The organism is Streptomyces aureoversilis (genome assembly GCF_042657885.1).
Classification (GTDB): Bacteria; Actinomycetota; Actinomycetes; order Streptomycetales; family Streptomycetaceae; genus Streptomyces; species Streptomyces aureoversilis.
In genome coordinates, this window is record NZ_JBHSKJ010000006.1 from 56,752 (window position 1) to 112,412 (window position 55,661).

The 55,661-nt window shown below is 73.0% G+C and carries 51 protein-coding genes (2 of these 51 only partly in view); 19 read left to right on the forward strand and 32 right to left on the reverse strand.

The window, feature by feature from the left end:
- Positions 1-1,175 carry the 3' portion of an amidase gene (locus ACFPP6_RS12285; RefSeq protein WP_382040272.1) on the forward strand. Its footprint begins 286 nt before the window's first position, so 1,175 of the gene's 1,461 nt are visible here — the last part of the coding sequence; the start codon falls outside the window, past its left edge; its stop codon occupies positions 1,173-1,175.
- Here ACFPP6_RS12285 and ACFPP6_RS12290 read toward each other — a convergent pair.
- The gene (locus ACFPP6_RS12290) at positions 1,138-1,611 is read right to left on the reverse strand and encodes an ATP-binding protein (protein ID WP_382040275.1); all 474 of its coding nucleotides are present in this window, start codon (positions 1,609-1,611) and stop codon (positions 1,138-1,140) included. The two genes, ACFPP6_RS12285 and ACFPP6_RS12290, sit on opposite strands and share 38 nt — an antisense overlap.
- Positions 1,612-1,763: 152 nt before the next feature.
- On the opposite strand from ACFPP6_RS12290, the gene ACFPP6_RS12295 reads away from it, so the two are divergent.
- The 4 genes from ACFPP6_RS12295 to ACFPP6_RS12310 all read left to right on the forward strand — a co-directional run bounded on the left by ACFPP6_RS12295 (position 1,764) and on the right by ACFPP6_RS12310 (position 4,837).
- The gene (locus ACFPP6_RS12295) at positions 1,764-2,705 is read left to right on the forward strand and encodes a helix-turn-helix domain-containing protein (protein WP_382040278.1); all 942 of its coding nucleotides are present in this window, start codon (positions 1,764-1,766) and stop codon (positions 2,703-2,705) included.
- Positions 2,706-2,721: 16 nt separating this feature from the next.
- Positions 2,722-2,907, forward strand: coding sequence for a DUF397 domain-containing protein (locus ACFPP6_RS12300; RefSeq protein ID WP_382040281.1), 186 nt, complete (start codon positions 2,722-2,724; stop codon positions 2,905-2,907).
- On the forward strand, positions 2,900-3,106 hold the full coding sequence (locus tag ACFPP6_RS12305) for a DUF397 domain-containing protein (protein ID WP_382040284.1): 207 nt from the start codon (positions 2,900-2,902) through the stop codon (positions 3,104-3,106). Before ACFPP6_RS12300 ends, ACFPP6_RS12305 begins: the two co-directional genes overlap by 8 nt.
- A 207-nt stretch (positions 3,107-3,313) precedes the next feature.
- Entirely contained in the window at positions 3,314-4,837 is a 1,524-nt protein-coding gene (locus tag ACFPP6_RS12310; RefSeq protein ID WP_382040287.1) for an alpha/beta hydrolase, read from the forward strand.
- A 77-nt stretch (positions 4,838-4,914) separates the two neighbouring features.
- On the opposite strand, the gene ACFPP6_RS12315 is transcribed toward ACFPP6_RS12310, so the two are convergent.
- The 7 genes from ACFPP6_RS12315 to ACFPP6_RS12345 all read right to left on the reverse strand — a co-directional run bounded on the left by ACFPP6_RS12315 (position 4,915) and on the right by ACFPP6_RS12345 (position 14,584).
- A complete protein-coding gene (locus ACFPP6_RS12315; protein WP_058045918.1) occupies positions 4,915-5,133 on the reverse strand; it encodes a hypothetical protein in 219 nt (72 codons plus the stop codon).
- A 98-nt stretch (positions 5,134-5,231) separates the two neighbouring features.
- The gene (locus tag ACFPP6_RS12320) at positions 5,232-6,923 is read right to left on the reverse strand and encodes an acyl-CoA mutase large subunit family protein (protein ID WP_382040290.1); all 1,692 of its coding nucleotides are present in this window, start codon (positions 6,921-6,923) and stop codon (positions 5,232-5,234) included.
- Between the two features lie 205 nt (positions 6,924-7,128).
- Positions 7,129-8,526: a hypothetical protein gene (locus ACFPP6_RS12325; RefSeq protein WP_382040292.1), complete on the reverse strand. Its 1,398-nt coding sequence runs from the start codon at positions 8,524-8,526 to the stop codon at positions 7,129-7,131.
- A complete protein-coding gene (locus ACFPP6_RS12330; protein WP_382040995.1) occupies positions 8,526-9,302 on the reverse strand; it encodes an RNA polymerase sigma factor in 777 nt (258 codons plus the stop codon). The genes ACFPP6_RS12325 and ACFPP6_RS12330 overlap by 1 nt, the downstream gene beginning before the upstream one ends.
- A gap of 34 nt (positions 9,303-9,336) precedes the next feature.
- Positions 9,337-10,296, reverse strand: a complete 960-nt coding sequence (locus ACFPP6_RS12335; protein ID WP_382040295.1) for a DUF4328 domain-containing protein — start codon at positions 10,294-10,296, stop codon at positions 9,337-9,339.
- A 320-nt stretch (positions 10,297-10,616) separates the two neighbouring features.
- The gene (locus tag ACFPP6_RS12340; protein WP_382040298.1) at positions 10,617-12,704 is read right to left on the reverse strand and encodes a glycosyltransferase; all 2,088 of its coding nucleotides are present in this window, start codon (positions 12,702-12,704) and stop codon (positions 10,617-10,619) included.
- Positions 12,705-12,946: 242 nt separating this feature from the next.
- Positions 12,947-14,584 (reverse strand): beta-N-acetylhexosaminidase, encoded by a 1,638-nt coding sequence (locus tag ACFPP6_RS12345; RefSeq protein ID WP_382040300.1) that lies wholly within the window; start codon positions 14,582-14,584, stop codon positions 12,947-12,949.
- Between the two features lie 203 nt (positions 14,585-14,787).
- Between ACFPP6_RS12345 and ACFPP6_RS12350 the strand changes: the two genes are divergently transcribed.
- From ACFPP6_RS12350 to ACFPP6_RS12370, 5 genes are all read left to right on the forward strand, one after another.
- Positions 14,788-15,351, forward strand: coding sequence for a 2-oxo-4-hydroxy-4-carboxy-5-ureidoimidazoline decarboxylase (locus tag ACFPP6_RS12350; RefSeq protein ID WP_382040303.1), 564 nt, complete (start codon positions 14,788-14,790; stop codon positions 15,349-15,351).
- Between the two features lie 231 nt (positions 15,352-15,582).
- Positions 15,583-15,963: a succinate dehydrogenase, cytochrome b556 subunit gene (sdhC, locus tag ACFPP6_RS12355; protein WP_382040306.1), complete on the forward strand. Its 381-nt coding sequence runs from the start codon at positions 15,583-15,585 to the stop codon at positions 15,961-15,963.
- Positions 15,964-15,971: 8 nt separating this feature from the next.
- Complete coding sequence (locus ACFPP6_RS12360) at positions 15,972-16,448, forward strand: succinate dehydrogenase hydrophobic membrane anchor subunit (protein WP_058045913.1); 477 nt, start codon at positions 15,972-15,974, stop codon at positions 16,446-16,448.
- Between the two features lie 20 nt (positions 16,449-16,468).
- Positions 16,469-18,223, forward strand: coding sequence for a succinate dehydrogenase flavoprotein subunit (gene sdhA, locus ACFPP6_RS12365; RefSeq protein WP_382040309.1), 1,755 nt, complete (start codon positions 16,469-16,471; stop codon positions 18,221-18,223).
- Complete coding sequence (locus ACFPP6_RS12370) at positions 18,223-18,981, forward strand: succinate dehydrogenase iron-sulfur subunit (RefSeq protein ID WP_382040312.1); 759 nt, start codon at positions 18,223-18,225, stop codon at positions 18,979-18,981. Before sdhA ends, ACFPP6_RS12370 begins: the two co-directional genes overlap by 1 nt.
- Before the next feature lie 101 nt (positions 18,982-19,082).
- On the opposite strand, the gene ACFPP6_RS12375 is transcribed toward ACFPP6_RS12370, so the two are convergent.
- Positions 19,083-19,478, reverse strand: coding sequence for a MerR family transcriptional regulator (locus tag ACFPP6_RS12375; RefSeq protein ID WP_382040315.1), 396 nt, complete (start codon positions 19,476-19,478; stop codon positions 19,083-19,085).
- Positions 19,479-19,540: 62 nt separating this feature from the next.
- Between ACFPP6_RS12375 and ACFPP6_RS12380 the strand changes: the two genes are divergently transcribed.
- Complete coding sequence (locus ACFPP6_RS12380) at positions 19,541-20,320, forward strand: alpha/beta fold hydrolase (RefSeq protein WP_382040318.1); 780 nt, start codon at positions 19,541-19,543, stop codon at positions 20,318-20,320.
- A gap of 81 nt (positions 20,321-20,401) precedes the next feature.
- The gene (locus ACFPP6_RS12385; RefSeq protein WP_382040321.1) at positions 20,402-21,955 is read left to right on the forward strand and encodes an ABC transporter substrate-binding protein; all 1,554 of its coding nucleotides are present in this window, start codon (positions 20,402-20,404) and stop codon (positions 21,953-21,955) included.
- 35 nt (positions 21,956-21,990) lie between these two features.
- On the opposite strand, the gene ACFPP6_RS12390 is transcribed toward ACFPP6_RS12385, so the two are convergent.
- On the reverse strand, positions 21,991-22,203 hold the full coding sequence (locus tag ACFPP6_RS12390) for an SCO4848 family membrane protein (protein ID WP_382040998.1): 213 nt from the start codon (positions 22,201-22,203) through the stop codon (positions 21,991-21,993).
- A gap of 361 nt (positions 22,204-22,564) precedes the next feature.
- Here ACFPP6_RS12390 and ACFPP6_RS12395 point away from each other — a divergent pair, with 361 nt between their 5' ends.
- A complete protein-coding gene (locus ACFPP6_RS12395) occupies positions 22,565-23,770 on the forward strand; it encodes a D-alanyl-D-alanine carboxypeptidase family protein (RefSeq protein ID WP_382040324.1) in 1,206 nt (401 codons plus the stop codon).
- Between the two features lie 46 nt (positions 23,771-23,816).
- Here the strand turns inward: ACFPP6_RS12395 and ACFPP6_RS12400 are convergent, their stop codons facing one another.
- The 3 genes from ACFPP6_RS12400 to trpS form a co-directional block, all read right to left on the reverse strand.
- Positions 23,817-24,692, reverse strand: coding sequence for a YihY/virulence factor BrkB family protein (locus tag ACFPP6_RS12400; RefSeq protein ID WP_382040327.1), 876 nt, complete (start codon positions 24,690-24,692; stop codon positions 23,817-23,819).
- 49 nt (positions 24,693-24,741) lie between these two features.
- A complete protein-coding gene (locus ACFPP6_RS12405; RefSeq protein ID WP_382040330.1) occupies positions 24,742-25,329 on the reverse strand; it encodes a 2'-5' RNA ligase family protein in 588 nt (195 codons plus the stop codon).
- A 133-nt stretch (positions 25,330-25,462) separates the two neighbouring features.
- A complete protein-coding gene (trpS, locus tag ACFPP6_RS12410; protein WP_382040332.1) occupies positions 25,463-26,476 on the reverse strand; it encodes a tryptophan--tRNA ligase in 1,014 nt (337 codons plus the stop codon).
- A gap of 124 nt (positions 26,477-26,600) precedes the next feature.
- Here trpS and rocD point away from each other — a divergent pair, with 124 nt between their 5' ends.
- The 3 genes from rocD (at position 26,601) to ACFPP6_RS12425 (ending at position 29,102) form a co-directional block, all read left to right on the forward strand.
- Positions 26,601-27,806 carry an ornithine--oxo-acid transaminase gene (gene rocD / locus ACFPP6_RS12415; RefSeq protein ID WP_382040334.1) on the forward strand — a complete coding sequence of 402 codons (1,206 nt, stop codon included), beginning with the start codon at positions 26,601-26,603 and terminating at the stop codon, positions 27,804-27,806.
- 102 nt (positions 27,807-27,908) lie between these two features.
- Positions 27,909-28,511, forward strand: coding sequence for a TetR/AcrR family transcriptional regulator (locus ACFPP6_RS12420; protein WP_382040337.1), 603 nt, complete (start codon positions 27,909-27,911; stop codon positions 28,509-28,511).
- Between the two features lie 24 nt (positions 28,512-28,535).
- Positions 28,536-29,102 carry a DUF4865 family protein gene (locus ACFPP6_RS12425; RefSeq protein ID WP_382040340.1) on the forward strand — a complete coding sequence of 189 codons (567 nt, stop codon included), beginning with the start codon at positions 28,536-28,538 and terminating at the stop codon, positions 29,100-29,102.
- A 15-nt stretch (positions 29,103-29,117) separates the two neighbouring features.
- On the opposite strand, the gene ACFPP6_RS12430 is transcribed toward ACFPP6_RS12425, so the two are convergent.
- The 3 genes from ACFPP6_RS12430 to pdxR form a co-directional block, all read right to left on the reverse strand.
- Positions 29,118-30,305 (reverse strand): glutathionylspermidine synthase family protein, encoded by a 1,188-nt coding sequence (locus tag ACFPP6_RS12430; protein WP_382040343.1) that lies wholly within the window; start codon positions 30,303-30,305, stop codon positions 29,118-29,120.
- A gap of 4 nt (positions 30,306-30,309) precedes the next feature.
- On the reverse strand, positions 30,310-30,672 hold the full coding sequence (locus ACFPP6_RS12435) for a hypothetical protein (RefSeq protein WP_382040345.1): 363 nt from the start codon (positions 30,670-30,672) through the stop codon (positions 30,310-30,312).
- A 228-nt stretch (positions 30,673-30,900) separates the two neighbouring features.
- Positions 30,901-32,379 (reverse strand): MocR-like pyridoxine biosynthesis transcription factor PdxR, encoded by a 1,479-nt coding sequence (gene pdxR / locus ACFPP6_RS12440; RefSeq protein ID WP_382040348.1) that lies wholly within the window; start codon positions 32,377-32,379, stop codon positions 30,901-30,903.
- Positions 32,380-32,426: 47 nt separating this feature from the next.
- Here pdxR and ACFPP6_RS12445 point away from each other — a divergent pair, with 47 nt between their 5' ends.
- Positions 32,427-32,909, forward strand: a complete 483-nt coding sequence (locus ACFPP6_RS12445; RefSeq protein ID WP_382040351.1) for a carboxymuconolactone decarboxylase family protein — start codon at positions 32,427-32,429, stop codon at positions 32,907-32,909.
- 94 nt (positions 32,910-33,003) lie between these two features.
- On the opposite strand, the gene ACFPP6_RS12450 is transcribed toward ACFPP6_RS12445, so the two are convergent.
- From ACFPP6_RS12450 to ACFPP6_RS12510, 13 genes are all read right to left on the reverse strand, one after another.
- Positions 33,004-34,014 (reverse strand): ABC transporter substrate-binding protein, encoded by a 1,011-nt coding sequence (locus ACFPP6_RS12450; RefSeq protein WP_382040353.1) that lies wholly within the window; start codon positions 34,012-34,014, stop codon positions 33,004-33,006.
- Positions 34,004-35,974: an ABC transporter permease subunit gene (locus tag ACFPP6_RS12455; protein WP_382041001.1), complete on the reverse strand. Its 1,971-nt coding sequence runs from the start codon at positions 35,972-35,974 to the stop codon at positions 34,004-34,006. The genes ACFPP6_RS12450 and ACFPP6_RS12455 overlap by 11 nt, the downstream gene beginning before the upstream one ends.
- Positions 35,975-35,997: 23 nt before the next feature.
- Positions 35,998-37,113 carry a quaternary amine ABC transporter ATP-binding protein gene (locus ACFPP6_RS12460; RefSeq protein WP_382040356.1) on the reverse strand — a complete coding sequence of 372 codons (1,116 nt, stop codon included), beginning with the start codon at positions 37,111-37,113 and terminating at the stop codon, positions 35,998-36,000.
- Complete coding sequence (locus tag ACFPP6_RS12465; protein WP_382040359.1) at positions 37,110-38,672, reverse strand: GMC family oxidoreductase; 1,563 nt, start codon at positions 38,670-38,672, stop codon at positions 37,110-37,112. The genes ACFPP6_RS12460 and ACFPP6_RS12465 overlap by 4 nt, the downstream gene beginning before the upstream one ends.
- 51 nt (positions 38,673-38,723) lie before the next feature.
- Positions 38,724-40,232, reverse strand: a complete 1,509-nt coding sequence (locus ACFPP6_RS12470) for an aldehyde dehydrogenase family protein (RefSeq protein ID WP_382040362.1) — start codon at positions 40,230-40,232, stop codon at positions 38,724-38,726.
- A 126-nt stretch (positions 40,233-40,358) separates the two neighbouring features.
- Complete coding sequence (locus ACFPP6_RS12475) at positions 40,359-41,393, reverse strand: hypothetical protein (protein WP_382040365.1); 1,035 nt, start codon at positions 41,391-41,393, stop codon at positions 40,359-40,361.
- A gap of 13 nt (positions 41,394-41,406) precedes the next feature.
- Positions 41,407-41,994 (reverse strand): hypothetical protein, encoded by a 588-nt coding sequence (locus ACFPP6_RS12480; protein ID WP_382040368.1) that lies wholly within the window; start codon positions 41,992-41,994, stop codon positions 41,407-41,409.
- Complete coding sequence (locus ACFPP6_RS12485; protein ID WP_382040370.1) at positions 41,991-43,583, reverse strand: hypothetical protein; 1,593 nt, start codon at positions 43,581-43,583, stop codon at positions 41,991-41,993. Before ACFPP6_RS12485 ends, ACFPP6_RS12480 begins: the two co-directional genes overlap by 4 nt.
- 328 nt (positions 43,584-43,911) lie before the next feature.
- Complete coding sequence (locus ACFPP6_RS12490; RefSeq protein WP_382040373.1) at positions 43,912-44,901, reverse strand: malate dehydrogenase; 990 nt, start codon at positions 44,899-44,901, stop codon at positions 43,912-43,914.
- Positions 44,902-45,069: 168 nt separating this feature from the next.
- Entirely contained in the window at positions 45,070-46,218 is a 1,149-nt protein-coding gene (locus ACFPP6_RS12495; protein ID WP_382040376.1) for an XRE family transcriptional regulator, read from the reverse strand.
- Positions 46,219-46,617: 399 nt separating this feature from the next.
- Positions 46,618-47,844: an NADP-dependent isocitrate dehydrogenase gene (locus ACFPP6_RS12500; protein WP_382040378.1), complete on the reverse strand. Its 1,227-nt coding sequence runs from the start codon at positions 47,842-47,844 to the stop codon at positions 46,618-46,620.
- Positions 47,845-48,013: 169 nt separating this feature from the next.
- On the reverse strand, positions 48,014-48,469 hold the full coding sequence (locus ACFPP6_RS12505) for a DUF3017 domain-containing protein (protein ID WP_382040381.1): 456 nt from the start codon (positions 48,467-48,469) through the stop codon (positions 48,014-48,016).
- On the reverse strand, positions 48,459-49,328 hold the full coding sequence (locus ACFPP6_RS12510; protein WP_336013509.1) for a bifunctional methylenetetrahydrofolate dehydrogenase/methenyltetrahydrofolate cyclohydrolase: 870 nt from the start codon (positions 49,326-49,328) through the stop codon (positions 48,459-48,461). The genes ACFPP6_RS12505 and ACFPP6_RS12510 overlap by 11 nt, the downstream gene beginning before the upstream one ends.
- Positions 49,329-49,473: 145 nt before the next feature.
- Here ACFPP6_RS12510 and ACFPP6_RS12515 point away from each other — a divergent pair, with 145 nt between their 5' ends.
- Positions 49,474-50,181, forward strand: a complete 708-nt coding sequence (locus ACFPP6_RS12515; protein ID WP_382040384.1) for a hypothetical protein — start codon at positions 49,474-49,476, stop codon at positions 50,179-50,181.
- Positions 50,182-50,273: 92 nt separating this feature from the next.
- Here ACFPP6_RS12515 and purH read toward each other — a convergent pair whose 3' ends face one another.
- Both purH and purN read right to left on the reverse strand, forming a co-directional pair.
- Positions 50,274-51,821 carry a bifunctional phosphoribosylaminoimidazolecarboxamide formyltransferase/IMP cyclohydrolase gene (purH, locus tag ACFPP6_RS12520; protein ID WP_382041004.1) on the reverse strand — a complete coding sequence of 516 codons (1,548 nt, stop codon included), beginning with the start codon at positions 51,819-51,821 and terminating at the stop codon, positions 50,274-50,276.
- A gap of 11 nt (positions 51,822-51,832) precedes the next feature.
- Entirely contained in the window at positions 51,833-52,465 is a 633-nt protein-coding gene (gene purN / locus ACFPP6_RS12525) for a phosphoribosylglycinamide formyltransferase (protein ID WP_058045884.1), read from the reverse strand.
- 358 nt (positions 52,466-52,823) lie between these two features.
- Here purN and ACFPP6_RS12530 point away from each other — a divergent pair, with 358 nt between their 5' ends.
- Complete coding sequence (locus tag ACFPP6_RS12530; protein WP_382040387.1) at positions 52,824-53,648, forward strand: hypothetical protein; 825 nt, start codon at positions 52,824-52,826, stop codon at positions 53,646-53,648.
- 113 nt (positions 53,649-53,761) lie between these two features.
- On the opposite strand, the gene ACFPP6_RS12535 is transcribed toward ACFPP6_RS12530, so the two are convergent.
- Positions 53,762-55,661, reverse strand: partial view of a cell division protein PerM gene (locus tag ACFPP6_RS12535; protein WP_382040390.1) — the 3' portion only. 203 nt of this gene lie beyond the right edge of the window; 1,900 of the gene's 2,103 nt are visible here — the last part of the coding sequence; its start codon lies beyond the right edge, outside the window — the gene reads right to left on this strand; its stop codon occupies positions 53,762-53,764.

The following is a 55,661-nucleotide window of genomic DNA, read 5'->3' on the forward strand; positions in this document are numbered from 1 at the left end:
AGCCCACCGCCTTCGGCTGCGCGGGCGATTTCCCGCCGAAATCGGCGGACAGCGAGGCGGTACGGCGGCTGCGGGCCGCGGGCGCGATCGTCGTCGGCAAGACGAACACGCCGGAGCTCGGGCAGTGGCCCGTCACGGAGGGCCCGGCGTTCGGGGTGACGCGCAACCCGTGGAGTACGGAGCACACGCCCGGCGGCTCCTCGGGCGGTGCGGCGGCCGCCGTCGCGGCGGGGCTCGTACCGGCCGCGCTCGGCTCGGACGGCGCCGGTTCGATCCGGATCCCCGCCGCCTGGACGCACCTGGTCGGCATCAAACCGCAGCGGGGCCGCGTCTCGACCTGGCCCGAGCCGGAAGCCTTCCGCGGCATCACCTGCCACGGCCCGCTCGCCCGTACGGTCGCCGACGCGGCCCTGCTGCTGCAGGCGGCGAGCGGCAGCCACGACGGGGACCTGCACCGGCCGCCGCCCGTGGACGCGCTGGCCGCAGCCGGCCGCGACCCGGGCCGGCTGCGGATCGCCCTCTCCTTGCGCCCCGCCTTCGCCGCCGCCCGCCAGCGGCTCGACCCGGAGGCCGCCGCGGCGACCGTCCGCATCGCGGAACGGCTGGCCTCCCTCGGCCACGAGGTGATCGAGGAGGAGCCGCGCTACGGGCTGATCGGGCTCACGTTCGTACCGCGCTCGATGTCCGGCGTACGGGAATGGGCCGGGCGCGTCCCCGACCCCGCCCTGCTGGACGCCCGCACGAAGGTCAACGCGCGCGGCGGCCTGATCCTGGGCGGCGGGGTGCTGCGCGTGGCCCGCGCCGCGGAGGAGCCGCTGCGGCGGCGCGTGGGGGAGATCTTCGACCGCTTCGACGTGATCCTGACCCCGACGACCGCCGTGCCGCCGCTACGGAACGGGGAACTCTCGGACCTCTCCAGCAGCCGCACGGACGCGACCATGATCGCAGCCTGCCCGTACTCCTGGCCCTGGAACGTCCTCGGCTGGCCGGGCATGAGCGTCCCGGCGGGCTTCACGGAACAGGGCCGCCTGCCCCTGGGCGCCCAGCTCCTGGGCCCGGCCCACAGCGAACCGCGTCTCATTTCCCTGGCGGCCCAACTCGAGGCGGAAGAGCGCTGGTTCGAACAGTGGCCCGAGCTCACCCATGCGGGCGAGACGACGACTGCCTGCGCGTGATCGAACACCATACGGCCTTGGAGGGGCGGCACGTGAAGCCGTGCGGCGAGGCGAAGTGCCCCCAGTTGTCGGCGAGCGAACGGAGGAGCGTCAGGCCGCGGCCGTTGTCGTCGTAGGGGTGAGAACCCGAGCGCGGGGCGGGTGGGAGGTCACCGCTGTCCCACGCGGTCAGCGTGAGGATCTCCCACTGCGACCAGGAGACGCGGAGCTCGGCGGCGTCGGTCGTGTGCACGATGGCGTTGGTGAGCAGCTCACAGGCCAGCAGTTCGGCGCGGCCCATGAGTTCACCCAGGCCGTGGGCCGCCAGGACGGCGCGGGTGGCGCCGCGCGCGATGGGGACGGCGCGGGCGTCGTTGGGGACGCGCAGGCGGTACTCGAACGGCTCGATCTCGGCAGGCGCGAGGGGGACTGGCTTCGGGGCAGGCAGGAGCAGCATGTCGCCTCCGGCGGGGTGGGGTGGGGTGAAGTGACCTGACGCCCGGTGTCATTGCCGCGGGCGCCACTGCGTGGGGGCAGGGCGGGGCGGTGCGCTTCCGGGACGGTGAGCTCGTGGTGTGAGCTGCGCGACACTCAACGTAGGTGCCAATTTTGGGACTGCGCAACCGATCCCGTGAAGTTCGCCCCATCGGGGCCCGCTGTGACACATTGGCGCCGCAAGCGCGCGAGAAAGAGGGCGACATGGCGAGGCGGAGCATCGTCACGGCCAGGCAGGAGCGTCTGGGCGCCGAGCTGCGGAAGCTGCGCGAGCGGTCGGGGGTCTCGGCGCGCGACGCCGCTGCGGCCGTCGGCCGGGACCAGGCGTGGCTGTCCCACATCGAGGCGGGCAACGCCGCGGTGGGCGCCGAGCGGACGCGCGCCCTTGCGGAGCGCTACGGCGTACAGGACCCCGCCCTGGTCGACGCCCTCGCGGAGCGGGCTGCCGAGCGTTCGCGCGGGTGGTGGGAGAAGTACCGGGGACGGATGGCTCCGTCTGCCTTGGATCTGGCAGAGCTGGAGTGGCATGCGAGTTCCCTCCAGAGCGTGCAGATCGTCCATGTGCCAGGACTCCTGCAAACCGAGGAGTACATGCGGGCTCTATTCGGCGACGTGGCTGCTGAATTGGGGTTGTACGACCTCGAAACGGTGGTTGCCTTCCGCCTGCAGCGTCGTGAGGTGCTTGAGCGCGATAATCCCCCGACTTTCACCTCGATCGTGCATGAGGCCGCGCTGCGTATGAGGGCGGCTGACCGCAAGGTTGCGCGCGATCAACTCGACTTCCTGCTGGCTGCATCCGACTGGCCGGGTGTCACGATCCGGGTAGTCCCGTTCGATGTCGACGGGTTCGCGGGTATGGGCTACTCGATGCTCTACGCGGCCGACCGTGTCGCCGACTTGGACACCGTGCAGGTTGATCACGCCCATGGGAGCGGCTTCTTTTATGCTGACGAGCAACTCGCCAAATATCGCAACCGCTGGGGCAAGGTGGAGCGTGCGGCACTCGACCCACGGGAGACTCGCGACTTCATCCATCGGATCGCACGCGAACTGTGAAGGACTGATGATGCGCATGACCACCTGGCAGAAGTCCACGTACTCGGGAAATGGAGACGGTAACGACTGCGTGGAGGTCGCCGCAGTCGGCGACACGCTCGCCCTCCGCGAGAGCGACACGCCCCGCAGCGTAGTGCGGACCACCCCACCCGCCCTCGGCGCACTGATACGCACCCTCAAGGCAGGAGCGGGCCATGAGTGATGGCTGGCATAAGTCCACGTACTCGGGAACCGGGGACGGTGGCAACGACTGTGTCGAAGTCGCCGCAACAGGCGCCACACTCGCCCTCCGCGAGAGCGATACCCCCGCCGCCGTGGTGCGGACAACCCCACCCGCCCTCCGTATGCTCATAGGCACCCTCAAAGCGGGAACATTGTCGCGCCTGGCCACCAAGAGGTAGGCATCCGGCCGCGGATGGTGAGGGGGGCGGCCTTCTGGGCCCGGAAATATCCCGCCCGGTCGCAGTGCGCGGCGGATAAGTGACCCGAGAGCGCCACCCGGGCACCCCAGCAGCCCCGCCAAGGCACCCCCGCCTGGGGCCACCCCCACCCCGCATGGCCAGTTGTCCCCATAGTCAGCCGACGCCCCGTCAGTCACGCTTGGCTGCATGAGATCCCGTAGCCGTACCGGCATCCTCCTGACGCTGTCCGCCGCCGCCTGCGCCACCGCTCTCACCGTTCCCGCTCAGGCGGCCACCGCGCCGCACCCCGGCTCGCTCGGGTGGCGGGCCTGTACCGGTGAGGGCAGTGCGGCCGGGGCCGAGTGCGCCACGCTTGCCGTTCCGCTCGACTACCGGAAGCCTTCCGGGCCCAGTGTCGACATTGCTGTCACCCGGCTCCGTTCGGAGCGGCCCGAGGCGCGGCGCGGCACGTTGTTGCTCATAGCGGGAGGGCCGGGGGGCTCCGGGGTGGAGGCTGTGGGGCGGGAGGGGGAGAAGGTGCGTAAGGCCACCCAGGGGGCCTACGACATCGTGGGGATCGATCCGCGGGGCGTGGGGGGCAGTACTGCGGTCGACTGCGGGGTCGCCGAGAGCGACCGGCAGCTGGTGGAGTTCCGGGCCTGGCCGCGGCCGGACGGGGACATCTCGGAGAGCGTGGCCCGGGCCCGGCGCGTCGCCGAGGCGTGTGCCCGCAACGGCGGTGACGTGCTGCGCAGCCTGTCGACGCGCAACGAGGCCCGGGACATCGACAGCTTCCGCAAGGCGCTGGGCGAGAGGAAGCTGTCCGCCGTCGGCGTGTCCTACGGCACGTACGTCGGGGCCGTCTACGCGCAGATGTTCCCCGAGCGCACGGACCGCTGGGTGCTCGACAGCAGCCTCGACCCCGACCCCGCCCGCCTCGGGCGCACCTGGCTGGCCAACATGGCGCCGGGCGCGGAGGACAGCTTCCCCGACTTCGCCCGCTGGGCCGCCGACCCGGCCCGCGGCAAGGACCGGCTCGCCGAGCGCCCCGAGGACGTCCGGCCGATGTTCCTGAACCTTGCTGCCGAACTCGACCGCAAGCCCCGGGCGTTCAAGGGCTCCAGCCATCTCCTCACCGGCAACCTGCTGCGGCAGGTCCTGCAGTTGAGCTTGTACGACCGCGCGGGCTACCCCGGTCTCGCCGCGCTCGTCCAGGCCGCCCGCAGCGGCGGTGACAGCCCGCTCACCGTCCCCGACCCCCTCCCCGAACCGCTCACGCAGCGCGACGTCGCCGTGTTCGCCGGCACCGTATGCAACGACGTGAGCTGGCCGCGCGACGTCTCCTCGTACGAGCGGGCCGTGGCCGCCGACCGTGCCCGCCATCCGCTCACGGCCGGTATGCCCGCGAGCATCACGCCGTGCGCGTTCTGGAAGGACGAGCCCGCGGAGAAGCCCACCCGCATCACGTCCCGGGGCCCGTCCAACATCCTCATGGTCCAGAACCTGCGCGATCCGGCGACCCCGCACCACGGGGCCCTGAAGATGCGCGCGGCCCTCGGCGACCGCGCCCGTCTCGTCTCGGTGGAGTCCAGCGGGCACGGCGTGTGGCTCGACACCGGCAACGCGTGCAGCGATCGTGCCGTCAGCCGGTTCCTCGTCACCGGGCAGCGCCCCGCCGGGGACACCTTCTGTGCGGCATCGGCAGAGGCAGAGGATCAGCGCTCCAGGTAGGCCGGCACCGCCGGCTCCACCCACCGGTCCACCGGTCCACCAGCCGGCGTCTGCCGCCCGCCACGGCGGCAGACGCGTCAGAACAGCTGCTGCTGTCCGTCCGTCGGAGGCTCCTCCGGGTCGAACAGGCGCGGTTCCGTCGCCAGCAGCGGCGCCGAGCGGCGCGAGCCCGGGCAGGAGATCAGCTCGTACGAGAAGGCGGGGCGGCGGCCCGGCGGGTCGTGACGGGCGTAGCGGCCGCCGACGACGGCGATCTCGCGGGTGCATACGGGGCAGGCGCGGCGGGGAGCGGACATACCCTCCAGTGTCTCCTACGGAGAACCGTGCTCAGGAAGGACTGCGGTCAGAAGACGACTGCCGTCAGAAGACGACTGCGGTCAGAGGACGACTGCCGTCAGAAGACGTCCGCCGGGACGTGCGTCCCCCACACCTCCCGCAGCGCGTTGCACACCTCCCCGACCGTCGCCCGCGCCCGCAGGGCGTCCTTCAGCGGGTACAGGACGTTGTCCGTCCCGGCGGCGGCCTTGCGCAGGGCCGCCAGCGCCGTCTCCACCGCCCGGCCGTCGCGCTCCTCCCGCAGCCGCGCCAGGCGCTCCCGCTGCCGGGCCTCGATGGCCGGGTCGACGCGCAGCGGCTCGTACGGTTCCTCCTCGTCGAGCCGGAAGCGGTTGACGCCGACGACGACCCGCTCGCCGCTGTCGGTCTCCTGTGCGATGCGGTACGCGTTGCGCTCGATCTCGGCCTTCTGGAAGCCCTGTTCGATGGCGGCGACCGCCCCGCCGCGGTCCTCCACCCGGCCCATGAGGTCCACGGCCGCCTCCTCGATCGCGTCGGTGAGGGACTCGACGGCGTACGAGCCGGCGAACGGGTCCACGGTCGCGGTCACGTCCGTCTCGTAGGCGAGCACCTGCTGCGTGCGCAGCGCCAGCCGGGCGGCCTTGTCCGTCGGCAGGGCGATGGCCTCGTCGAAGGAGTTGGTGTGCAGGGACTGGGTGCCGCCGAGGACGGCGGCCAGGCCCTGGACGGCGACGCGCACCAGGTTCACCTCCGGCTGCTGGGCCGTGAGCTGGACGCCCGCCGTCTGGGTGTGGAAGCGCAGCATCTGCGACTTGGGGTCGCGGGCGCCGAAGGTCTCCTTCATCACGCGCGCCCAGATCCGCCTGGCCGCCCGGAACTTGGCGACCTCCTCCAGCAGCGTCGTGCGCGAGACGAAGAAGAAGCTCAGCCGCGGGGCGAAGCGGTCGACGTCCATCCCCGCGGCGACGGCCGTGCGCACGTACTCGATGCCGTTGGCGAGGGTGAAGGCGATCTCCTGCACGGGCGAGGCGCCGGCCTCGGCCATGTGGTAGCCGGAGATCGAGATCATGTTCCACTTGGGGAGCTCGGCGCCGCAGTACGCGAAGGTGTCGGCGACCAGCCGCAGCGAGGGCTTCGGCGGGAAGATGTACGTGCCGCGCGCGATGTACTCCTTGAGGACGTCGTTCTGGACGGTCCCCGTGAGCCGGTCCGCCGGGACGCCCTGCTCCTCCCCCACGAGCTGGTACATCAGCAGCAGCAGCGCGGCGGGCGCGTTGATGGTCATCGACGTGGAGACCTCGCCGAGCGGGATGCCGTCGAAGAGCACTCGCATGTCCTCGACGGAGTCCACGGCGACGCCCACCTTGCCGACCTCGCCGCTCGCCGGCTCCGCGTCGGAGTCGTGGCCCATCTGCGTGGGCAGGTCGAAGGCGACGGACAGGCCGGTGGTGCCGTGGGCGATGAGCTGGCGGTAGCGGGCGTTGGACTCGGCGGCGGTGCCGAAGCCCGCGTACTGGCGCATCGTCCAGGGCCGGCCGGTGTACATGGTCGGGTACACGCCCCGCGTGAAGGGGTACGCGCCGGGCGCGCCGAGCCGTTCCGCGGGATCCCAGCCGTCGAGGGCGCCGGGTCCGTAGACGGGCTCGACGGCCTGCCCGGACTCGGTGAGCCGGGGCGGGCGCCCCGCGCCGTGTTGCCGCCCCGCTCCCCCGCCGCCGGGCTCGCCGCCGGGCCTGTCGCCTTGGGGCCTGCCGCCGTGGGGCCTGCCGCTGTCCGGTTCGCGCGCCATGGGCGTCCCGCCTCCCGCTGCTGCTCGGCACATCCTGCAGACAGGATGCGCCGACCGGGGCGCACGGGGCAGCCCCGACACGGGGGGGAAAGAGGGGGGCGCGGGCAGAGCCGGGGGAAGAGCCCCGCCCGCGCCGAAGCGCATGAGCCGACGGTATGGGGGGAACTCCGGCTCGTGCGCAGCCGATGACCAGTCGGCTCACTACCTACAGCGCCGTGGGGTCGGAAAACGTCACACCGGGGGCCGGAACGGTGAAACGGGGATCGCTGTGGACGGGCGGCACAAGGCGGGAGAGACGCCCCGGACTGTCCCAGCCGCCGCCGTCGTCACCCGTGCCGCCGGTCTTGCCGGAGCTCCGCCCGCCGCCGGAGCCGGTGATCGTGCCGGAGCGGGCGGGGTCACCGCCGTCGGCCGCCTTGACCACGTTCTCGCAGAAGGTGCGCAGGTCGGCGTTGCCACCGAGGCCGGCGGCGCGCTCCAGCGTCCGGACGGAGTCCTCGTCGACACTGTCGCGGCGCTGCTGGGCCGCGAGGTAGTCGCGGCACAGGCGGGTGGCCAGGGGGCCGGCCTTGGAGCCGTCGCCGCGGGCGTCGTCGCCCTTGTCCTTGTCGTCGCCCCGGCCGGGGCGCTGCGACGGGGACGCGGAGTCGCCGGGTCTGTCCCGGTCGGCGGGCGAGCCGCTCCGGCCGGAGCCGGGCGTGGGCGAACCGGAGCCGTCCGGCTTGCCGCCGGCGCTCGGGCTGCCGTCCGGGCTGCGGGACGGCGTGCCGCCGGGCGGCCTGCTGCCGTCGGGGGACGCGCTCCCGGCGTGCTCGTCGCCGAAGGCGGACACGCTCGGCGCGGCCGCGGGATGCCCGCCCGAGCCGCCGAAGGGCCCGGGCAGCACGCCCGCGCCGGCCGCCACCGCGACACCGCCGATGGCACAGCCGGCCAGGGCCATGGCCAGCGCGGCCTTGACGGGCCGCCAGCGGGTGAGCAGACCGCGCCCCGTCGCGGGACGGGCCGCGGGCGCACCGAGCTGCACGGCCGGCTCGGGCACGGCCGCGAAGGCGGGCGCAGCCGCCGCGGCCCTCGCCTCGCGGAACGCCGCCAGCGCCGCGTCCTCCCCCGGCAGGGGCTGCCCGGCGGGAGCGGGCGCCGGCACGAGCGACCGCAGCGCGGCAACGAGCCGCTCGGCCTCGGGCGGCACGGGGTGGCCGTCCGGCCGGGTTCCGGGTACGGGGTCGCCGTCCGGCCGGGTGCTCGCTACGGGGCCGGCCGGGCCGCCGGGTGCGCGGCGGCCGTCCGGCCGGGTGCCCGATACGGAGTCGGCCGAGTCCCCGGGTACGGATGCGGCACCGGCTGCGCCTGCGGGGACGGCAGAGACGCCGGAGGTACCGGAGACGCCGGAAGCGTCGGAAGCGCCGGAAGCGCCGGAAGCGCCGGAAGCGCCGGAAGCGCCGGCAAAGGCGGATGCCCCCGAAGCCGCCGGCGACGCGGACTCGTTCACGGGGTCGGCGGAGTCACCGGCCCGGGCGACGGGCGCCGTCCCGCTCAGCAAGCGCTCCACGGCGTCCTCGTCCAGCCAGTCTTCCAGCCAGTCGTACCGGTGGTCGTCCGCCATCACATGTCCTTCTGCGTCCGCGCACGCATTTGCGTCACACCGGCAGAAGCGTTCGCTCCGGGGTGTGACCCGGGCTGCGCCCGCCGCTGCTGGGGGACGGTGTCGGTGACCGGCCTCCCCGCCGGCCGGCCGGCGCCACCGGGCGCCGGCGCCGTTCCGTCGTCCCCCACGGTCCCGGTCGTCCCGGCCGTCCCGGTCGTCCCGTCGATCGCGTCGACCCCGTCGGCTCCCGGCGTCACCATTTCGGCCAGCCTGCGCAGCCCGCGGTGCGCGGCGGTGCGCACCGCTCCCGGGCGCTTGCCGAGCACTCCGGCGGCGCTCTTCGCGTCGAGGCCGACGACCACGCGCAGCACGACGGCCTCCGCCTGGTCCTGCGGGAGCCGGGCTATGAGGGCGAGGGTGTTGCCGGTGCCGACGGCCTCCAGGGCCTCGCCGGCGGTGTCGGCGTCGGCGGCGCGGCCCGCGAGCTCGCTCTCGTCGCCGCCGATGGCCGGGCGACGGCCGCGCATCCGTATGTGGTCGAGGGCGCGGTTGCGGGCGATCCGGGCGGCCCAGCCGCGGAAGCGGTCCGCGTCGCCGGCGAACCGTTCGAGGTCGCGGGCGATCTGCAGCCACGCCTCGGAGGCCACGTCCTCGGCGTCGGCCTCGCCGACGAGCGTTCGTACGTACCCGAGCAGGCGGGGGTGGACGGAGCGGTAGACCGTCCGGAATGCCGTCTCGTCCCCACCCTGGGCCGCGTTCACCGCGGCCGTCAGCTCGGCGTCGTCCCCCTGCACGCCCTCATCCTGCACCACTCGGAGATTCCGTGGCTCAGTAGCCCGCCGGCCCGCTGCCGTAAGGATTCTGCGGCGGGTTGGGCCAGCCGGCCGCGGGGCCGCCGGGCTGCTGCCCGGGGACATACCCGGGCGCGCCGTACGGCACACCGGCGGGAACGGCCCCGCCGGCGCCCGGCATGGCGCGCTGCTCCTGCAGGCGGGCGAGCTGGCGGACGACGAGGATGGCGAGGACGCCGGCGACGATCATCAGCATCGTGCCGAGGCCGGAGACGGTGGCCGAGTTCTTGAGCGCCTCCACGTCCTCCCGCCAGGTGGAGCCGTCGTAGCCCTTGGTGGCGATCCGCGCGGAGGCGCCGAGGCCCAGCACCGTCGAGAGCATGTTGCAGACGCCGGCGGCGATCCAGAGGGTCCACCAGGAGTTCAGCAGGGCCTTCGGGGCGCCCTGCGGGGCGCTGGCCTTGTAGATGTCGTTGACGATCTGCTTGGGGAACCAGAGGTTGACCACCGGGGTGAACCACGCGCCGGCGGCCCAGCCGATGCCCAGGCGCTGGCTGCCGGGCGCGAAGAACTCGGCGTTGATGCGGGCCCGCCGGAACCAGATGGCCCAGAACGTGGCGGAGGCGGCCAGGGTCAGGACGTACAGCAGCGAGGAGACCGTGGCCACGGCGTCCGTGTCCTCGAGGTCCTCCTGCGTGGTGGAGGTCACGCCGTTGTCGAGCATGTCCTGCAGCGCCATGCGCGTCTGGGTGTCGGCCCAGAAGACGAACAGCAGCGCCGCGATGCTCGCCCCGAGCGCGGTCATCAGCGCGATCCGCATGCCGCGGCGCAGGTCCACGCCGCCGACGGGCATCGGGGCCTGCGGCATCGCGGGGGCGTACGGGTACCCGTAGGCGGGCGCGGGCGCCGTGGCCGCCTGCTGCTGGTAGGCACCGCAGGCGGCGCAGCGGCCGTCCGGGCCGACGGCGGCGGCGCGGCAGTGACCGCACGGATACATAGGTGAGAACCCCCTGAAACGTGACCGATTTTCCCGTTCATCCGGTTTGCCCGGACCCGGCCACTGGGACGACAAGCGAGAGGCGCACGCCGAGCGGCGCGGACCCGCACGTTACGGGCAGCAACCCGGCTTCGTCCAGAAAGGGTCTCCGGCACCCCGGTATGACAGTGTGACGGATTGACGGCCTGCGGCGCTGTAGGAGGTGTGGGCCCCACCAGGGTCCACACCGGACGGCGGTCGGGGCCTCTCCTGTGGGGGGTGGCGGCCCCGGCCGTCCTCCGTACCGGGCCCGCCCCGCCGCCCCCGCTTCGGGAAGGCGCCTACGCCGCGTCCTCCTGCGCCACGTCCTTCACCGTGATCGTCAGGTCGTTGGTCACCGTGAAGTACGGCCGCAGCCGCACCTCGCCGCGCACGGCGCCCGGGAAGGTGTCGATGCCCTTGCGGTCGGCGAAGTCACCGGCGATCCGGCCGACGCGCACCAGCGCCGCCCCCGCCCGCGGCCGCGCCCACAGGTCCCACAGGTCCTGCTCCTCGTCCGGCTTCTGCCGCTGCTGCATCGGCTCGTAGGGCAGGGTCCCCGAGCCGTTCTCCAGCGGCACCCGCACGTCGGCCGCGGAGCCGTCGCCGTGGCGCAGCCGCGCGACGAGCTCGGCGCCCTCGCCGAGGGAGGTGCCGTAGGTGCGCACGGCGATGCGGACGCCGTCCGCGCCGACCTGCACCTCGGTGGCCTCCGCGTGCTGCGGGCGCAGCCAGGTGCGCACGGCGAGGAAGCCGTCGCTCGTCTCGTAGGGCACGGCGGCGGCGACCCCGGCGGCGCTCTGCGCGAGCTCCAGCCCGAGCAGGGCCTTCTGCTCGACCAGGGCGGCGGTCAGGCGGCGGCGCGACTTGTCGCCGGAGCGCTCGGCGTAGGTGTCCCAGCGGCCCTCGGGCAGGGTGTGCGCGGCGCGGTCGAGGCGGGCCTCGACCCAGGTGCCGGGCTCGCGGCGGGCGGGGAGCGGCACGCGCACGGACTCCTTGCCCTTGGTGCCGCGGTGGCGCAGCAGCAGGTGCGTGTCCGCGGCGGTGAGCTGCTCGGTGTGCAGGCGGACGACCAGGGAGCCGTCGGCCGCGACGGCGCAGCGGGCCTCGGGGTGGGCGGTCCCGCCGGGGGCGGGGGCGGCCACGGCCGCCTGCTTCTTGCGGCCGCCGCCGAACAGGCCGCCGAACAGGCCCTTCTTCTTCTCGGGGGTCGTGGTGGAGCCCGGGCGCAGCTCCTCGAACAGCTCCTCGTAGCGGGCCGCGATGCGCGCGGGCTCGTAGCGGCGGGCGGTCTCGCGGGCGGCCGCGCCGAGGCGGGCGCGCAGCGCGGCGTCCCCGGTGATCTTCAGCAGGGCGTCGGCGTAGGCGTCGACGGCGGCCTGCTCCCCCTCCGGGCCGCCCAGCGGGACGAGCATCCCGTCGGTGCCGTCGGTGAGGATCTCGCGGGGGCCGTAGGGGCAGTCGGTGGCGACGACCGGCAGGCCCGCGTGCATGGCCTCGACGATCGTCATGCCGAAGGACTCGGCGTCGGAGGCGACGGCGGCGACGGCTCCCTTGGACCACTCGGTCTCGATGGGCGAGCGGGCGCCCATGAGGGTGACGCGCTCGTAGAGGCCGAGCTCCTCGATCTGCTTGCGCAGCTTGGCCTTGGCGGGGCCGCGGCCGTAGATGCGCAGGTGCCACTCGGGGCGCTGGGCGGCGACCTTGGCGAAGGCGGCGACGAGCCGGTCGTAGCGCTTGACGGCGACGAGGCGGCCGGCGGAGACGATCAGCCGGGAGGCGCCGTCGGAGGGCTCCGCGACGGGGGCGGGGACGGCGTTGGGGATGGAGAGGATGCGCGCGCGGGCGCCGGGGAGGGCCTCGCGGTAGTGCCCGGCGTCGGCCTCGGAGACGGTGGCGAAGGCGTCCAGGGCGGCGATCGCCGGGTCCATCACGGCGTGCAGCTCGGGGACGTGGGCCTCGTGCGTGAGGTGCTCCTGGCCCAGGCGCAGGTAGCGGTCGGAGCCGTACTTCGCGAGGTAGCCGATGAGCTTGGGGCGGGTGGCGATGACGACGTCGGCGTCCGTGCCGGCGAGGTGCTCGCGCAGGCGCTGGTCGGTGAGGGCCGTCGCGGCCATCCGGCCGTTGTCGATGCGCTCGTCCCGGAAGATCTCGCTGGCCTGCTGGTTGAGGGGGGCCTCGTACTCGTCGCCGTCGGTGCCCTCGCGCAGGTCGACCAGGGGCGTGAGGCGGACGCGCGGGTCGATGTCCAGCTCGGGGACGTCCACGGGCCGGTTGACGCTGATGATCCGGACCTCGTGCCGGTCCGCGAGGGCGGCGGCGAGGTTGACGGTCGAGCGGATGGTGCCGCCGATGCCGTACGCGTTGTGCAGCAGGAATTCGATCTTCATCGGGCCCTCGTTCAGATGCGCGTGCTTCCTCCCGGAGGTTAGGCCCTCGGACGGCCGGGCCGCACGTACCGGGCTGCGCCCCGCTCGCCGCACGGCCGGCGCCGCGGGCGGTGACCTCGCGTTCCGCCGGGCCGCCGGCGTCGTGGTGCGCGCCGTTGCGGCGGGCGATTCCCTATCGGACCGCTCCCTGCCGGCCCGCTCCCTGCCGGCCCGCGCGTCTCCCTACCGGCCCGCGCATCTCCCTACCGGACCCGCGCGTCCAGGTTCACGAAGTCCTGCCACGGCATCGTCGGCCGGCGGGCGTCCCACAGGCGCTGGGCGACCGCGGCCAGCGGCAGCCGGATGCCGTCGGCGACCTGCTGGGCGTTCTGCGCCTCGGGCCGGTCGCACCAGACGGCGAGCCGCCCGCCCAGCACCCGGTCGGGGCCGGACTGCCCCGGTACGGGCGCCGTGCCGCGCAGCACGGGCGGCGACCACTGCTCGTAGATCCGCTGCCCGGTGGGGTAGACGAACTGGTTGGGCTGGCCGAGGACGTAGTAGAGGTACTCGTCGTTGAGGTTGACGACCCTGCGCCCCTCGTTCAGGTACTCCTGCGGCGGCCGGGCGCCGATCTCCTTGCCCGTCCAGTACTCGACCTCGATGTCCTTGTTCGCGGTCACGACGCCGCCGCGGAAGAAGCCGTCGTTCCAGGCCTTGGCCTTCTTGCCGAGGGTGCGCACGAGGGCGGCCCGGTCGTTGAGCCAGCCGGTGGCCAGGTCCTGGACGCGGGCGCGCGGCCCGTACTTCTCGCGGGCGCGGGCGGCCAGGCGCGGGTAGGAGGCCTCGGGGTTCTTGGCCATCAGCGCGCGGTACTCGTCGGCGCCGAGGTGGAAGTACGCGCCGGGGAAGAGGGGGGCGTACTCGCGCAGCAGGTCGTCGACGATGCGGGCGGCGTCGGGGTTGGCGATGTCGACCGCGCCGCGGGCGGCCTTGCCGGCGGCGTCGCGCAGCTGCAGCGTGGGGTGGGCGGCGATGACGGCGCCGAGGTGACCGGGCGAGTCGATCTCCGGGATGACGGTGATGTGCAGGGACTCGGCGAGGGCCACGATCCGGCGGACCTCGGCCTTGGTCAGCCGCTGCGGGGAGACGACCTCGGGGTGGGAGTCGCTCTCGATGCGGAAGCCCTGGTCGTCGGAGAAGTGCAGGGCGAGCTGGTTGAGCTTGAGGGCGGACAGCTCGCGCAGCCGGGCCTCGATCCACTCGGCGGTGAAGTGCTTGCGGGCGATGTCGAGGTGGAGGCCGCGCTGGGCGCGGTCGGGGGCGTCGCGCACGACGCCTTCGGGGAGCCCGCCGCCGGAGCGCACGGCTTGGAGGAGGGTGCGCGTGCCGTAGAACACTCCGGCTTCGCCCGCCGAGGCGACGAGCACCTTGCCGTCGCGGGCGGTCAGCTCGTAGGCCTCGGCCGCGAGCGGCCCCTGGCCGGTGCCGGGGCGCTGGACGAGTTCGACGTCGCCGGGGCGGGCGGGGCCGGCCGCGTAGCCGAGCCTGAGCTCGCCGGCCAGGCGCCGTCCCTCGTCGGCGAGCGGGCCGGAGGCGACCACGCGGGCGCCTTCGGTGGGCCGCCAGCCGGGGCCGGTGGCGGCCTCGGCCGAGCGGACGGCGGGGATGGCGCGGGGGACTCCGGCGGGGACGGGGGCCGGCGCGGGGGACCGGCGGGCGGGTGAGCTGGTCAGGGCGGCGGAGGTCGTGGCGGAGGCCCCGGGGGAACGCGAGTCGTCCCCGCCCGGCCGGGTGCCGGTTTCACGGGGGCAGCCCATCAGGGTCATGGTGGCGAGGAGGACGCCGGCGCAGACGGTCCCCCGGACGGCCGACGCTCTGGTCATCCTGAGGCGCAGTCCCATGGAGCAAGCCTCCTCTTCCGGAGTCTTCACGGCTCTTTCGGCCTGAATGGGGCGAAGGTAGTCCTCTTTCCCCACGGGGCGTTCCGCCCATGTCCACCGCGTACCGGAATCCGCCCTCGTCCGAATGAAATTCATCCATCCGCCGGACGGTGGCCGAGAAGCATCGCTACGGTGGCGGCCCGGTTTGACTCCTCACCCGCCCGGTGCCGCCGGGTCCAGCTGCCGGAGGTTCGGAGATCACGCTGTACGGCCTCGACCGCCACGGCCTCGACCGGCTCAACTCCGCCGCGCCCGGCGCGGCCGAGGCCGCCCTCCTCGCCTGCTGCGGCAGCCGCCGCTGGGCCCGCCGCCTCGCCGACCTGCGCCCCTACCCCGACCTGCGCACCCTGCTGAACACCGCGGAGCACGCCGCCCGCGGCCTGGCCCCCGCCGATCTGGCCGAGGCGCTCGCCGACGAGACCGTCCCCCAGCACCTCCTCACGGGCCCCGGCGCGACCGAGGCGACCCGCGGCGCACTGCGCCAGGCCCAGGCCGCCTACGAGGCCAGATTCGGCCATGTTTTCGTGCTGTGCCTGGACGGCAGCCGTCCGGAGGACGCCCTGGACCGCGCCCTGGCCGCCCTGCGCGCCCGGCTCGCCTCCACCCCTGCCCAGGAGGCCGCCGTCACCGCCGCGGAGCTCGCCCGGCTCGCCCGCGGCCGGCTCACCCGGCTGGCTCCGGACACCCCGCCCATGCGGCCGCGTACCGCCCGGCCGTGCGGGACATAACACCCATTCGGCCGGACGTCGCAGGCCAGACCGGGTGCGTAATTCCCCCCGGAGTCACCCCGTCCGGCCCTTGACGGGCGTGCACATGCCTGTTTGATCACACCTGCGGACCCCGGGACGCCGAACCGACAAGGCGTCGCTACGATGGCCAGGGCCGGTGGACCGTACCCGGCCGGGCCCGACCGACAGAGAAGCCGGCAGGCCCTGATCCCCGCTCCCGGAGGGTTTTCCGTGCCGGCTGGAACGCTGTACCGCGGCCGGGAAGGCATGTGGTCCTGGGTGGCTCACCGAGTCACCGGCGTCCTCATTTTCTTCTTCCTGTTCGTGCACGTCCTGGACACCGCTCTCGTCCGCGTCTCCCCCGAGGCGTACGACGAGGTCGTCGCGACGTACAAGACGCCCCTCGTGAATGTGATGGAGTACGGCCTCGTCGCCGCCATCCTCTTCCACGCGCTCAACGGCCTCCGCATCATCGCCGTGGACTTCTGGTCCAAGGGACCGCGGAAGCAGAAGCAGATGCTGTGGTGGGTCGTCACCATCTGGGCTGTGCTCATGGCAGGCGCCTTCTACCCCGTGCTCCAGCACACGCTGCGCACGCTGTTCGGGAGCTGAGTCGCGAAATGTCTGCTGAAACCACCCCCGCCACCGCCGCCGCGGCCGACGTCTCCCTCTACGACGTCGACAACCCGGCCCCGGTCATCGAAGCGCCCCGCAAGCGCACCAAGAAGACCCCGAAGACGACCCGCACCAACTTCGAGCTGTACGGCTGGCTGTTCATGCGGCTGTCCGGCATCGTCCTGGTCGTCCTGGTCCTCGGCCACCTGCTGATCCAGCTCGTCCTCGACGGCGGCGTCAGCAAGATCGGCTTCGCCTTCGTGGCCGGCCGCTGGGCCTCGCCGTTCTGGCAGGCCTGGGACCTGGTCATGCTCTGGCTCGCGATGCTCCACGGCGCCAACGGCCTCCGCACGGTCATCAACGACTACGCGGAGCGCGCGACGACCCGTTTCTGGCTGAAGAACCTGCTGTACGCGGCCACGGTGTTCACCGTCCTGCTGGGCACGCTGGTGATCTTCACCTTCGACCCGAACATCCGCTAGAGCCCGGGGCTGACGACACCATGAAGATCCACAAGTACGACACCGTCATCGTCGGCGCCGGCGGCGCCGGCATGCGCGCGGCCATCGAGTCGACCAAGCGCAGCCGCACCGCGGTGCTCACCAAGCTCTACCCCACCCGCTCCCACACCGGCGCCGCCCAGGGCGGCATGGCCGCCGCCCTCGCGAACGTCGAGGAGGACAACTGGGAGTGGCACACCTTCGACACGATCAAGGGCGGTGACTACCTGGTCGACCAGGACGCCGCCGAGATCCTGGCGAAGGAGGCCATCGACGCGGTCCTCGACCTCGAGAAGATGGGCCTGCCGTTCAACCGCACCCCGGACGGCACCATCGACCAGCGCCGCTTCGGCGGTCACAGCCGCAACCACGGCGAGGCCCCGGTCCGCCGGTCCTGCTACGCCGCGGACCGCACCGGCCACATGATCCTCCAGACGCTGTACCAGAACTGCGTCAAGGAGGGCGTGGAGTTCTTCAACGAGTTCTACGTCCTGGACCAGCTGATCACCGAGGTCGACGGCGTCAAGAAGTCGGCCGGCGTGGTCGCCTACGAGCTGGCCACCGGCGAGATCCACATCTTCCAGGCGAAGGCGGTCATCTACGCCTCCGGCGGCACCGGCAAGTTCTTCAAGGTGACGTCGAACGCCCACACGCTCACGGGCGACGGCCAGGCGGCCTGCTACCGCCGCGGCCTGCCGCTGGAGGACATGGAGTTCTTCCAGTTCCACCCGACGGGCATCTGGCGCATGGGCATCCTGCTGACGGAGGGCGCCCGCGGTGAGGGCGGCATCCTCCGCAACAAGGACGGCGAGCGCTTCATGGAGAAGTACGCGCCGGTCATGAAGGACCTCGCGTCCCGTGACGTCGTCTCGCGCTCCATCTACACGGAGATCCGCGAGGGCCGCGGCTGCGGTCCCGAGGGCGACCACGTCTACCTCGACCTCACCCACCTGCCGCCGGAGCAGCTGGACGCCAAGCTCCCGGACATCACCGAGTTCGCGCGCACCTACCTCGGCATCGAGCCCTACACGGACCCGATCCCGATCCAGCCCACCGCGCACTACGCCATGGGCGGCATCCCGACCAACGTCGAGGGCGAGGTGCTGGCCGACAACGACACCGTCGTCCCCGGCCTCTACGCCGCCGGCGAGGTCGCGTGCGTGTCCGTGCACGGCGCCAACCGCCTGGGCACCAACTCGCTGCTCGACATCAACGTCTTCGGCCGCCGCGCGGGCATCGCCGCCGCGGAGTACTCGGCGAAGGCCGACTACGTCGAGCTGCCGGAGAACCCGGCGCAGTTCGTGGCCGAGCAGGTCGAGCGGCTGCGCAACTCCACCGGCAAGGAGCGGGTCGCCGAGCTCCGCAAGGAGCTGCAGGAGACCATGGACGCCAACGTCATGGTCTTCCGCACCGAGCAGACCATCAAGACGGCCGTCGAGAAGATCGCCGAGCTGCGCGAGCGCTACCAGAACGTGTCCGTCCAGGACAAGGGCAAGCGCTTCAACACCGACCTGCTGGAGGCCATCGAGCTGGGCAACCTGCTCGACCTGGCCGAGGTGATGGCCGTGTCCGCGCTCGCGCGCAAGGAGTCCCGCGGTGGTCACTACCGCGAGGACTACCCCAACCGCGACGACGTCAACTTCATGCGCCACACCATGGCGTACCGCGAGGTCGACGCGGAGGGCAAGGACTCGATCCGCCTCGACTACAAGCCGGTCGTCCAGACCCGCTACCAGCCGATGGAGCGTAAGTACTGATGAGCACCGCGACTCTCGACAAGGTCGAGGCCGACTCCGCGGCCTCTCCCTACATCAAGGTCACCTTCCGCATCCGCCGGTTCAACCCGGAGGTCTCGGACGAGGTCACCTGGCAGGACTTCGAGGTCGACATCGACCCCAAGGAGCGGGTCCTCGACGGTCTCCACAAGATCAAGTGGGACGTCGACGGTTCGCTGACGTTCCGCCGCTCCTGCGCGCACGGCATCTGCGGCTCCGACGCGATGCGCATCAACGGCAAGAACCGCCTCGCGTGCAAGACGCTGATCAAGGACCTCAACCCGTCGAAGCCGATCACGGTCGAGCCCATCAAGGGCCTCACGGTCCTGAAGGACCTCGTGGTCGACATGGAGCCGTTCTTCCAGGCCTACCGCGACGTGATGCCCTTCCTGATCACCAAGGGCAACGAGCCGACGCGCGAGCGCCTGCAGTCCGCCGAGGACCGCGAGCGCTTCGACGACACCACCAAGTGCATCCTGTGCGCCGCGTGCACGTCCTCGTGCCCGGTGTTCTGGAACGACGGCCAGTACTTCGGCCCGGCGGCGATCGTCAACGCCCACCGCTTCATCTTCGACTCGCGCGACGAGGCCGGTGAGCAGCGCCTGGAGATCCTGAACGACAAGGACGGCGTGTGGCGCTGCCGCACGACGTTCAACTGCACGGACGCCTGCCCGCGTGGCATCGAGGTCACCAAGGCGATCCAGGAGGTGAAGCGGGCGCTCATCACGCGCCGCTTCTGACCTGCGGTCCGCTTCCGGGCTACGGCCGGGGCCCCGCTTCCCCCTTCGGGGAGGAGCGGGGCCCCGGCCTTCGCCGTGCCGCCGGCCGCGCGTGCCCGGGCTCAGGCCGAGCGCAGGGCCTGCAGGGCGAGCGCCTCGTCCTCGCGCCGCCGGGCGTCCATCGCCTCGGCCACGCCGAGCAGCGCCTCCTTGCGGCGGCGGAGCCCGTCCATCTGCTCCTCCAGCCGGGCGAGCTGGTCGTCGACGGCCCGGACGGAGTGCGTGCAGGCGAGCAGGCCGGGGCCGCCCTGGGCGCAGGGCAGGAGCGTGCGGATGGTCTCCGTCGTCATGCCGGCGTCGAGGAGCTCGCGGATGCGGCCGACGCGCTCGGCGGCGTCCGGCCGGTACCTGCGGTAGCCGTTGGCGTCCCGCTCGGAGCCGAGCAGGCCCTGCTCCTCGTAGTAGCGCAGGAGCCGGGGGCTCACTCCGGTACGGCGTGACAGCTCTCCGATGCGCATGTGCGGTTCTCCCCCATCAGGACTTGACCTTGACACTGATGTCATACGGCAACCTCTTGCCCATGACACAGATTCCCGCATTCGCCACCACCGTCACCGGCTCCGGCCCCGGCATCCTCCTCGCGCACGGCGCGGGCGGCAGCATCGAGGGCAACTACGCACCGATCCTCCCGGCCCTCGCCGAGCACCACACCGTGGTGGCCCCCGACTACCCCGGCTCCGGTGCGACGCCCCGCGCGGAGCGGCTGACCCTGGACGGCCTCGTGGACGGGATCGTGGCCGCCGCCGACGCGGCGGGCCTCGACACCTTCACCCTCCTCGGCTACTCGCTGGGCACCCTGGTGTCCGTCCGGACGGCGGCCCGCTACCCGGACCGGGTGCGCGGGCTGGTCCTGACGGCCGGGCTGGCCCGGCCGGACAACCGCACGCTGGCCTCGCTGGACCTCTGGCAGCACTTCCTCGCGAACGGCGACGTCGAGGCCTTCGCCCGGTTCATCGTCCTGTCCGGCTTCGGCGAGGACTTCTACAACGCCGTGCCCGCCGAGCACGTGCCGGCCTTCCTGGACCTGATCGCCGCGGGCGTCCCGGCCGGAGCCGCCGAGCAGGCCGCCGTGGTGGCGACCGCCGACACCCGGCCCCACCTGGCGGGCATCTCCGTGCCGACCCTGGTGATAGCCACCCTGCAGGACACCCTCGTCTCCCCCGCCAACTCCCGCCTCCTGGCGGACGGGATCCCCGGCGCGGAGTACGCGGAGATCGAGACGGGGCACATCCCGATGGCCGAGAAGCCGCGCGAGTGGGAGAAGCTGATCCTCGACTTCCTTGCCCGCAAGGAACTCTGACGATCACTTGGCCGGTTTCCCTGACGTACGGCCGTTCCTGTGTTTGAGTGAGGCGCATCACTGGGCGGAGGGGGCGCGGGGATGCGTGGGCTTCGGGCGGGGGCGGCCGTGGTGGCTGCGGTGCTGCTGGCGGGCGGGACGGGAGGGTGCCGGCTGGTCTCGCCGGGGGACGACGACCAGGGGCCGATCACCGTCGGCACCACGGACACCGTCACCTCCCTCGACCCCGCCGGCGCCTACGACGCGGGCTCCTGGGCGCTGTTCAGCAACCTCTATCAGTCATTGCTGACCTACTCCCCCGGCACGGGATCCCCCGTGCCGGACGCGGCCGACCGGTGCGGCTTCCAGGGCAAGGACTTACGTACCTACCGGTGCGAGCTCCGCGAGGGCATGAAGTTCGGCAACGGGCGCGAACTGACCGCCGACGACGTGAAGTTCTCCTTCGACCGGATCCTGCGGATCAAGTCGCCCCAGGGGCCGCAGTCGCTGCTGGACACCCTGGAGTCCGTCGGCACCACCGGACGGACCGTCACCTTCCGGCTGCGGGTCCCGGACGCCACCTTCCCGTTCAAGATAGCCACCGGCGCCGGCGCCATCGTCGACAGCTCGCGCTACCCGGCCGACAGGCTGCGCACCGGCACCGAGGCCGACGGCTCCGGCCCGTACGCCCTCAAGAGCTACCGCCCGCGCTCCCTGGCCGAGCTGCGGCCCAACAAGAACTACCAGGGCGCCGTGAAGCACAGGGGCGGCGACGTGACCGTGCACTACTTCCGGGACTCGGCCACGATGAGCAAGGCGTGGAAGCAGCGCTCCCTGGACGTCGCCGGGCGGCTGATGCCGCCGTCCGACATCGCCGCGCACTCCCTGTCCGACACGGGCGTGAAGCTGATGGAGAGCGCCGGCTCCGAGACCCGCTCCATGTTCTTCAACCTGCGCGAGGGCTCGCCGCTGAAGCAGTTACCGGTCCGCCGGGCCATCGCCGCCGTCGTCGACCGCGAGGCCCTCGCGCGCGACGTCCACCGCCGCACCGTCGAACCGCTGTACTCCCTCATCCCCCAGGGCCTCACCGGCCACACCACCTCGTTCTTCGACCTCAACCCCCAGCCGGACCCCGAGTCCGCACGCTCCCTCCTGAGCCGCGCCGGCATCACCACCCCCGTCCGCTTCACGCTCGCGTACTCGCAGGGCGCCGCCACGGACGAGGAGGCGGCGCTGCTCAAGCGACAGCTGGAGAGCACCGGGCTGTTCGAGGTGACCACGCGGAACGTGGAGTGGACGGAGTTCCGGCAGGGCTACGCCCGGGGCGCCTACGACGCGTACTGCGTCGGCTGGCTGGCCGACTTCCCCGACCCGGACAACTTCACCACCCCGCTCGTGGGCCGCTCCTCCTCCTTCCGCACGGGCTACGCCAATCCGAAGGTGGAGCAGCTCATCGCCGCCACGCAGGACAGCTCCCGGCGCAGCGGCGTCTCGAAGGACTTCCGGGCCATCCAGGACCTCATCGCCCAGGACGTCCCCGTGCTGCCCCTGTGGCAGAAGAAGGACTACGTCCTGAGCAGCGCGTCCGTCTCGGGGACGCAGTACCTCTCCGACGGGACCGGGCAGTGGCGCCTTTGGGAGCTGGGGCGGCTCTGACGGCCCGGCGTCCCGGCGTGCGCCCCGGCGGGCCGCTATGAGCTGCGCCGCAGCGCCCTGACGCCGCGCAACCCGATCAGCCCCACGGCCGTCCCCAGAAGAAACGAGGTGATGGCGAGCGCGAGGTGCACCCAGAAGTACGCGGTCGGGTCGCCCGCGTCGTCGAAGGCGAGACCGCTGCCGTCCTTCCACAGATTCTTCGCGAAGGTGATCCAGATGACCCAGCTCCACGCGCCGAAGGCGAGCAGGAACCAGGAGACGGGACGGGAGAGGACGGCGGGGCCGGGGGCGGCGGAGGCCCCGGGCGCGGCGGGCGCGGCGTCGGACGTAGTGCTCGGCATGGGTTTCAGTATGCGTTCGGGTCAGCGCACTAGTCCTATCGGGTCCCCGGCCGTCATCCGAGCCAGTGAGGCGGCGACTGGAACCCCCAGGTGGCGGGGTAGTTTCACGAACGTGCCGACGACGACATCACGCCCCACGCGGGCCGCCGCGACGCGACGACGTCACGGGGCCGCGCTCGCGGCCGCCGCCTCTTTGATCGTCCCGTTGACGACCGCCGCCCCCGCCCTTGCCGATCCCACGCCCTCCCCGACCCCGAGCCGCCCGAGCGTGAGCCCCAGCCCCTCGGGCGTCCGGGCCCCCGGGGGCGCGACCGCCGTGCAGGACGACGACAAGGGCATCGGCCGGAGCGCACCCCGCAGGCCGCCCGCCCGGATGTCCACCGTGGGCGGCGAGATGCTGGGCCGGCCGGGCCCGCAGGTGCAGCTCGGCCCGGGCGCGCCGCAGTTGCCCAAGGACCTCAGCGGCCGCTCCTGGCTCGTGGCGGACGCGGAGTCGGGCGAGATCCTCGCCGCGAACAACGCGCACTGGCAGCTGCCGCCCGCCTCGACGCTGAAGATGCTCTTCGCCGACACGGTGCTGCCGAAGCTGCCCCGGACGAAGACGCACCGGGTCGAGCCCTCCGACCTGGAGGGCATGGGCGCGGGCAGCAGCGCCGTGGGGGTGAAGGAGGGATCCTCGTACAGCGTCCACGACCTGTGGCTGGGCGTGTTCCTGCGCTCGGGCAACGACGCGGTGCGCGTCCTCGCGTCCATGAACGGAGGGATCCCGAAGACCGTGAAGGACATGCAGGCGCACGCCGAGGATCTGCAGGCGCTGGACACCCACGTCGTCACCCCCGACGGCTACGACGCGGACGAGCAGGTCTCCAGCGCGTACGACCTGACGCTGTTCGCCCGTTCGGGGCTGCAGAAGGCGGACTTCCGGGAGTACTGCTCGACGGTGTCGGCGCAGTTCCCCGGCGAGGAGAAGCCGGGCAAGCCGCGCGAGAGCTTCGGCATCGTCAACACGAACCGGCTGCTGACGGGCGAGGGCATGCCGAACGGCATGCCGTACAAGGGCATGGCCGGGGTGAAGAACGGCTCGACGACCAATGCGGGCAACACCTTCACGGGCGTCGCCCAGCACGACGGGCGCAAGCTGCTGGTGACGGTGATGAACCCGGAGATCCAGGAGCAGTACGAGGTCTACAAGGAGACCGCGCGGCTCCTGGACTGGGGCTTCGAGGCGGCCGGGCACGTCAAGCCGGTCGGCATGCTGGTTCCCCCGAAGGGAGGCGCCGCGGGCGGCAAGGACGGCACCGGCAGGGGCGGGAGCAGCACGCAGGCGTCGGTGGCGAGCACGGGCTCCGGCGGGATGTGGACGGCCGTGGGGATCACGGGCGGGGCGCTGGTGGCGCTGGCCGCCGGAGCGTTCGTGGTGCACCGCCGCTGGCCGCTGCCGGAGCTGGTGCGGCGGCGCGGCCCGAGGGCTTAGCCGGTACGTCGCCGGTCCGGCGGTTCCGCATTCCGCCGGACCGGCCTCAGTCCTCCATGAGGTCCTTCTCGCGGGGCGGCTCGCCCGGCGTCGGCGTGGCCGTCCACGCCGCGCAGAACAGCACCAGCTTCGCCATGAAGTTGATCCACAGCAGCAGGGCGACGGGCGTGCCGAAGGCCCCGTACATGCTCTTCGCCGCCACCCCGCGCAGATAGCCGCCGAGCAGCAGTTTCAGCAGCTCCAGGCCGACCGCCCCGAGGAGCGCGCCGACGAGGAGGCGGCGCCGCGGGGGCAGGACGCCGGGCAGCCGGGAGAGCACGTAGAGCATCAGCAGGAAGTCGGCGAGGACGGCGATGCAGAAGCCGGCCGCGGTCAGCAGCCCGCCGATGCCGTCCAGCCCGGCCTTGGTGGCCACCCAGTCCACGGCCGCCGAGGCGAAGGCCGAGCTGCCCAGGGAGAGCAGCGCGACGCCGCCGAGGCCGAGGAGCAGCCCCCCGTCCTTGAGCCGGAGCAGGACGGGGTTCCCGGGGCTCTCCTCCTTCTCCCAGACCGCGCGCAGGCACTCCCGCAGCGAGCCGATCCAGCCGATGCCGGTGAACAGGAGCAGCGCTCCGGCCACGATCCCGACCGTGCCGGCGTTGTCGACGAGGCTGCTGAGGTCGAGCTGGCCGGAGATCCCGGGCACCTGCTCGGCGAGCCGCCGCTCCAGGTCCCGCATCTGCTCCTCGCTGAGCAGGGCCGCGCCGACGGCGGCCCCCACGGTGAGCAGGGGGAAGAGGGCCACGAAGCTGGTGAAGGTGATCGCGGCGGCGAGCCTGGTCCACTTCACCCGGTCCAGGGTCTCGTAGGAGCGCCACACGTGGGTCCGCATGAGGCGCGTGATCAGGGGCCCGATGCCGGGGAGCCGCGTCAGCCATTCCATGGCGTACGTCTACCACCCCGAGGTGGGGATAAGCCCGCGCGGAGCTGCGCTAACGCGAAGGCGCGGGGGGTCGTGCGCCGGTCTGCTGGGGGACGGCCGGCGCCGTCCCCTCCCCCTCCCCGAACGGATACTCGCGCTCCAGGCGCCACACGCCGTCCTCGCCCTGCTCGTAGAGGGCGAAGGAGTCGATGGTCCAGGCGGCCCGGAAGCCCGCGAGCTCCGCGTAGGCCCGGTCCATGGCCTCCTCGGCGATGCCGTGGGCGACGGTGACGTGCGGGTGGTACGGGAACTGCAGCTCGCGGGCGACGGGCCCGGAGGCGTCCCGGATGCGCTTCTGCAGCCAGGCGCAGGAGGAGGAGCCCTCGACCACGTTGACGTAGACGACGGGCGAGAGGGGGCGGAAGGTGCCGGTGCCGGACAGGCGCATGGGGAACGGCCGGCCCTCGGCGGCGACCCGGGCGAGGTGCGCCTCGATCGCGGGCAGGGACGAGGTGTCGACCTCGGTGGGCGGCAGCAGGGTGACGTGGGTGGGGATGCCGTGCGCGTGCGGGTCCCCGAAGCCCTCGCGGCGCTTCTGGAGGAAGCTGCCGTACGGCTCCGGGACCGCGATCGAAACGCCGAGCGTTACGGTCCCCATTGCGTTCTCCCTCCTGTGCGCCTGTATGTCTCCGTGGCCAGTGTGACGGCTGTGCCACACCCCGTGCCAGAGCTCCTGGTCCCGTACGGGCCGGGACCAGGGGCCCGGAGCGCTTCCGGTGGCCCGGCCGCCCTCAGTGCTTGGCGGGCAGGAAGCCCACCTTGTCGTACGCCTGGGCGAGCGTCTCCGCCGCGACCGCGCGGGCCTTCTCGGCGCCCTTCGCCAGGACAGAGTCCAGCGTCTCCGGGTCGTCGAGATATTCCTGCGTGCGGGCGCGGAAGGGCGTCACCCACTCCACCATGACCTCGGCGAGGTCGGTCTTGAGCGCACCGTAGCCCTTGCCCTCGTACTTCTGCTCCAGATCCGCCATTCCCGTACCGGTGAGCGTGGCGTAGATGGTGAGCAGATTGCTGACGCCGGGCTTGTTCTCCGGGTCGAAGCGGATCACCGTGTCGGTGTCGGTGACCGCGCTCTTGATCTTCTTGGCGGAGACCTTGGGCTCGTCGAGGAGGTTGATCAGGCCCTTGGGGTTCGCCGTCGACTTGCTCATCTTCGCCGACGGGTCCTGCAGGTCGTAGATCTTCGCCGTCTCGCGGACGATGTGCGCGGCCGGGAGGGTGAAGGTGTCGCCGAAGCGGCCGTTGAAGCGCTCGGCCAGGTCGCGCGTGAGCTCGATGTGCTGGCGCTGGTCCTCGCCCACCGGGACGGCGTCCGCCTGGTAGAGGAGGATGTCGGCGACCTGGAGGATCGGGTAGGTGAACAGGCCGACCGTGGTGGCCCCGGCGCCCTGCTTGGCGGACTTGTCCTTGAACTGGGTCATCCGGGAGGCCTCGCCGAAACCGGTGAGGCAGTTCATGACCCAGCCGAGCTGGGCGTGCTCGGGGACGTGGCTCTGCACGAAGAGGGTGCAGCGCTCCGGGTCGAGGCCGGCGGCGAGCAGCTGGGCCGCGGCGAGGCGGGTGTTGGCCCGCAGCTCCTTCGGGTCCTGCGGCACGGTGATCGCGTGCAGGTCGACCACCATGTAGAAGGCGTCGTGGGTCTCCTGCAGGGCCACGTACTGGCGGACGGCACCGAGGTAGTTCCCCAGGTGGAACGAGCCTGCGGTGGGCTGGATACCGGAGAGAGCGCGCGGTCGATCGAGGGCCATGCGCACATTCTCTCAGGTGCGGTGCCCGACTCCGTCCGACGGTGGGGCCGCGAGTAGTAGAAAGGTGGAACAGGGGGCACAGCAATGCCCGCACACGCATGCCCGTACACGAACGGAGCACACGGTGACTTCCACGGAACGCAGCATCGCCGCCGCCGAGGCCCACAGCGCGCACAACTACCATCCGTTGCCGGTCGTCGTCGCGTACGCGGAGGGCGCCTGGATGACGGACGTCGAGGGGCGGCGCTATCTCGACATGCTCGCCGGGTACTCCGCGCTCAACTTCGGCCACGGCAACCGGCGTCTGATCAACGCCGCGAAGGCGCAGCTCGATCGGGTGACGCTGACCTCGCGCGCCTTCCACCACGACCGCTTCGCCGAGTTCTGCACCGAGCTCGCCGCGCTGTGCGGCAAGGACATGGTGCTGCCCATGAACACGGGCGCGGAGGCGGTCGAGACGGCCGTGAAGACCGCCCGCAAGTGGGGGTACAAGGTCAAGGGCGTGCCGGACGGCCGGGCGAAGATCGTCGTGGCGGGCAACAACTTCCACGGCCGCACCACCACGATCATCAGCTTCTCGACGGACGAGGAGGCCCGGGCGGACTACGGCCCGTACACGCCGGGCTTCGAGATCGTCCCCTACGGCGACCTGGCCGCGCTGGAGGAGGCCGTGGACGACCACACGGTCGCCGTGCTGCTGGAGCCCATCCAGGGCGAGGCGGGCGTGCTCGTGCCGCCGGCCGGCTACCTGCCGGGCGTGCGGCGGCTGACCGCCGAGCGCGGGGTGCTGTTCATCGCGGACGAGATCCAGTCCGGGCTGGGCCGCACCGGCAGAACCTTCGCGTGCGACCACGAGGACGTCGTCCCCGACATGTACGTGTTGGGCAAGGCGCTGGGCGGCGGCGTGGTGCCGGTGTCCGCCGTGGTGGCCTCCCGGGAGGTCCTCGGCGTGTACCGGCCCGGCGAGCACGGCTCGACCTTCGGCGGGAACCCGCTGGCCTGCGCGGTGGCGCTGGAGGTCATCACGATGCTGAAGTCCGGCGAGTTCCAGCAGCGGGCCACCGAGCTCGGCGAGCACCTCCACCAGGAGCTGGGCCTGCTGGTGGGCGGCGGCGCCGTGGAGGCGGTGCGCGGTCGCGGCCTGTGGGCGGGCATCGACATCGCCCCGTCGCACGGCACGGGGCGGCAGATCTCGGAGCGGCTGATGGAGCGGCGCGTGCTGGTCAAGGACACCCACGGGTCCACGATCCGGATCGCCCCGCCGCTGGTGATCAGCAAGGAGGACCTGGACTGGGGCCTGGACCAGCTGCGGGCGGTGCTGGGCTCCTGAACGGAGCGGGCGCGAGGGGAAGGAGGGGCCGGCGTGCGCGCCGGCCCCTCCTTCGCATCCAGGAGTCGATCTTCTGTACCTACTGGTATGTACACTCGCTCCATGAGCACCTCGGACGCCCCGGACGCCCCGGACACGTCGGCCACCTCGGAACGCCTCATCGAGAGCACCCGCGAGCTGCTGTGGGAGCGCGGCTACGTCGGCACCAGCCCCAAGGCCATCCAGCAGCGCGCCGGAGCCGGGCAGGGCAGCATGTACCACCACTTCAGCGGCAAGCCCGGCCTCGCACTGGCCGCGATCCGGCGGACGGCGCAGGAGATGCGCGGCAAGGCCGAGCAGCAGCTCGGCGGGCCGGGCACCGCCGTGGAGCGGATCACCGCCTATCTGCGCCGCGAGCGCGACGTCCTCAAGGGGTGCCCCGTCGGGCGGCTGACGCAGGATCCGGACGTGATGGCCGACGCCGGGCTGCGGGCGCCGGTGGACGAGACGTTCGTGTGGCTGCGGGGCCGGCTCGCCGAGGTGCTCGCGGAGGGCGTCGGGCGCGGTGAGCTGTCCGCGGGCCTCGACCCGGAGGTCACCGCCGCGACCGTCGTCGCCGTCCTCCAGGGCGGCTACGTCCTGGCCCGCGCCGCCGGTTCGGCGGCGCCCTTCGAGCAGGCCGTCGACGGGGTGCTCGCACTCCTCGCCGCGCGGTCCGCGGCCTGAAACACGCGAAAGGCACAACGCACCGTGTACGCGAAGCAGTACGAGATCACTCTCCCCGCCGGCTACGACATGGGGATCATCCGCGACCGCGTCGCCACGCGCGGCCACGCCCTCGACGACCGGGCCGGCCTGGCCCTGAAGGCCTACGTCATCCGTGAGCGCGGCGTGGACGGGTCGCCCGTCAACCAGTACGCGCCGTTCTACCTGTGGAACGACACCGCGGCGATGAACCGCTTCCTCGTCGGCGGGGGCGGGTTCGAGGGCGTCGTGCGGGACTTCGGGCGGCCCGTCGTGCGGCACTGGGCCGGGGTCGCCCGTGAGGCCGGGCCCGCGCGGGGTGCGGTGCCGCGGGCCGCGTCCCGGCGGCTGACGCAGCTGCCCGCCGAGGGGCTGGCCGAAGCGGTGGCGGCGGAGACCGCGGCGCTGCGCGAACTGGCCGCCGGGCACGACGGCGTGCACACGGCCGCGCTCGCCGTCGACCCGCACCACTGGCAGCTGCTGCGCTTCGTGCTGTGGCAGGAGGCCGTCCCGGACGACGAGGACGTCACCGAGCGGTACGAGGTGCTGCACCTGTCCGCGCCGGAGCTCTGACCGCCCGCGGGCGGTTCAGCCGTCGATCACGTGCGGGACGAACCGCGCGTACTCGTCGGTGATGAGCCCCGCCGACTCCCTGATGCCCAGCCCGGCCGGCTCGCTGTCGACGACCCACGCGCCGAGGACCGTGCGGTTGCCGTCGAAGTCCGGGAGCGGGCACAGCTGCTGGTAGCAGCACGGCTCGTCCCTCGGCGCCGGGTCCGTGCCCGCCGCGTGGACGGTGATGCCGGCGCCCTCCCGGCCCAGCAGCGGCTTGGCGACCCAGCCGCCGCCGCGGGCGAGCTCCCGCGGGCCGTCGAGGTAGGCGGGGAGCAGGTTGGGGTGGCCCGGGTGCAGCTCCCACAGGATCGCCAGGAGCGCCTTGTTGGACAGCAGCATCTTCCACGCCGGCTCGATCCACAGCGTGGATCCCGTACCGCCGCCGTTGTCGAGGGTGTCCAGGGCGTTGGGGCCGAAGCGGTCGGTCGTCAGCCACTCCCACGGGTAGAGCTTGAAACAGGAGCGGATGAAGGCGTACCGCTCGTCGACGAAGCGGCCGGAGAGGGGGTCCCAGCCGATGTTCTCCATGGAGATCGCCCGGGTGTCCAGGCCGGCCTGCTCGGCGGTCTCGCGCAGGTAGGCGACCGTCATCAGGTCCTCGCCGAGCTCGTCGCCGGCCGAGTGCGCGAAGTACAGCGGCGTGCCGGGCGGCAGCAGCGGCGCCTGCCGCTTCCAGGCGTCGACGAGGCGCTCGTGCAGGGAGTTCCACTGGTCGAGGCCGGGGAAGCGGTCCTCCATCCAGAACCACTGGGCGCTCGCCGCCTCCACCAGGGAGGTGGGCGTGTCGGCGTTGTACTCCAGCAGCTTGGCCGGGCCGCCGCCGTCGTGGCGCAGGTCGAAGCGGCCGTAGACGGAGGGGAGTTCGTCGCGGCGGCGCCAGGACTCGGCGATCAGGGCGGTCAGCGCCGGGTCGGTGAGGCCGAGGTCGGCGAAGCGGTCGTGCTCGACGATGTGCGCGGCCGCGGCCGTGCACATCCCGTGCAGCTCCGCGACCGTCTCCTCCAGCTCCTCGACCTCGGCGAGCGTGAAGGAGTAGTACGCGCTCTCGTCCCAGTACGGGCGCAGGGTGCCGTCGGGGAGGCGGGTCAGGGGGTAGATCACGCCCTGCTCCTCGACGGTGGCCTGCCAGCCGGGGCGGGGCTCGGTGCGGTGGCGGCGCATCCGGTCAGCCGCCGCCGGAGCCGGAGTTCGAGCAGCCGAAGCCGCCGCGGTCGGCGGCCTGGCTCTTGCTGAAGGTGCCGCTCTCGGCGTAGCCGCCGGACTTGTCCGAGCCGTAGTACCAGCGGCCCGCCGAGCTGCTGCCGCCGCTGCCGCCGCCGTTCCCGCTGCCGCCGCCCTTGCTCTTGCAGGCCTTGGAGTCGACGACCCGGTAGCCGCCGCGCGCGACGTCGTAGCTGTTCGGGTCGACGCAGCGCTTGTCCGGCTCGGAGCCGCAGGAGGTCAGGGCCGCGGCGAGCGCGCCCATCCCGCCGAGGACGACCGTGGACGAGCGCAGCCTGCGCCGTGTCCTGCCCGTCTTTTCCGTCATGCAGATGACCCCCGTCATGTTCTGCTTCTGGTGGTTCTGGTGGTTCGTCTGCTGTGTCGCCAGCAGTTTTCACTCCCGCACTCACGTGCGATGAGGCCACTCACCCTAAGGGGCGCTCCTGCCCGGCGGACGGTGGGGCGGCCTGCAGCCGGACGATGCTTCTCGGGACGCGGCCGCCGACGGGGGTGCCCTCGAGCCAGGCCGTGAAACCGCCGCCGCCCGACCGCCTCACTCCGCCGGCGGCAAAACCCTCAGCAGCGCCTCCAGCGCGCCCGGGAACGCGTGGTCCGGCGGGGTGCCGTAGCCGACGATGAGGCCGCTGGGGGCGGAGTCCGGGGGCGGGGTGCAGCGGAGGCGGGAGAGGCCCTCCAGGGCCAGGCCCTCCCACGCCGCGGCCTGCAGGGTGGGGTGCTCCGTGCCCGGCGGGAGTTCGAGGACGGCGTGCAGGCCCGCCGCGATGCCGGTGACCTTGATGTGCGGGGCGCGCTCGGCGAGGACCTCCACGAGCCGGTCGCGCCGCCGCCGGTACCGCAGCCGCATCGCGCGGACGTGACGGTCGTACGCCCCGGACGTGAGGAACTCCGCGAGCGTCAGCTGCTCCAGGGCGCCCGAGCTCCACTCCCCCGCCCGTTTGTGGGCCAGCACCTCGCCGGCGAGGTGCTCGGGCAGGACCATCCACGCGAGCCGCAGGCCCGGCGCGAGGGCCTTGCTCGCGGTGCCGAAGTAGACGATGCGCTCCGGGCTGAGGCCCTGCAGGCAGCCCACCGGCTGCCGGTCGTAGCGGAACTCGCCGTCGTAGTCGTCCTCCAGGATCGTCCCGCCGGTACGGGCCGCCCAGTCGACGACCGCGGCGCGCCGGTCGGGGTGCAGGGGCACGCCGGTGGGGAACTGGTGCGCCGGGGTGATGAGCACCGACCGGACGGCCGCCTTGCCGCCCTCCAGCACGCCGACGTCGGCGCCCTGCTCGTCCAGCGGCATCGGCAGGCACCGCAGCCCCGCCCGCTCCAGCGCCTCCCGGTGGAACCACAGCCCGTACTCCTCCACCCCCATCTCCCGCGTCCCGCGCTCCCGCAGCACCCGGCTCACCAGCCCCAGCCCCTGCGTGAACCCCGAGCACACCACGATCCGCTCCGGGTCCGCGTGCACGCCGCGTGCCCGCGCCAGGTAGCCCGCGAGGGCGGTCCGCAGCTCGATCCGGCCCCGCTCGTCGACGTGCCCGAACGCGTCGTTGGGGGCCGCAGCCATGGCCCGGCGGGCCGCGGCGAGCCATGCGGCGCGCGGGAAGGCGGAGACGTCGGCGGTGCCGGGGCGCAGGTTGTAGACGGGCCGCGGCGGCGTCCGCACGGGCGGCGTCCGGCGCTCGGGAGCCCGCGCGGCAGCCCGCCGGGCGACCCGCGTGCCCGAGCCCTGACGGGCCGTCAGCCAGCCCTCGGCGACGAGCTCCCCGTACGCGTCGGCCACCGTGTTCCGCGCCAGGCCGAGGTCGGCCGCGAGCGTACGGGAGGAGGGCAGCCGGCTGCCGGGCGCGAGCCGGCCGCTGCGGACGGCCTCGCGCAGGGCCCGGATGAGGGAGGCGCGCACGCCGCCCGGCCCGCTCAGGTCCAGGTGGAAGTCCACGCCCGCCCCGGCACCGTCCCCCGGGAACGCCTCCGCAGCCCCCGGGACGGCCTCCGGCCCGCCCCCCGAAGTGGCCCATGTTTTCTCCATAGGAATGGACCATACCTGTGGGCTGCCCCCGGCCTAGTGTCGTAGGCATGACGAACGCGACCGCACAGACCACCACCCACCACCACGCCCCCCGCATGCTGCTCCACGAGGTCGCCCCCGAGGTCCAGAAGGCGATGCTGAGCCTGGAGCGGGCCGCCCGGAAGGGCCTGGAGACCTCCCTCATCGAGCTGGTCAAGATCCGCGCCTCGCAGCTCAACCACTGCGCCTTCTGCCTGGACATGCACACCAAGGACGCCCGCCGCCTGGGCGAGACCGAGGAGCGCATCCACCTCCTCAGCGCGTGGGAGGAGGCGGCCGGCTTCTACACGGAGAAGGAGCAGGCGGCGCTCGCCCTGACCGAGGCGGTCACCCTGCTGCCCTCCGGCGTGTCCGACGAGGTCTACGAGCGGGCGGCGAAGCACTTCCCCCAGGAGGAGCTCGCCCACCTGATCGCGCTGATCACCACCATCAACGCGTGGAACCGGATCGGCGTGACGACGGGCCTGGCGCCGGGCGCGTACTCCGCCTGACCCTCCCTTGCACGCGGGAGCGGCGCCGTCCACGGGGGTACGGCGCCGCTCGGCTGCTTCCTGCTCCTTGGCGTACGTGCTACGCGCTACGCGCTCACGGCAGCCACTTCTTCCAGACGTCCGGGTTCTTCTCCACCCACCGTTTCGCGGCCTCGTCCGCGCTGAGCTTGTCCTCGGCGATCATCTGCGAGACGGCGTTCTGGTCGTCCTTCGACCACTGGAAGTTCTTCAGGAAGCGGGCCGCCTTGCCACCCTTGCGGGTGAAGTCCGCATTGAGGAACTTCTTCAGCTGCGTGGTGGGGTAGGCGCAGTTCACCGTCGTCGGATCCTTCGCGCCCTTTTCCGCGCACTCCTCGGTGTACTCGGGCAGCTTCACCTCCACCATCGGCACCTCGTTGAAGAGCCACTGGGGCTCGTACCAGTAGGTGAGGAAGGGCTTCTTCTCCTTGGCGGACTGCTGGATCTGGGTGATCTGCGCCGCCTCGGAGCCCGCGAAGACGACCTTGTAGTCCAGGCCGAGGTTCTTCACGAGCGCCTTGTCGTTGGTGACGTACGACGGCGAGCCGTCCAGGAGCTGGCCCTTGCCGCCGCTCTCGGGCGAACGCAGCTGCGACGCGTACTTGTTGAGGTTCCGCCAGTCGAGGACGTCGGGGTGGGCGTCGGCGAAGTACTTCGGCACCCACCAGCCGATGTGGCCGGTGACGCCCAGGTCGCCGCCGGAGGCGATCGTCTTCTTGTCCTCGACGTACCGCTTCTCCTGCTCCGGGTGACCCCAGTCCTCCATGATCGCGTCGACGCGGCCCTGGCTGAGGGCGTCCCAGGCGGGCACCTCGTCCACCTGCACGGTGTCGACGCGGTAGCCCAGCTCGTGCTCCAGCAGGTACTTGGCGACGGCCGTGTTGGCCCGCGCGCCCACCCAGGACTGCACGGACAGGGTGACGGTCTTCGTCCCCGCCGCATCGGCGTACGGGGACGCCTGCTTGGTCATGTCGGCCGCGCCGCAGCCGGTGGCCGTGGCGGCGGCCAGGACGGCCAGGGCGGCCGCGGCCACCACCGTCCTGCGCGTTCCACGCGTTCCGCGCGTGCTCTGCGTCCTACGCGCCATCACGCGCTCCCTTCGTCGGCTGCGTGACCCGGTCGAGCATCAGCCCCAGGCACGCGATGGCCACACCCGCAGTGAGACCCGTGGCCAGGTCGCCCTGGGCCAGGCCGAAGACGACCTCGTAGCCCAGCGCGCCGCCGCCGACGAGACCGCCGATGATGACGACCGACAGCACCAGCACCACGGCCTGGTTGACCGCGAGCAGCAGCTGCGGGCGGGCCAGCGGGAACTGCACCTGGCGCAGCTGCTGGCCGCCGGTCGCGCCCAGCGAGCGGGCCGACTCCATCGCACCGGGGTTCACCCGGCGCAGGCCCTCGCTCGCGATGCGGACGACGGCGGGCAGCGCGTAGACGACCGCGGCTGCGGCGGCCGGGGCCCGGCCGATGCCGAACAGCGCCACGACGGGGATCAGGTACACGAACTGCGGCATCGTCTGGAAGACGTCCAGGACCGGCCGCAGCAGCCGCTCCACGCGCGGGCTGCGCGCGGCGGGCACGGCGATCGTGAAGCCGAGGACGAGCGTGACGGCCACGGCGGCCACCACCTGCGAGAGCGTGTCCATCGACAGCTCCCAGCGGCCCAGCACGCCGATCGCGGCCAGCGACAGGACTGCCGTCAGGGCCGTACGCCACGTACCGATGAGCCACGCGAGGGCGGCCACCAGGAGGAGGGCGCCCCACCAGGGGAGGGCCAGGAGGCCGTCGCGCAGGGGGTCGAGGACCCAGGCGGTGTAGTGGGCGGCGAGGTCGGCGGTGCCGCCGATGCCGGGGAGGCCGGTGTAGAGGTGGTCGACCATCCAGTCCTTGGCGTCGTTCACCGGGGCGGCGATCGCCACCGTCCAGGTGTCGGGCCAGGGCTTCGCGCCTGCGAGGAGGGCGGCTGCCGCGACGGCGGCCACTCCTGCGGTCCATGCGGTCGCCTGCCGGGTGCGGCCCGTCGTCCGGTCGTGCCCACCCTCCCCCAGCCTTCGGCCGGCCGTGATCCTGTCGAACACGATCGCCAGGAGCACGATCGGGATGCCCGCGGCCAGGGCGCTGCCGACGTCCACCGTCGACAGGGCCTGGTAGACGCGGTCTCCCAGGCCGTCCGCGCCGATCACGGAGGCGATGACGGCCATGGACAGGGCCATCATGATGGTCTGGTTGACGCCCAGCAGCAGCTCGCGGCGGGCGAGCGGCAGGCGTGCGGTCAGCAGTCGCTGCCGTCCGGTCGCGCCGAGCGACTCCACCGCCTCCAGGACGCCCTTGTCGGTGGAGCGCAGGCCGAGCGCGGTGAGGCGGGCCATGGGCGGCGCCGCGTAGATGACGGTCGCCAGGACGGCGGGCGCCACGCCGATGCCGAAGACGAGGACGACGGGCAGCAGGTACGCGAAGGCGGGCAGCGCCTGCATGGTGTCGAGGACGGGCCGCAGCGCGCGGAACGTACGGTCCGACAGGCCCGCTGCCAGGCCCATGAGCGCGCCCACGGCGACGGACACCGCGACCGCGACGATCATCAGCGCGAGGGTGCGCATCGTGGGCACCCACATGCCGAGCAGGCCGCAGGCGGCGAACGAGGCGAGGGCGGTCACGGCGACCCGTACGCCCGCGACGCGCCAGGCGATCAGCGCCGCCGCTGCCGTCACTCCGGCCCAGCCGAGGGCCAGGAGGACGGTGTAGACGGCGTGCACGGCGCCGATGATCGCGCCGCTGATGTGCCCGAAGAAGTAGAGGAAGGCCCAGTGGCCGTCGCGGTTGTCGATGATCCAGTCGCTGGCCCCGGTCAGGGGCTCGGTCAGGTCGACGGTGAGCGCGGTCGGCCAGGTGCCGCTGCCGTGGAGCGCTGCCGCCACGGGGACGAGCACGGCCGCGGCGGCGGCGAGGACGAGCAGCTTGCGGGCCGCGGGGCGGGCCCACAGCGCGCGCAGCCCGAGCGCCGCGGGGTTCGGCCCGGTGGCGTCGCGGCCGGGCGGCGCCGTCTTCATCCGAGGGGGAGCTGTGTGTACGGTCACGCGGCCGTCCTTTCGCCGGCGTCCAGGCCCGCGACCACGCCCAGCAGGCTGCGGTGGTCGACGACGCCGACGCAGCGGCCGCCGTCGACGACGCGGGCCGCGGTGCCCGTGCGCGCGACCGTCTCGATCGCTTCCGCGACGGTCGTCGTGGGGGCGAGGGACTCGCCCGACTCCGACTCGCCCGCGGCGGCGGGCCGCATGGCACGCCGGACGGTCAGGACCTGTTCGCGCGGGACGTCCCGCACGAAGTCGCGGACGTAGTCGTCCGCGGGGGAGCCCACGATCTCCTCCGGCGTGCCGCACTGCACGACGCGGCCGTCGCGCATCAGGGCGATCCGGTCGCCGAGGCGCAGCGCCTCGGAGAGGTCGTGGGTGATGAAGACCATGGTGCGGCCCTCGTCGCGGTGCAGGCGGACGACCTCCTCCTGCATGTCGCGGCGGATGAGCGGGTCGAGGGCGCTGAACGGCTCGTCGAACAGGAGGACCTCGGGGTCGGCGGCGAGGGCGCGGGCGAGGCCCACGCGCTGCTGCTGGCCGCCGGAGAGCTGGCCGGGGCGGCGGGCCTCCATGCCCGCGAGGCCGACCTTCTCCACCATCTCGGCGGCCTTGGCGCGGCGTTCGGCCTTGGCGACGCCCTGGATCTCCAGCCCGTAGGCGACGTTGTCGAGGACGGAGCGGTGCGGGAGGAGGCCGAAGTGCTGGAAGACCATGGCCGCGCGGTGGCGGCGCAGCTCGCGCAGGGCGCCCTTGTCCATGCCGCACACGTCCTCGCCGTCGATGGCGATGGTGCCGGAGGTCGGCTCGATGAGCCGGGTCAGGCAGCGGACGAGCGTGGACTTGCCGGAGCCGGAGAGGCCCATGACGACGAAGACCTCGCCCTGGCGGACGTCGAAGGAGACGTCGCGGACGGCCACGGTGCAGCCGGCCTGCTCGCGCAGCTCCTCGGCGGAGAGGGTGGCGAGGTCACTGCCGGGGACGCGGTCGGCCTTCGGTCCGAAGACCTTCCACAGGTTGCGGACGGAGAAGACGGCCGGTGTGCCGGCCGCGGCCTGCTGCGTGCCCTCGGGCGTCGGGCCGGTGGGTGCGCCGGTGCCGGCGCCGGTGCCGTTCACCGGGAGTCACCCCCGGTGCCGGGGCCTGCTACAAGCATCTCCGCGCACTTCTCTCCCACCATCAGGACTCCGATCATCGGGTTCACGGCGGGCATCGTCGGGAAGACGGACGCGTCCGCGATGCGGATGTTCTCCAGGCCGCGGATCCGCAGCTGGGGGTCGACCACGGCGAGGGCGTCGCCCGCGTCGCCCATCCGGCAGGTGCCGGCGGGGTGGTAGACGGTGTGCGCGGCCTTGCGCACGAGCTCGCTGATCTCGGCGTCGTCGGTGACCTCGGGCCCGGGGAAGACCTCGCGCTTGAGCCACTTCTTGAACGGCTCGGCCTCGGCGACCTTGCGGGCGAGCTTGATGCCGTCGACGAGGGTGCGGCCGTCGTAGTCCTCCTCGTCCTCGAAGTAGCGGAAGTCGAGGGCGGGCTTGACCTCGGGGTCCGCGGAGGTGAGGTAGAGGCGGCCGCGGGCGCGGGACTTGGGGATGTTGGGAGTCATGGACACGCCGTGCTCGGGGCGTTCGTAGCCCAGGCGCTCGGGGTTGTCCGTGAAGGGGATCTGGTAGAAGTGGAACATCAGGTCGGGGCCCTGGTGCTCCGGGTCACGCTTGACGAACAGGCCCGCGTCGGAGTCCATCGCGGAGTTGCCCGGGATGGGCCCTTCGGTCTCCCAGACGATGACCGACTCGGGGTGGTCGATCAGGTTCTCGCCGACGCCCGGCAGGTCGAGCACGCAGGGTATGCCGAGCGCTTCGAGGTCCTTCTTCGGACCGATGCCGGAGTGCATCAGCAGCCGGGGGGTGTCGACGGCGCCGGCGCACACCAGCACCTCGCGGCCGGCCTCGACGTAGATCTCCTCGCCGTCCTTGGTGCGGACGTGCACGCCCTTGGCGCGGGTGCCCTCCAGCTCCAGCTTGTGCGCCCAGGTCTCCAGCATCAGGCGGAGGTTGGGCCGGTCGCCGGCCTCCATGTGGGGGTGGAGGTAGGCGACGGAGGCGGAGGAGCGCTTGTTGTTCTCCGGGTGGTAGGAGAGGTCGAAGAAGCCGACGCCCTCGTCGAAGGGCTTGTCGTTGAAGCCGGTGACCTCGGGGACGCCGAGGGCGGTCTTGACGGCCTCGATCCAGTCGGAGGCGATGGCGTTCTGGTCCTTCTTGGCGACCCGCACGATGTTGTTGCGGAGCTTGCCGAAGTAGGGGTCCATGTCCTTCGCGCCCCAGCCGGCGGCGCCCGCGGCCTCCCACTCGTCCCAGTCGGAGGGCAGGGGCTTGAAGGAGATGAGGGTGTTGTGGGAGGAGCAGCCGCCCAGCACCTTGGCACGGCTGTGCAGGATGTGCGAGTTGCCGCGGGGCTGTTCCGTGGTGGTGTACTCGTAGTCCAGCTCGCCGCCGAGCAGGCCGAGCCACTTGCGCAGCGTCAGTACGTCCTCGCGGTCGATGTCGGACGGTCCGCCTTCGATGACGACGACGGAGGTCCCGGGGTCCTCCGCGAGGCGGGAGGCGATGACCGAGCCGGCGGTGCCACCGCCGACGACGACATAGTCGGCCGTGATCTTCTGGACTGCGGGGGGCATGGGGGTACTCCTCGGGGCAGGAAGGTTCTTCGCTTACGGAATGAGGCTGGCTCAGCCGGCGAACCAGCGCACCGGCTCGGGCGCGAGGTTCTGGTAGATGTGCTTGGCCTCGCGGTATTCGGCCAGGCCCGCGGGGCCGAGCTCGCGGCCGGTACCGGACTTGCCGAAGCCGCCCCACTCCGCCTGCGGCAGGTAGGGGTGGAAGTCGTTGATCCAGACGGTGCCGTGGCGCAGCCGGCCGGCGACGCGGCGGGCGCGGCCGGCGTCCTTCGTCCACACGGCGCCGGCGAGGCCGTACTCGGTGTCGTTGGCCAGGGCCACGGCCTCGTCCTCGGTGCGGAAGACCTCGACGGTGAGGATCGGGCCGAAGGTCTCCTCGCGGACGACCTTCATCGCACGGTGGCAGTGGTCGAGGACGGTCGGCGAGAAGAAGTAACCGCCCGCGGGGCGCACCTCGTCCGGCTCCGGCTGGGCGCCGCCGCAGCGCAGCGTGGCACCCTCGGCGAGGGCGGAGGCGACGTAGGCCTCGGTCTTGTCGAGCTGCTGCGCGGAGACCAGCGGGCCGCACTCGACGCCGTCCTCGGTGCCGCGGCCGAGGCGGATCTTCGCGGCGCGGCGGGCGAGTTCGGCGACGAAGCGGTCGCGGACGGACTCCTCGACGATGAGGCGGGAGCCGGCCGAGCAGACCTGGCCGCTGTGGATGAACGCGGCGTTGAGGGCCTGGTCGACGGCGGTGTCGAAGTCCTCGTCGGTCGCGCAGGCGTCGGCGAAGACCACGTTGGGGTTCTTGCCGCCGAGTTCGAGGGCGACCTTCTTCACGGTGGGCGCCGCGGCCTGCATCACCTTGGTGCCGGAGGCGAGGCCGCCGGTGAAGGAGACGAGGTCGACGTCGGGGTGCTCGGACAGGCGGGCGCCCACGGGGTCGCCCGCGCCGGTGACGAGGTTGCCGACGCCGTCCGGGAGACCGGCCTCCACCAGCAGCTTCATCAGCAGCACGGTGGACAGCGGGGTGACCTCGCTGGGCTTGATGACGAAGGTGTTGCCCGCCGCCAGCGCGGGGGCGACCTTCCAGCTGGCCTGCAGCAGGGGGTAGTTCCAGGGGGTGATCAGCGCGCAGACGCCGACCGGCTCGTGGACGACGACGCTGTGCACGGTGTCCGAGCCCGCGTCGACGACGCGTCCGCCGCCCTCGTTCACGACGAGGTCGGCGAAGTAACGGAAGGCGTCGGTCACGCAGTCGACGTCGGTGCGGCCCTCTTCGAGGGTCTTGCCGGTGTCCCGGCTCTCGGTCAGCGCGATCTCCTCGCGGTCGCGCTGCAGGAGGTCGGCGACGCGGCGCAGCAGCGCCGCCCGCTCGGCCACGGGCGTCCGCGGCCAGACGCCCTGCCCGCCGTCGAAGGCGCGGCGGGCCGCGGCGACGGCGGCGTCCGTGTCGTCGGCGCCGCCCTCGGAGACCACAGCGAGGGTCTTGGCGTCCGCGGGGTCGAGCACCTCCCGCTGGGCGCCGGACGCGGCGGCGCGCCACACCCCGTCGACGTGGATGGTCTCGGCTGACGACATGTCTTCTCTGCCTTCCGGTTCCTGGTCTGTCCCGCTGCCGCCGGGCAGGACGCTCGGGCGGCAACGGGACGCGCCTAACCAAAAGGCGAAAAGCTATGCCTCTTTCTTTACAAAGAGTGACACGGGTCACTGAGTGTCGCTGCCGCCACCGCTGCCCGCGCAGTACCCGGAAGGACAGAACGACCCCAGCAGCACCCGGTAGATCTCCTTGTGCCCGGACCACTCGTCGGCCGGCCCCGCGACCAGCAGCGCGTACTGCCGCCGGTCGGGTCCGGTGAACGCCCGGTCGACGATGCGGCGCACCGTGCCGTCGGGCCTGACGTAGGTGTACTCCAGCTCCGCCGCGTCGGGCGAGGGGCCGCCCACCGTGGTCAGCCCCAGCTTGCGGTACCCCTTGTTTTCGGACACCGCCCGCTCGGTCTCCTCCAGGGCCGCGTAGGGCGTCGGCTCGGGCCCCGCCAGGGTGAACACCTGGATCAGGCTGCGGCCGTCCGCCCGCTTGAAGAAGACGCTGGCCCCTTCCGTGGTGCGCTCCCAGCCCTGCGGGACGTCCGCGCGGAAGCCGGACGCGTCCTCCGTGCGGCGGAAGCCGGCCGGGGCGTCCTCGCCGGAGCCCTGACCGGACCCCGGTCCGGTTCCGGAGAAGGCGCTGGGCGGGGCACTCGGAGTGCCCGGGCCGTAGCCACCCGTGCCGTAACCCGTGGCACCGGCGGTGAAACCGCCCGTGAACCCCCCGGTGGTCCCGCTGGTCGTCCCTCCTGTCGTCCCCATGCCGCCCGTGGTGCCCATGCTCCCCGTGGTGCCGGAGATGCTGCCGTACGACGGGCCCGGGCTCGGCAGGACGCTCGCGCTCGCGCTGGGCGACGCGTCACCGGAGCCGCCCGGGCCCGGATCGCCGCCGTCGTCCCGCGTCAGGGCCCAGGCCCCGACGCCCAGACCCCCCATGAGGACCACCCCGGCCAGCGCACCGGCCAGGATCGCCGCGTGCGAGGGCCCCTCGGGCAGGCCGTCCGGCGGCTCGGGGAGCAGGTGGACCTCGGGCTCGTCGGGGTCGTGGAGGCGGTCGTGCTCGTCCGCGGCGTCCTCCGGCGCTCTGTGCGGCCGCCGTCCGGGCGGGTCGTCCTCCACCCACTGCTGGAGATCCGCGTCCCAGCGGCTCATGTGCCCCGCCCCCTCACGCCAGCAGCCGGCCGGCCGCCTCGGCGACCGTGGCCGCCGAGGCCAGACCGCCGGCGGCCGTGGTTCCGCTGCTCAGGAGGGCCCGCAGCCGCACCAGGCGGCCGCGTTGCGTGCGGCCGGTGCGGCGGGCCTCCTCCTCCAGGCCGGCGAGCTCGTCGCCGACCGCGTCGACGCCGTCGCCCTCGGCCCGTACGAGCAGGGGCAGTTGGCGGCGCAGCTCCGCGACGGCCTCCAGCAGCTCGGGCGGCACGGCCAGGACCTCCCGGGAGGCGTCGACGGCCCGGGCCTGCCGGCCCGCGGCGACCGCGCCTCCGGAGAGCTCGCCGACCGCGACGCCCCCGTGGCCGGGCACTTCCGCGGGCACGGGCACTAAGCCGGTGCCGGGATGAACGTCCCGGCCGGCGCGCTCGGCACGGGTCCCGGTCCCCTCGGTGGGGTTCGCGGCCCGTTCCGCGTGGTTCTCGGCCTGCGCGCGATCCCCGGCGGCCACCGCGCCACCCGTCATCCGGCCGATGGCGATGCCGCCTCCGCTGCCGGCACCACCGCCGGCCGCGCCGCCGCCGTCCTGCTTGCGATCCGTCATGATCCCCCGTCCTTCGTGGTGTTCTTCGCCTGGGCGCCGCTGCCCGCGGCCACGGCGCCGCCGCTCATCGAGCCGATGAAGACGCCGCCCTCGCTGACCTGCACGATCTGCTGCTCGAACTGGTCGGTTTCATAGCCCTGGGAGCGCAGTGCGTCCCGTACGCCGCTCGCGATCCGGTCCTGGACCGTCTTCACGTAGCGGCTGATGTCCATCTCCTGGAACAGCGAGACGGATTGCACCCCGGCGATCTCCCGCACCGAGCCCGCGGGGCCGTCCGGGACCGCGCGGCGCGGGTCCGCCAGCCACGTGCGGAAACCGGCGACGGCCGTGCGCACCGCCGAGACGGCGGACGCGAACCCGGCGGCGGGCGCGGTCAGCAGGGCGCGGACGCCGTCGCGCAGGATGTCGTCCTCGCCGCGGGCGGCGATCACGTCGACCGCGCGGAACTCCGGCTTCACCGGCTTGAGCACGTGCGGCACGACCTCCAGCACCAGCATGCCGCCCTGGGTGTGCACCCTGACCAGCACGGAGACGACGATCTGCTCGTCCCAGGCGCCGACGCGGACCCGCAGGAAGTAGCGGCGGGCCTCGCCGCCCTCGTCCACGGCGTCCCGCAGGTGCTGCCGGACGACGGGCGCGTCGTAGCGGACCTCGGGCCGGGACGGGCCCACGGGGAGGTAGACGAACTCCTCGATCTCCAGGTCCTTCAGCCGGTCGCGGCTGGTCGCGGCGGCGGAGTCGCGCAGCGCCTCCAGGCGCGGCCGGATCAGGTCCACGACGGCGCGGGCGGTGAACGGCGGCCGCGGACCGCCCTTGCCGCCGTCCCGGGGCTTGAGCTCCAGGACGAGCGACCAGGGCTCGTGCGGGCGGCCCATGCCGAGGAACGGGCGGGAGGGGTCGTAGATGGTCAGCCCCGCGTACTGCTCGCGGTCGATCGTCGCCGCGATACGGCGGTGGTGACGCGAGCGCGGCACCGCGCGGGGCTGGTGGGCGAAGGCCTCCCGGCCGAGCTCCAGGCGCATGACGGAGGCGACGCGCGAGCGGTGCATCCACACGGGCAGGACGAGGAGCAGCGGGAAGAGCAGGGCCGCCCAGTTGTCCGCGCCCTCGAACAGGGCGACCAGGGCGAAGATCCAGTAGGCGATCTGCAGCACCGGCGGCCCGACCGTCCGCAGGGCGCGCAGCGACGTCCGCCCCTTGACGGCTTCGCGCAGGGTCTTGTTGTCGACCGCGTAGACGGCGCTCCCGCGCCCGGCGGCCGCCTGCCCGATCCACTGCACCACGCACACCGCGGCGTAGAGGACGGCCCAGGGGATCTCCGTCTCCGGGTCGGTGCCCGCGTCGGTCGCGAACCCGACGGCGAAGAACGCGGCCCACAAGCAGGCCAGCAGCACCGCCGTGAGCACGTCCTGCGCCCGCGCCCGCAGCGCGTGGGTGAGCACCGGCACGACGTCGACGCCGAGCGACGGCGCGACCGGCCGTTCCTCGTGCTCCACCAGCTCTTCGACGACGCGCCGGCGGAAGTCGAGATCGAGGTACGCCCCCGCGCAGAGCAGGCGGGTGGCTTCGCTCCGCGAGTCGGGCCGCACGTCGGACCTGCCGGTACCGGCCGTTCTCGTGGAGCCCGACGACGTGGCCTGATCGGTTCTTGCGGATCCGGCGGATAAGGTCATTGACTCTCCGATCGTCGAACTCACCTGCGAATATGCAGGAGTTGACGGATTTTCGGAGAACTCACAATAAGCCAATCCGCTTCCCGCGGACCCCGCTTGCACTCGGATAACGGACGAAAAAACGACCCCGTACGGGCGCACGACCGCACGTCCGTACGGAAAAACGGGAGTGCCCCGGCGGCAAAAAGCCGCCGGGGCACTCCCGTCGAAGAATCCGGGGATCCGGGGATCCGGAGTCCGTGGATCAGATGAGGCCGAGGGCGCGGACCGCGTCGCGCTCCTCCGACAGCTCCTTGACCGAGGCGTCGATGCGGGCGCGGGAGAAGTCGTTGATCTCCAGGCCCTGGACGATCTCGTACTTGCCGTCCTTGCAGGTGACCGGGAAGGAGGAGATGAGGCCCTCGGGGACGCCGTAGGAGCCGTCCGACGGGATACCCATGGAGGCCCAGTCGCCCTCGGCGGTGCCGTTGACCCAGGTGTGGACGTGGTCGATGGCGGCGTTGGCGGCGGAGGCGGCCGAGGACGCGCCGCGGGCCTCGATGATGGCCGCGCCGCGCTTGGCGACGGTCGGGATGAAGGTGTCCGCGAGCCAGGCCTCGTCGTTGACCGTCTCGGCGGCGTTCTTGCCGGCGATCTCCGCGTGGAAGATGTCCGGGTACTGGGTGGCCGAGTGGTTGCCCCAGATCGTCAGGCGCTTGATGTCGGCGACGGACGAGCCGGTCTTCTGGGCCAGCTGCGTCAGGGCGCGGTTGTGGTCCAGGCGGGTCATCGCGGTGAAGCGCTCGGCCGGGACGTCCGGCGCGGCGGCCTGGGCGATGAGGGCGTTGGTGTTGGCCGGGTTGCCCACGACGAGGACCTTGATGTCGTCCGCGGCGTGGTCGTTGATGGCCTTGCCCTGCGGCTTGAAGATGCCGCCGTTGGCCTCCAGCAGGTCACCGCGCTCCATGCCCTTGGTGCGCGGGCGGGCGCCGACCAGCAGCGCGACGTTCGCACCCGCGAAGCCGACGTTCGGGTCGTCGGTGATGTCGATGCCGCGGAGCAGCGGGAAGGCGCAGTCGTCGAGCTCCATGGCGGTGCCCTCGGCGGCCTTCAGGCCCTGCGGGATCTCCAGCAGGCGCAGCTTGACCGGCACGTCGGCGCCGAGGAGCTGACCGGAGGCGATGCGGAAGAGCAGCGCGTAGCCGATCTGGCCGGCTGCACCGGTGACGGTGACATTGACGGGAGTGCGGGTCATGGCGATCTCCTGCTGCGAACTGGGGTTGGGTGTCCCTGCCCATGAGTGAGGATCTCTCTCGGTATCAAGAGATCCGGCGTCAGGCTATCCGACCCGGCCCGCTCCGGACCCCCGCCCCCGTGTGGGACGCCTCACCGTGCCGCGCCCGGTGCCCCGGCCGTCCGGCGCTCACCCGGCCGGGGCGGAGGCGGCGCGCGCCACCGTGCACCCCTTGGGCCCCGAGGTCAGCGCCGCGCAGGCCGTGGCCTTCCCCGGCCCGGACACCGCGACCATCGGGGTGTAGCCGTCGGCGTCGCGCACCACCTTGCCGGACTCCGAACGGGCGGGCACGCCGCCGTCCGCGGCCGCGTCTATCCGGACGGCGTCGCCCGGGGCCGCCTGCGTTATCCGCGCCCACGCCGCGCCGCACACCTGGCTGTAGCGGACCTCGACGTAGGAGGTGCCGACGGTCGCGGATCCGGCGGTCGTCGCCCGGCCGCCGCCGCAGCCCATGGCCTCGGGGTCTTTGCCGCTGCACTCGGCGCCCGCGCACTTGACGCCGGCGGGCAGGACGACGGAGGGCGAGGCGAGCGGCGGCGCGCTGCCCGGGCCCCCGCCCGTGCCGTCGCCGACGCCCAGCAGCAGGACGACCGCCGCGACGACGAGGAGGGCGCCCACCACGCCCGTGACGAAGAGGGCCGCGCGGCGGCGGGGCGCCGGGCCGTCGGCCGGGATGGCGTTCGCGCGGTAGTCGGGCGGCCGGGGCGAGTCCGGGACGGGCGGGCGCGGGGCCGGCCTGGAGGAGCCGGGGGCCGCGGCGGGACCCGCGGCTGCGGCAGGGCCCGTTGACGGGTTCTCCTCCGCGGCTGCCGCCCGGCGCGCCGCCTCGTGGCAGAGCGGCTCCGAGATCACCGCACCCGGCCGGCTGCCGGCCCGTACGGACTGCGGGGCGGACTGCGGGGCCTGCGAGGAGGCTTCCGGGGCGGCCTGCGGCGGGCCGAACTCCCCCAGCGCGGCCCGCGCCCGGGCGATCCGGGCCGACTCCACGGTGGAGTCGTGCCGCAGCTCGCTGCGGCTCCACGCCCGCTCGGCGAGCTCCCACATGGTGCTCAGGTGGACCACGTCGGTCCCGGTCGCCTCGGCCAGCGCCTCGGCGGCCCCCAGTGGCGGCAGCAGCCGCCCGCCGAGATAGCGCTCCCACGACGTCTTGCTGTAACCCGTGCGGTCCGCGACGGCGCCGACGCTCAGCCCGCTGCGCTCCACGAGTCTGCGCAGTTGTTCGGTGAATTCGCGCACTTCCGGGTCGAGTTCCTCCGGTAGCGCCCTCCAACGAGGCATTGCACTCCCCTGTCCCCCGATGTCTGCGGTGCTCTTCCCGTGCCGTGACCCATTTCCGTGCCCGTACGTGCCGTGCGTGCCGCGGCGCCCCTTCCGCAGCCTCGGTGCTGGCTACCCAGGGGGATGCCGCAATCCAGCATGGCAGTTCCCACAGGCGGGGCGCATCGTGGCATTTGGGTTAATCAGGAGTCCCGCCACGCGCCCTTGTCACATCTGCTGCACAACTGATACGCGACGGCGAACTCGTCGCAGAACCGTCACCCCACGGCCACAGCAGGCTTGAAGATCTTGAAGCCCGAACTCACGATCATGAAACTCGTCTGCGGGGCGGTGGCCGGTCCCCCCACGGGGGTGGAGGACCGGCCACCGCGGCCGCTCACGCGACTGCCGGCACGCCGTTCACACGGCTGCCGGCACGAGCTTCCCGCGCAGGTTCGCCTCGACGGCCGCGAGGAACTCCTCGGTGGTCAGCCAGGGGGCCTCGGGGCCGATCAGCAGCGCCAGGTCCTTGGTCATCCGCCCGCCCTCGACGGTCTCGACGCACACCCGCTCCAGCGTCTCCGCGAACCCGACGACCTCGGGCGTGCCGTCCAGCCTGCCCCGGTGGGCCAGGGCCCGGGTCCAGGCGAAGACCGAGGCGATCGGGTTGGTCGAGGTCGCCTTGCCCTGCTGGTGGCGGCGGTAGTGGCGGGTGACGGTGCCGTGCGCGGCCTCGGCCTCCAGCGTGCGGCCGTCGGGCGTCATGAGGACCGAGGTCATCAGGCCGAGCGAGCCGAAGCCCTGGGCGACGGTGTCGGACTGGACGTCGCCGTCGTAGTTCTTGCAGGCCCAGACGTAGCCGCCGGAGGACTTCAGCGCGGTCGCCACCATGTCGTCGATGAGGCGGTGCTCGTACGTCAGCCCGGCCCGGTCGAAGTCCGGCTTGAACTCGGTGTCGAAGACCTCCTGGAAGAGGTCCTTGAACCGGCCGTCGTACTTCTTCAGGATCGTGTTCTTGGTGGACAGGTAGACCGGGTAGCCGCGGTCCAGGCCGTAGCGGAACGAGGCGCGGGCGAAGTCGCGGATCGACGCGTCCAGGTTGTACATGGCGAGGGCGACGCCGGGGCCCGGGAAGTCGCAGACCTCCAGCTCCAGCTGCTCGGAGCCGTCCTTCGGGGTGTAGGTCAGGGCCAGGGTGCCCGCGCCGGGGATCTTCAGCTCGGTCGCGCGGTACTGGTCGCCGAAGGCGTGACGGCCGATGACGATGGGCTTCGTCCAGCCGGGGACGTGCTTCGGCACGTTCGCCATGATGATCGGCTCGCGGAAGATCACCCCGCCGAGGATGTTGCGGATGGTGCCGTTGGGCGAGGGGTACATCGCCTTGAGGCCGAACTCCTCGACCCGCGCCTCGTCCGGCGTGATCGTCGCGCACTTCACGCCGGCGCCGTACTGCTGAATGGCGTGCGCGGCGTCGGCGGTCACCTGGTCGCCGGTGGCGTCGCGGTTCTCGATGCCCAGGTCGAAGTACTTCAGCTCGAGGTCGAGGTGGGGCAGGATCAGCCGGTCCTTGATGAACCGCCAGATGATCCGGGTCATCTCGTCGCCGTCGAGCTCGACGACCGGGCCGACTACCTTGATCTTGGCCATGACGGGGAACGTCCCTCTCGCGGGCAGCACCGGCCCCTTCCCGCCCCGTGGGGCAGGAAAGGGATCACCTCGCCATCAAACTACTCGAAATCGGGCAAAGCCGGTCGAGCCTGGGCCGTGGAGTCGGATCTGGAATGTTCCATACCATTCCGGATCGTTCCAGACCGCTCTAGACCGTGAAGTGGAGGATGTCCTCCAGGAACGGCACCTTCAGCCACGGGTGCGGCTGCGCCATCAGGGACAGCAGCAGGATCGCCCCACCCAGCCCGCCGTACGTGATCATGTCCGTGAAGCGCGAGCGCACGGCCAGCATGCCCACGGACGGCAGGGCCCAGCGCAGCACCGCGCCGCCGGCCATCGCCAGCCCGATCAGCAGCGTCCCGACCCGGAACGCGTCGAAGGCGACGATCAGCAGCCCGAGCCCCGTCACGCCCATGACCGCCAGCAGCGGCCACTGGCGCGCCGGCGCCGGGGCGTCCCCCGGGGCGGCGCGCCCGCCGCCCTCGGGGCGGGCGGTGTCCCGCGTGAGCTGGAAGCGGCGGCCCTTGCCCGCGCCCGGCTCCTTGCCCGGTCCCTTGCCCGGCTCCTTGCCAGGCTCCCTGCCCGGCTCCTCCTCAGCCCGCATTGCCGCTTCCGGCGGCGCGCTCGGCGGCCTCCACCACGTTCACCAGCAGCAGGGCCCGGGTCATCGGGCCGACGCCGCCGGGGTTCGGCGAGACCCAGCCGGCGACCTTGGCGACCGCCGGGTCGACATCGCCCATGATCTTGCCCTCGCCGTCGCGGCTGACGCCGACGTCCAGCACGGCCGCGCCGGGCTTGACGTCCTCCGGCTTGATCAGGTGGCCCACGCCCGCCGCGGCGACGATGATGTCGGCCTCGCGCAGGTGCGCCGACAGGTCACGGGTGCCGGTGTGGCAGAGGGTGACCGTGGAGTTCTCGGTCCTGCGGGTCAGCAGCAGGCCGATCGAACGGCCCACGGTGATGCCGCGGCCCACGACCACCACGTGCTTGCCGTTGAGCTCGACGTCGTGGCGGCGCAGCAGCTCGATGATGCCGTTGGGGGTGCAGGGCAGCGGGCCGGTCTCGTTCAGCACCAGGCGGCCGAGGCTCATCGGGTGCAGGCCGTCGGCGTCCTTGGCCGGGTCCATCAGCTCCAGGACGCGGTTGGTGTCGATGCCCTTGGGGAGGGGGAGTTGAACGATGTAACCGGTGCAGTCGGGGTTGTCGTTGAGCTCGCGGACGACCGCCTCGATCTCCTCCTGGGTGGCCGTGGCGGGGAGTTCGCGCTGGATGGAGGCGATGCCGACCTCGGCGCAGTCGCGGTGCTTGCCGGCGACGTACCACTTGCTGCCGGGGTCGTCGCCGACGAGGACGGTGCCGAGACCGGGCTGCACGCCCTTGGCCTTCAGCGCCTCCACGCGCACGGTGAGTTCGGACTTGATCGCTGCTGCGGTGGCCTTGCCATCGAGAATCTGGGCGGTCATGACCCCATCCTCGCGGATGGGGCGGTCATGGTTCCAATCAGGGCGGCCCGCCGAAGGTGACGAATTCGCTTCGGTTATTCCCTGCAGCCCCCGCGGCCCCTCGGATACGGGTATCAGCTGGACAAAAGTCAGAGGCCCGATAACGATGATCCGCGTGCCGCGGGTGCAAATCGGGGGCGAGCCGCTGACACAACTCTCCTCCGAATGCCCGCGCCGTCCCCGCACGACACCGACGGAGGAAATCCCCAGCATGAGCTTCGGCGATCAGAACAACCCGTACGGTGCGCCCCAGCAGGCGCCCGGTTACGGATATCCGCAGCAGCCCCAGGGCGGCCAGCCGGGCCAGCCGTACGCCGCGTACCCGCAGGCGCAGGGGGGTTACGCCGGTATGCCGCAGGGCCCGCAGGTGATGCCGGGCATCACCAAGGCGGCCCGCGTCATGCTGTACGCGATCGCCGCGGTGCACGTGATCGTGGCGGGCCTGTGCGCCGCCGCGATCGCGGCGATCGGTGACGCGAAGAAGACCCACGGCGGTGGCACGGTCACCACCGCGCAGGGCGACACCGTGGACGCCGACACGGTCTTCGACGCCGGAAAGGGCGTGTTCGCGTTCCTCGCCGCGCTGGCCGTGATCTTTGCGATCCTCGGCATCATTCTCGCGGTGCGCTACGCCAAGGGCGGCAATGGCGTCCGTGTCGGCTCGATCGTCTATGCGGCGTTCGGCATCATCAGCGGCCTGGTGTGCATCATCTTCTACGGCGTCGGCCTCATCGGCCTGATCCTGTCGATCCTGGTGATCGTCTTCGCGGCCAAGCAGGCCTCGCAGGACTGGTTCCGCCGCCCGCGCTTCTGAGCGCACGCACGTGACGGACGCGGAGGCCCGTACACCCGATCGCATCGGGGTACGGGCCTCCGCCCGTTCCGCGGCCCGGTGGAGGAAACGGCCTAGTGGAAGAAGTGGCGCGTGCCCGTGAAGTACATCGTCACGCCCGCCGCCTTCGCGGCCTCCACGACCTGCTCGTCACGGACCGAACCGCCCGGCTGCACCACGGCCTTGACGCCCGCGGCCGTCAGCACCTCCAGCCCGTCCGGGAAGGGGAAGAAGGCGTCGGAGGCGGCGTACGAGCCGCGCGCCCGCTCCTCGCCCGCCCGCTGCACCGCCAGCTTCGCGGAGTCGACGCGGTTGACCTGGCCCATGCCGACGCCGACGGTCGCGCCGTCCTTGGCCAGCAGGATCGCGTTGGACTTGACCGCGCGGCAGGCGCGCCAGGCGAAGGCCAGGCCGGCCAGCTCCTCGGCGGAGAGCGCCTCGCCCGTGGCGAGCGTCCAGTTGGCCGGGTCGTCGCCCGCGGCCTGCAGCCGGTCCTTGACCTGGACCAGGACGCCGCCCTCGACGGGGCGGGTCTCGCCGTGCGCCGCAGGGGCGTCGGCGCAGCGCAGCACGCGGATGTTCTTCTTGCGGGCGAGCACCTCGACGGCGCCGTCCTCGTAGGCCGGGGCGACGATGACCTCGGTGAAGATCTCGGCGACCTGCTCGGCCATGGCGACCGACACGGGGCTGTTGACGGCGATCACGCCGCCGAACGCGGACAGCGGGTCGCACTCGTGGGCCTTGCGGTGGGCCTCGGCGACGTCCGAACCGACGGCGATGCCGCACGGGTTGGCGTGCTTGATGATCGCCACGCAGGGGTCGGTGTGGTCGTACGCCGCCCGGCGGGCCGCCTCGGTGTCGACGTAGTTGTTGTAGGACATCTCCTTGCCGTGCAGCTGCTCGGCGTAGGCGAGGCCCTTGCCCGTGCCGTCCGTGTAGAGGGCGGCGGGCTGGTGCGGGTTCTCGCCGTAGCGCAGGACCTGCTTGCGCTCGTAGGAGGCGCCGATGAAGTCCGGCCACTCGCCCTCGCCGGCGCCGTAGCCCTCGGCGAACCAGTTGGCGACGGCCACGTCGTAGGCGGCGGTGTGCTGGAACGCCTCGGCGGCCAGGCGCTTGCGCTGCGCGAGGTCGAAGCCGCCGTCGGCGACGGCCTTGAGGACGTCCTGGTAGCGGCCGGGGTTGACCACGACGGCCACCGAGGGGTGGTTCTTGGCGGCGGCGCGGACCATCGAGGGGCCGCCGATGTCGATCTGCTCCACGCACTCGTCGGGCGAGGCGCCGGAGGCGACGGTCTCCCGGAACGGGTAGAGGTTGACGACCACCAGCTCGAACGGCTCGACGCCCAGCTCGGCCAGCTGCTCGCGGTGGGAGTCCAGACGCCGGTCGGCCAGGATGCCGGCGTGCACGCGCGGGTGGAGCGTCTTGACGCGGCCGTCCAGGCACTCGGGGAAACCGGTGAGCTCCTCGACCCGGGTGACCGGGACGCCGGCGGCGGCGATCCGGCCGGCCGTCGAGCCGGTCGAGACGAGCTCGACACCCGCCTCGTGCAGACCGCGCGCGAGCTCCTCCAGCCCGGCCTTGTCGTAGACGCTGACCAGCGCGCGGCGGATGGGCCGCTTCATACCTTCGGCGGTCACAGGAATTTCACCTTTCGTCCCTCTATGCGGTAGCCGTTGCGGGCCAGGCGCCCCACGACCTCGACGAGCAGCTCGCGCTCGACTTCCTTGATCCGCTCGTGCAGCGCGGATTCGTCGTCCTCGTCCCGGACCCCGACCACGCCCTGGGCGATGATCGGACCGGTGTCGACGCCGTCGTCGACGAAGTGCACGGTGCACCCGGTCACCTTGACGCCGTACGCGAGCGCGTCGCGCGCGCCGTGGGCGCCGGGGAAGCTGGGCAGCAGGGCGGGGTGCGTATTGATCACGCGGCCCCCGAAGCGGGCCAGGAACTCCTTGCCCACGATCTTCATGAAACCGGCCGAGACCACCAGGTCCGGCTCGTGGGCCGCGGTGGCCTCCGTCAGCGCCCGGTCCCAGGCGTCGCGCGTCGGGTGGTCCTTGACGCGGCAGACGAACGTGGGGATCCCGGCGCGCTCGGCCCGCTCCAGGCCGGCGATGCCGTCCCGGTCGGCGCCCACGGCCACGATCCGGGCGCCGTAGCCCTCCGGGTCGGCGGCGATCGCGTCGAGCAGGGCCTGCAGATTGGTGCCGGAGCCGGAGACCAGGACGACGAGGCGGGCGGGGGGCGCGGGAGGCGGGGAGGCCACGGTGGGGCCCTTTCTCACGGGCGAGCAGTGTGATGGCCGTACGGTTTGTATGGTCGTACGAGACGAGGGCGTCGCCGAATACGGGGGACTCTACGAACCCGCCGACCGCCAGCAACGATACCGGCACACCGAACGGCCCCCGCGGGACGGGGGCGCGCGCGGAAGGTAGCGTCTGGAAGCAGCGCACGGAAAAGCGCGGGCCACGTGCACGGAATCCGGGCGCGACGCCGTACGTTCGGAGTGCGGTAGGCACGGACGCCGGGGATGTGCCGTACGTCCCGGGCGTTCGGGCACACATCCTGGACGGCGCACATCCTGGGCGTGCCGGACGACGACACAAGGGGAAGACACACTCCACATGCCGGACCGACGCCGTCACGCGGCTCACCGCCTCGCGCTGCCCACCGACACCCCCGGCGGCGGTGCGATGAGGAACGCCCGCATGTCGCACGACCGCCCCACGCCCCCTTCCCCCGACGAGCAGCGGGACAACCCCTTCGCGCCGCCGCCGGAGGGACAGCCCGACCGGCCCTGGCAGCCGCGGCAGCCCCCGCAGGGGCCGCACGGCCGCGGGGACGGCCGGGACGGCGGCCAGGGGGACGGCTCGCAGGACGGGAACGACTCCGGCGACGGGCGGCAGCAGCCCCCCGCCTGGGGCAGCCAGTGGAGCAGCCGGCAGCCCGGCCGTCACGACGGCGGCTTCGGCGGCGGCCCGGGCGGCCCCGCGGGCGGCCCCGGCGGCCCGGGCGGGGGCGGCGGCCTGCGCTGGGACCCCACGGACCCCGCCCAGCGGCGCGCCCGCTACGCCCTGCTCGCGGGCATGTGGGGCTTCTTCTTCGCCCTGTTCAGCATCCCCTACGTCGCCCTGCTGCTCGGCGCCCTCTCCCTCTACTGGGGCGTCAGCGCCCTGCGCGCCAAGTCCCGCCCGCAGCGACAGGACCCGGACACCCCGGCGGCCCCCGCCCCGGCACCCGGCGCCTTCCGGCCGCAGACGACCGCGGCGGTCAGCGGCCTGGTGACGGGCGGACTGGCGCTGGCCATCGTGGCGGCGACGTTCATCTTCCAGATCGTCTACAGCGACTACTACACGTGCGTGGACGACGCCCTGACGCAGAGCTCGCAGCAGGCGTGCGAGAAGCACCTCCCGAAGGAGCTGCGGCCGCTGCTGGGGACGCGGGACTGAGCCGGACGGATCCTGGCTGAGGACCGGGGTCCGGGGCCGAGGAGTGGGGCCACGCGGCCGAGGACCGGAGTCCGGGGCCGAGGACCGGGGCCACGGGGCAGCGCCCCGTGGCGTCAGCCCCGGTCCTGGGGCGCCGCGTCGTGCGGCTCGAACGCCGGCATCAGCCCGCCCCCGGAATCCCGCAGCGCGGCCCACCGCACCTGCCGCGCCCCCGTGTCGTGCCAGGCCGCCGCATCGAACGCCGGCACCCGGGGCACCCCTCTCCCCCGCCGCCTGTTCCCCTTCGTCCTCCGGCGCCCGAACCACCCGCGCCGCGCGGCCCGCTCCTCGGCTCCGGACGGCCCGGACGTCCCAGACGACACGGCCGGCGCGGCGAGCCCGACCGGAGCGGAGCCCGCCGGAGCGCCCCGTACGGGCAGCGCCTCCACCGCCGTGGCCCCCGGCTCGGCCGACCACGCGGGCCCCGTCGCCCCGGGCCGGGCGAAGGAGAGCGTCGCCGTGTCGGCGCGCACCCCGCTCCCCGCCGCGCGGCCCGTACCCGCCCCGAAGCCCAGCCAGGCGCCCACCGCGCGGGCGGCCCGGCCGCCGGTCCACCAGCGGGCGCCCGCCCGGCGCGTCTTGCGGGGCCGGTCCGCCCGCGTCGGCGCGACCCGGCGGTGGGTGCCTGCGGACAGCCGTGGGGACGGTTTCCCGGCCAGAGCGACGGCCCCCGCGCCGCGGGCCGGGGCGACGGCGGCCGCCCAGGCCTCCGCCGACGGCCCACCGGCGACGGCCACGGCCACGGCACCGGCACCGGCACCGGCACCGGCACCGGCACCCAGGGCGATGCGCCGCCGCAGCCAGCGCAACACGATCGCCCCGGGGATGCTCACGGCGGTCGTCCAGGCGAGTGCGGCAGCGCCCACCAGCTGCCATGAGGGCCCGAAGGTGGCGAGGACGGACGCGCCCAGGGTGCCGCCCGCCGCAGAGGTCAGCAGGGTGACGACGAGCGCGCAGAACACGGAGCCGAGGGCGGCGACGGCCACGGTCTCTCCGAGCCCCGACCGGGCCAGGTCCGCGCTGCGGCGCGGCACGGCGGCGTAGGCGACGGTGGCCCCGGCCGCGAGGCTCACCGCCGCCGAGGCCGCCAGGGGCAGCGGCTCGGCGGGTCCCGGGGTGGGCAGGATCGCGAAGAGCGGGAAGGCCGGCAGCAGCGGGTACGCGGTGATGCCGAGGGGCGCGACGACGCCGGCCGTGCCCACGGCGAAGCCCGGCCCGAGCCCGTAGGCCGCGGCCCAGACGACGGCGTTGGGCAGCAGGGCGAGGCACAGCAGCAGCACCGCGACGCGGCCCGACCAGGCCGCGGTGATCTGCAGGAGGGACTCGCGGACGGCGCCCGCGTGGACGGCGAGGGAGGCCGCGAGGAGGACGGCGGCCCCGCTGAGCAGGATGACGGTGCCGGCGGCCCCGGCGCGCAGGGCCGCGGCCGACCGGGCCCGGGAGAACCCGCGCCGCAACCGCGCGGGGACCGCGGCGAGCGCCCGGCGCAGGACCGGCGGCGGCGTGCCGTGCGGGCGGCCCGCGGCGGCCCACAACCCCGCCGCGACGGAGACCCCCGCGACGGCCGGCACGTGGAGCAGGGCGCTCAGCGGCTCGGCCCGCACCGGGCCCGAGGCCGCGTAGAGGACGGCTCCGACGGCGACGATCAGATAGCCGCCGAGGAGGGCCGCGGCGGCCTTGGCCGGGGCGGGACGGGGCGCGGCCTCCGCCGGGACCGGGGCCGGGGGCGGAGCCGCCGCGAGGAGCTCCTCGGGCGTGAGCTCCTCGAAGGGGACGGCTTCCGGATAGGGGAAGTCGTCGTGGTCGCCGGGCGGCTCGACCGCCGGTTCCAGGGCGTGCCGCGCGGCCCGGTAGAGCAGCCAGCAGGGCAGCACGGTCAGCAGCATCGGCGTGAGGCCGATCGGGGCGGGCGCCCCGGTGAGGGTGTCCGTGCGGACGAGGTCCGCGCCGTGGGCGAGCAGCCACAGGCCGGCG

What these genes read in the sequence shown, in the direction of transcription:
- ACFPP6_RS12435 (WP_382040345.1), bottom strand. Translation starts at nt 30,672, where the DNA reads ATGACGGAAAAGACGGGCAGGACACGGCGCAGGCTGCGCTCGTCCACG.
- purH (WP_382041004.1), bottom strand. Translation starts at nt 51,821, where the DNA reads ATGAAGCGGCCCATCCGCCGCGCGCTGGTCAGCGTCTACGACAAGGCC.
- ACFPP6_RS12475 (WP_382040365.1), bottom strand. Translation starts at nt 41,393, where the DNA reads ATGAGCCGCTGGGACGCGGATCTCCAGCAGTGGGTGGAGGACGACCCG.
- ACFPP6_RS12500 (WP_382040378.1), bottom strand. Translation starts at nt 47,844, where the DNA reads ATGGCCAAGATCAAGGTAGTCGGCCCGGTCGTCGAGCTCGACGGCGAC.
- ACFPP6_RS12310 (WP_382040287.1), top strand. Translation starts at nt 3,314, where the DNA reads ATGAGATCCCGTAGCCGTACCGGCATCCTCCTGACGCTGTCCGCCGCC.
- ACFPP6_RS12480 (WP_382040368.1), bottom strand. Translation starts at nt 41,994, where the DNA reads ATGACGGATCGCAAGCAGGACGGCGGCGGCGCGGCCGGCGGTGGTGCC.
- ACFPP6_RS12340 (WP_382040298.1), bottom strand. Translation starts at nt 12,704, where the DNA reads ATGAAGATCGAATTCCTGCTGCACAACGCGTACGGCATCGGCGGCACC.
- ACFPP6_RS12375 (WP_382040315.1), bottom strand. Translation starts at nt 19,478, where the DNA reads ATGCGCATCGGAGAGCTGTCACGCCGTACCGGAGTGAGCCCCCGGCTC.
- ACFPP6_RS12400 (WP_382040327.1), bottom strand. Translation starts at nt 24,692, where the DNA reads ATGGAATGGCTGACGCGGCTCCCCGGCATCGGGCCCCTGATCACGCGC.
- ACFPP6_RS12290 (WP_382040275.1), bottom strand. Translation starts at nt 1,611, where the DNA reads ATGCTGCTCCTGCCTGCCCCGAAGCCAGTCCCCCTCGCGCCTGCCGAG.
- ACFPP6_RS12490 (WP_382040373.1), bottom strand. Translation starts at nt 44,901, where the DNA reads ATGACCCGCACTCCCGTCAATGTCACCGTCACCGGTGCAGCCGGCCAG.
- ACFPP6_RS12515 (WP_382040384.1), top strand. Translation starts at nt 49,474, where the DNA reads ATGATCCGCGTGCCGCGGGTGCAAATCGGGGGCGAGCCGCTGACACAA.
- ACFPP6_RS12470 (WP_382040362.1), bottom strand. Translation starts at nt 40,232, where the DNA reads ATGTCGTCAGCCGAGACCATCCACGTCGACGGGGTGTGGCGCGCCGCC.
- ACFPP6_RS12335 (WP_382040295.1), bottom strand. Translation starts at nt 10,296, where the DNA reads ATGTATCCGTGCGGTCACTGCCGCGCCGCCGCCGTCGGCCCGGACGGC.
- trpS (WP_382040332.1), bottom strand. Translation starts at nt 26,476, where the DNA reads ATGGCCCTCGATCGACCGCGCGCTCTCTCCGGTATCCAGCCCACCGCA.
- sdhA (WP_382040309.1), top strand. Translation starts at nt 16,469, where the DNA reads ATGAAGATCCACAAGTACGACACCGTCATCGTCGGCGCCGGCGGCGCC.
- ACFPP6_RS12450 (WP_382040353.1), bottom strand. Translation starts at nt 34,014, where the DNA reads ATGGCGCGTAGGACGCAGAGCACGCGCGGAACGCGTGGAACGCGCAGG.
- ACFPP6_RS12405 (WP_382040330.1), bottom strand. Translation starts at nt 25,329, where the DNA reads ATGGGGACCGTAACGCTCGGCGTTTCGATCGCGGTCCCGGAGCCGTAC.
- ACFPP6_RS12455 (WP_382041001.1), bottom strand. Translation starts at nt 35,974, where the DNA reads ATGAAGACGGCGCCGCCCGGCCGCGACGCCACCGGGCCGAACCCCGCG.
- ACFPP6_RS12445 (WP_382040351.1), top strand. Translation starts at nt 32,427, where the DNA reads ATGACGAACGCGACCGCACAGACCACCACCCACCACCACGCCCCCCGC.
- ACFPP6_RS12380 (WP_382040318.1), top strand. Translation starts at nt 19,541, where the DNA reads ATGACACAGATTCCCGCATTCGCCACCACCGTCACCGGCTCCGGCCCC.
- ACFPP6_RS12315 (WP_058045918.1), bottom strand. Translation starts at nt 5,133, where the DNA reads ATGTCCGCTCCCCGCCGCGCCTGCCCCGTATGCACCCGCGAGATCGCC.
- ACFPP6_RS12345 (WP_382040300.1), bottom strand. Translation starts at nt 14,584, where the DNA reads ATGGGACTGCGCCTCAGGATGACCAGAGCGTCGGCCGTCCGGGGGACC.
- ACFPP6_RS12320 (WP_382040290.1), bottom strand. Translation starts at nt 6,923, where the DNA reads ATGGCGCGCGAACCGGACAGCGGCAGGCCCCACGGCGGCAGGCCCCAA.
- ACFPP6_RS12300 (WP_382040281.1), top strand. Translation starts at nt 2,722, where the DNA reads ATGACCACCTGGCAGAAGTCCACGTACTCGGGAAATGGAGACGGTAAC.
- ACFPP6_RS12495 (WP_382040376.1), bottom strand. Translation starts at nt 46,218, where the DNA reads ATGCCTCGTTGGAGGGCGCTACCGGAGGAACTCGACCCGGAAGTGCGC.
- ACFPP6_RS12420 (WP_382040337.1), top strand. Translation starts at nt 27,909, where the DNA reads ATGAGCACCTCGGACGCCCCGGACGCCCCGGACACGTCGGCCACCTCG.
- ACFPP6_RS12370 (WP_382040312.1), top strand. Translation starts at nt 18,223, where the DNA reads ATGAGCACCGCGACTCTCGACAAGGTCGAGGCCGACTCCGCGGCCTCT.
- ACFPP6_RS12385 (WP_382040321.1), top strand. Translation starts at nt 20,402, where the DNA reads ATGCGTGGGCTTCGGGCGGGGGCGGCCGTGGTGGCTGCGGTGCTGCTG.
- pdxR (WP_382040348.1), bottom strand. Translation starts at nt 32,379, where the DNA reads ATGGAGAAAACATGGGCCACTTCGGGGGGCGGGCCGGAGGCCGTCCCG.
- ACFPP6_RS12465 (WP_382040359.1), bottom strand. Translation starts at nt 38,672, where the DNA reads ATGCCCCCCGCAGTCCAGAAGATCACGGCCGACTATGTCGTCGTCGGC.
- ACFPP6_RS12325 (WP_382040292.1), bottom strand. Translation starts at nt 8,526, where the DNA reads ATGGCGGACGACCACCGGTACGACTGGCTGGAAGACTGGCTGGACGAG.
- ACFPP6_RS12360 (WP_058045913.1), top strand. Translation starts at nt 15,972, where the DNA reads ATGTCTGCTGAAACCACCCCCGCCACCGCCGCCGCGGCCGACGTCTCC.
- ACFPP6_RS12530 (WP_382040387.1), top strand. Translation starts at nt 52,824, where the DNA reads ATGCCGGACCGACGCCGTCACGCGGCTCACCGCCTCGCGCTGCCCACC.
- ACFPP6_RS12305 (WP_382040284.1), top strand. Translation starts at nt 2,900, where the DNA reads ATGAGTGATGGCTGGCATAAGTCCACGTACTCGGGAACCGGGGACGGT.
- ACFPP6_RS12430 (WP_382040343.1), bottom strand. Translation starts at nt 30,305, where the DNA reads ATGCGCCGCCACCGCACCGAGCCCCGCCCCGGCTGGCAGGCCACCGTC.
- ACFPP6_RS12505 (WP_382040381.1), bottom strand. Translation starts at nt 48,469, where the DNA reads ATGCGGGCTGAGGAGGAGCCGGGCAGGGAGCCTGGCAAGGAGCCGGGC.
- ACFPP6_RS12510 (WP_336013509.1), bottom strand. Translation starts at nt 49,328, where the DNA reads ATGACCGCCCAGATTCTCGATGGCAAGGCCACCGCAGCAGCGATCAAG.